The organism is Flavobacterium sp., assembly GCF_034111225.1.
Taxonomy (GTDB): Bacteria; Bacteroidota; Bacteroidia; order Flavobacteriales; family Flavobacteriaceae; genus Flavobacterium.
Map to the genome: position 1 here is coordinate 112,665 of NZ_JAWUXR010000012.1, position 57,671 is coordinate 170,335.

At 30.8% G+C, this 57,671-nt stretch carries 57 protein-coding genes, 1 tRNA gene and 1 pseudogene (2 of these 59 cut by a window edge); 18 read left to right on the top strand and 41 right to left on the bottom strand.

The features are described from left to right. The 8 genes from UXY25_RS08780 to UXY25_RS08815 all read right to left on the bottom strand — a co-directional run. Positions 1-137: the 5' end (the start) of a site-specific integrase gene (locus UXY25_RS08780; protein ID WP_320815631.1), read on the bottom strand. The gene continues 1,006 nt to the left of window position 1, outside the view; only the first 137 of its 1,143 coding nucleotides appear in the window; its start codon is at positions 135-137; its stop codon lies beyond the left edge, outside the window. After that, entirely contained in the window at positions 130-696 is a 567-nt protein-coding gene (locus UXY25_RS08785; RefSeq protein WP_320815632.1) for a helix-turn-helix domain-containing protein, read from the bottom strand. The genes UXY25_RS08780 and UXY25_RS08785 overlap by 8 nt, the downstream gene beginning before the upstream one ends. A 248-nt stretch (positions 697-944) precedes the next feature. Continuing rightward, positions 945-2,336 (bottom strand): tRNA uridine-5-carboxymethylaminomethyl(34) synthesis GTPase MnmE, encoded by a 1,392-nt coding sequence (gene mnmE, locus UXY25_RS08790; protein WP_320815633.1) that lies wholly within the window; start codon positions 2,334-2,336, stop codon positions 945-947. A gap of 320 nt (positions 2,337-2,656) precedes the next feature. Beyond that, the gene (gene dnaN, locus UXY25_RS08795) at positions 2,657-3,775 is read right to left on the bottom strand and encodes a DNA polymerase III subunit beta (protein ID WP_320815782.1); all 1,119 of its coding nucleotides are present in this window, start codon (positions 3,773-3,775) and stop codon (positions 2,657-2,659) included. Positions 3,776-3,862: 87 nt separating this feature from the next. Beyond that, on the bottom strand, positions 3,863-5,545 hold the full coding sequence (gene gldG / locus UXY25_RS08800; protein WP_320815634.1) for a gliding motility-associated ABC transporter substrate-binding protein GldG: 1,683 nt from the start codon (positions 5,543-5,545) through the stop codon (positions 3,863-3,865). Then, positions 5,545-6,270 (bottom strand): gliding motility-associated ABC transporter permease subunit GldF, encoded by a 726-nt coding sequence (gene gldF / locus UXY25_RS08805; RefSeq protein ID WP_320815635.1) that lies wholly within the window; start codon positions 6,268-6,270, stop codon positions 5,545-5,547. Before gldF ends, gldG begins: the two co-directional genes overlap by 1 nt. A 90-nt stretch (positions 6,271-6,360) precedes the next feature. Beyond that, positions 6,361-6,657, bottom strand: a complete 297-nt coding sequence (locus UXY25_RS08810; protein WP_320815636.1) for an antibiotic biosynthesis monooxygenase family protein — start codon at positions 6,655-6,657, stop codon at positions 6,361-6,363. Between the two features lies 1 nt (position 6,658). Beyond that, a complete protein-coding gene (locus UXY25_RS08815; protein ID WP_320815637.1) occupies positions 6,659-7,486 on the bottom strand; it encodes an SAM-dependent chlorinase/fluorinase in 828 nt (275 codons plus the stop codon). A gap of 187 nt (positions 7,487-7,673) precedes the next feature. On the opposite strand from UXY25_RS08815, the gene UXY25_RS08820 reads away from it, so the two are divergent. The 5 genes from UXY25_RS08820 to UXY25_RS08840 all read left to right on the top strand — a co-directional run bounded on the left by UXY25_RS08820 (position 7,674) and on the right by UXY25_RS08840 (position 12,965). After that, positions 7,674-8,624 carry a PhoH family protein gene (locus UXY25_RS08820; protein ID WP_320815638.1) on the top strand — a complete coding sequence of 317 codons (951 nt, stop codon included), beginning with the start codon at positions 7,674-7,676 and terminating at the stop codon, positions 8,622-8,624. 99 nt (positions 8,625-8,723) lie between these two features. Continuing rightward, on the top strand, positions 8,724-9,542 hold the full coding sequence (locus UXY25_RS08825) for an SDR family oxidoreductase (protein ID WP_320815639.1): 819 nt from the start codon (positions 8,724-8,726) through the stop codon (positions 9,540-9,542). A gap of 244 nt (positions 9,543-9,786) precedes the next feature. Beyond that, positions 9,787-11,202 (top strand): hypothetical protein, encoded by a 1,416-nt coding sequence (locus UXY25_RS08830; RefSeq protein WP_320815640.1) that lies wholly within the window; start codon positions 9,787-9,789, stop codon positions 11,200-11,202. A 180-nt stretch (positions 11,203-11,382) separates the two neighbouring features. Continuing rightward, entirely contained in the window at positions 11,383-11,895 is a 513-nt protein-coding gene (locus UXY25_RS08835) for a hypothetical protein (RefSeq protein ID WP_320815641.1), read from the top strand. A gap of 122 nt (positions 11,896-12,017) precedes the next feature. Further along, positions 12,018-12,965 (top strand): phosphoribosylaminoimidazolesuccinocarboxamide synthase, encoded by a 948-nt coding sequence (locus UXY25_RS08840; protein WP_320815642.1) that lies wholly within the window; start codon positions 12,018-12,020, stop codon positions 12,963-12,965. A 66-nt stretch (positions 12,966-13,031) separates the two neighbouring features. Here the strand turns inward: UXY25_RS08840 and UXY25_RS08845 are convergent, their stop codons facing one another. The 8 genes from UXY25_RS08845 to UXY25_RS08880 all read right to left on the bottom strand — a co-directional run bounded on the left by UXY25_RS08845 (position 13,032) and on the right by UXY25_RS08880 (position 26,996). Then, positions 13,032-14,822 (bottom strand): acyl-CoA dehydrogenase family protein, encoded by a 1,791-nt coding sequence (locus tag UXY25_RS08845; RefSeq protein WP_320815643.1) that lies wholly within the window; start codon positions 14,820-14,822, stop codon positions 13,032-13,034. A gap of 18 nt (positions 14,823-14,840) precedes the next feature. Beyond that, positions 14,841-16,028, bottom strand: coding sequence for an acetyl-CoA C-acyltransferase (locus UXY25_RS08850; RefSeq protein WP_320815644.1), 1,188 nt, complete (start codon positions 16,026-16,028; stop codon positions 14,841-14,843). Between the two features lie 6 nt (positions 16,029-16,034). Then, positions 16,035-18,425, bottom strand: a complete 2,391-nt coding sequence (locus tag UXY25_RS08855) for a 3-hydroxyacyl-CoA dehydrogenase/enoyl-CoA hydratase family protein (protein WP_320815645.1) — start codon at positions 18,423-18,425, stop codon at positions 16,035-16,037. A 38-nt stretch (positions 18,426-18,463) separates the two neighbouring features. Next, on the bottom strand, positions 18,464-18,925 hold the full coding sequence (locus UXY25_RS08860) for a MarR family winged helix-turn-helix transcriptional regulator (RefSeq protein WP_320815646.1): 462 nt from the start codon (positions 18,923-18,925) through the stop codon (positions 18,464-18,466). A 130-nt stretch (positions 18,926-19,055) separates the two neighbouring features. Continuing rightward, the gene (locus tag UXY25_RS08865) at positions 19,056-20,828 is read right to left on the bottom strand and encodes an AMP-dependent synthetase/ligase (RefSeq protein WP_320815647.1); all 1,773 of its coding nucleotides are present in this window, start codon (positions 20,826-20,828) and stop codon (positions 19,056-19,058) included. A gap of 179 nt (positions 20,829-21,007) precedes the next feature. After that, complete coding sequence (gene purL / locus UXY25_RS08870) at positions 21,008-24,664, bottom strand: phosphoribosylformylglycinamidine synthase (protein ID WP_320815648.1); 3,657 nt, start codon at positions 24,662-24,664, stop codon at positions 21,008-21,010. A gap of 135 nt (positions 24,665-24,799) precedes the next feature. Then, positions 24,800-25,441 carry a DUF1579 domain-containing protein gene (locus UXY25_RS08875; RefSeq protein WP_320815649.1) on the bottom strand — a complete coding sequence of 214 codons (642 nt, stop codon included), beginning with the start codon at positions 25,439-25,441 and terminating at the stop codon, positions 24,800-24,802. A 22-nt stretch (positions 25,442-25,463) separates the two neighbouring features. Next, positions 25,464-26,996 (bottom strand): hypothetical protein, encoded by a 1,533-nt coding sequence (locus UXY25_RS08880; protein ID WP_320815650.1) that lies wholly within the window; start codon positions 26,994-26,996, stop codon positions 25,464-25,466. A gap of 114 nt (positions 26,997-27,110) precedes the next feature. Between UXY25_RS08880 and UXY25_RS08885 the strand changes: the two genes are divergently transcribed. The 4 genes from UXY25_RS08885 to UXY25_RS08900 all read left to right on the top strand — a co-directional run bounded on the left by UXY25_RS08885 (position 27,111) and on the right by UXY25_RS08900 (position 29,454). Next, positions 27,111-27,539 carry a PaaI family thioesterase gene (locus UXY25_RS08885; protein WP_320815651.1) on the top strand — a complete coding sequence of 143 codons (429 nt, stop codon included), beginning with the start codon at positions 27,111-27,113 and terminating at the stop codon, positions 27,537-27,539. Then, complete coding sequence (locus tag UXY25_RS08890) at positions 27,532-28,596, top strand: chorismate-binding protein (RefSeq protein ID WP_320815652.1); 1,065 nt, start codon at positions 27,532-27,534, stop codon at positions 28,594-28,596. The genes UXY25_RS08885 and UXY25_RS08890 overlap by 8 nt, the downstream gene beginning before the upstream one ends. 3 nt (positions 28,597-28,599) lie before the next feature. Next, positions 28,600-29,316 (top strand): bacillithiol biosynthesis deacetylase BshB1, encoded by a 717-nt coding sequence (gene bshB1, locus UXY25_RS08895; protein WP_320815653.1) that lies wholly within the window; start codon positions 28,600-28,602, stop codon positions 29,314-29,316. 62 nt (positions 29,317-29,378) lie between these two features. Then, positions 29,379-29,454 (top strand) — tRNA-His (locus UXY25_RS08900). A gap of 39 nt (positions 29,455-29,493) precedes the next feature. On the opposite strand, the gene UXY25_RS08905 is transcribed toward UXY25_RS08900, so the two are convergent. The 3 genes from UXY25_RS08905 to pyrE form a co-directional block, all read right to left on the bottom strand. Next, positions 29,494-30,189: a sulfite exporter TauE/SafE family protein gene (locus UXY25_RS08905; protein ID WP_320815654.1), complete on the bottom strand. Its 696-nt coding sequence runs from the start codon at positions 30,187-30,189 to the stop codon at positions 29,494-29,496. Between the two features lie 123 nt (positions 30,190-30,312). Next, positions 30,313-30,705, bottom strand: a complete 393-nt coding sequence (locus tag UXY25_RS08910; RefSeq protein ID WP_320815655.1) for an SRPBCC family protein — start codon at positions 30,703-30,705, stop codon at positions 30,313-30,315. Positions 30,706-30,721: 16 nt separating this feature from the next. Continuing rightward, a complete protein-coding gene (gene pyrE / locus UXY25_RS08915; protein WP_320815656.1) occupies positions 30,722-31,369 on the bottom strand; it encodes an orotate phosphoribosyltransferase in 648 nt (215 codons plus the stop codon). A gap of 7 nt (positions 31,370-31,376) precedes the next feature. Between pyrE and UXY25_RS08920 the strand changes: the two genes are divergently transcribed. Further along, positions 31,377-31,979 (top strand): NUDIX hydrolase, encoded by a 603-nt coding sequence (locus UXY25_RS08920; RefSeq protein ID WP_320815657.1) that lies wholly within the window; start codon positions 31,377-31,379, stop codon positions 31,977-31,979. 20 nt (positions 31,980-31,999) lie between these two features. Here the strand turns inward: UXY25_RS08920 and UXY25_RS08925 are convergent, their stop codons facing one another. The 3 genes from UXY25_RS08925 to UXY25_RS08935 are packed head-to-tail and all read right to left on the bottom strand — an operon-like array spanning position 32,000 to position 34,277. Continuing rightward, positions 32,000-32,263 (bottom strand): hypothetical protein, encoded by a 264-nt coding sequence (locus UXY25_RS08925; RefSeq protein WP_320815658.1) that lies wholly within the window; start codon positions 32,261-32,263, stop codon positions 32,000-32,002. Positions 32,264-32,317: 54 nt separating this feature from the next. Continuing rightward, positions 32,318-32,563: a hypothetical protein gene (locus UXY25_RS08930; RefSeq protein WP_320815659.1), complete on the bottom strand. Its 246-nt coding sequence runs from the start codon at positions 32,561-32,563 to the stop codon at positions 32,318-32,320. A gap of 4 nt (positions 32,564-32,567) precedes the next feature. Further along, a complete protein-coding gene (locus UXY25_RS08935) occupies positions 32,568-34,277 on the bottom strand; it encodes a M14 family metallopeptidase (protein ID WP_320815660.1) in 1,710 nt (569 codons plus the stop codon). Positions 34,278-34,371: 94 nt separating this feature from the next. Here UXY25_RS08935 and UXY25_RS08940 point away from each other — a divergent pair, with 94 nt between their 5' ends. Continuing rightward, positions 34,372-35,772, top strand: coding sequence for a DEAD/DEAH box helicase (locus UXY25_RS08940; RefSeq protein WP_320815661.1), 1,401 nt, complete (start codon positions 34,372-34,374; stop codon positions 35,770-35,772). 81 nt (positions 35,773-35,853) lie between these two features. On the opposite strand, the gene UXY25_RS08945 is transcribed toward UXY25_RS08940, so the two are convergent. Further along, the gene (locus UXY25_RS08945; protein ID WP_320815662.1) at positions 35,854-36,735 is read right to left on the bottom strand and encodes a choice-of-anchor V domain-containing protein; all 882 of its coding nucleotides are present in this window, start codon (positions 36,733-36,735) and stop codon (positions 35,854-35,856) included. Between the two features lie 288 nt (positions 36,736-37,023). Here UXY25_RS08945 and UXY25_RS08950 point away from each other — a divergent pair. After that, positions 37,024-37,212, top strand: a pseudogene (locus UXY25_RS08950) (ATP-dependent helicase); the annotation flags it as partial. A gap of 66 nt (positions 37,213-37,278) precedes the next feature. Here UXY25_RS08950 and UXY25_RS08955 read toward each other — a convergent pair. The 8 genes from UXY25_RS08955 to UXY25_RS08990 all read right to left on the bottom strand — a co-directional run bounded on the left by UXY25_RS08955 (position 37,279) and on the right by UXY25_RS08990 (position 42,962). After that, entirely contained in the window at positions 37,279-37,566 is a 288-nt protein-coding gene (locus tag UXY25_RS08955) for a LapA family protein (RefSeq protein ID WP_320815664.1), read from the bottom strand. A gap of 3 nt (positions 37,567-37,569) precedes the next feature. Further along, positions 37,570-38,256 carry a hypothetical protein gene (locus UXY25_RS08960; RefSeq protein ID WP_320815665.1) on the bottom strand — a complete coding sequence of 229 codons (687 nt, stop codon included), beginning with the start codon at positions 38,254-38,256 and terminating at the stop codon, positions 37,570-37,572. A gap of 228 nt (positions 38,257-38,484) precedes the next feature. Further along, on the bottom strand, positions 38,485-38,874 hold the full coding sequence (gene yiaA / locus UXY25_RS08965) for an inner membrane protein YiaA (RefSeq protein ID WP_320815666.1): 390 nt from the start codon (positions 38,872-38,874) through the stop codon (positions 38,485-38,487). Positions 38,875-39,073: 199 nt separating this feature from the next. Continuing rightward, positions 39,074-39,433 (bottom strand): hypothetical protein, encoded by a 360-nt coding sequence (locus UXY25_RS08970; protein WP_320815667.1) that lies wholly within the window; start codon positions 39,431-39,433, stop codon positions 39,074-39,076. A 21-nt stretch (positions 39,434-39,454) separates the two neighbouring features. Further along, complete coding sequence (locus UXY25_RS08975) at positions 39,455-40,993, bottom strand: SulP family inorganic anion transporter (protein ID WP_320815668.1); 1,539 nt, start codon at positions 40,991-40,993, stop codon at positions 39,455-39,457. Between the two features lie 65 nt (positions 40,994-41,058). Beyond that, the gene (gene coaD, locus UXY25_RS08980) at positions 41,059-41,514 is read right to left on the bottom strand and encodes a pantetheine-phosphate adenylyltransferase (protein WP_320815669.1); all 456 of its coding nucleotides are present in this window, start codon (positions 41,512-41,514) and stop codon (positions 41,059-41,061) included. Positions 41,515-41,521: 7 nt separating this feature from the next. Then, entirely contained in the window at positions 41,522-41,989 is a 468-nt protein-coding gene (locus tag UXY25_RS08985; RefSeq protein ID WP_320815670.1) for a hypothetical protein, read from the bottom strand. A 4-nt stretch (positions 41,990-41,993) separates the two neighbouring features. Further along, positions 41,994-42,962, bottom strand: coding sequence for a D-alanine--D-alanine ligase (locus UXY25_RS08990; protein WP_320815671.1), 969 nt, complete (start codon positions 42,960-42,962; stop codon positions 41,994-41,996). 94 nt (positions 42,963-43,056) lie between these two features. Here UXY25_RS08990 and UXY25_RS08995 point away from each other — a divergent pair, with 94 nt between their 5' ends. The 3 genes from UXY25_RS08995 to UXY25_RS09005 all read left to right on the top strand — a co-directional run bounded on the left by UXY25_RS08995 (position 43,057) and on the right by UXY25_RS09005 (position 46,183). Then, on the top strand, positions 43,057-43,680 hold the full coding sequence (locus tag UXY25_RS08995) for a PASTA domain-containing protein (RefSeq protein ID WP_320815672.1): 624 nt from the start codon (positions 43,057-43,059) through the stop codon (positions 43,678-43,680). Then, a complete protein-coding gene (locus tag UXY25_RS09000; protein WP_320815673.1) occupies positions 43,670-44,707 on the top strand; it encodes an RluA family pseudouridine synthase in 1,038 nt (345 codons plus the stop codon). The genes UXY25_RS08995 and UXY25_RS09000 overlap by 11 nt, the downstream gene beginning before the upstream one ends. 195 nt (positions 44,708-44,902) lie before the next feature. Then, on the top strand, positions 44,903-46,183 hold the full coding sequence (locus UXY25_RS09005) for a DEAD/DEAH box helicase (protein ID WP_320815674.1): 1,281 nt from the start codon (positions 44,903-44,905) through the stop codon (positions 46,181-46,183). Positions 46,184-46,306: 123 nt separating this feature from the next. Here UXY25_RS09005 and UXY25_RS09010 read toward each other — a convergent pair whose 3' ends face one another. The 8 genes from UXY25_RS09010 to panB form a co-directional block, all read right to left on the bottom strand. After that, positions 46,307-46,729, bottom strand: coding sequence for a DUF2452 domain-containing protein (locus UXY25_RS09010; RefSeq protein WP_320815675.1), 423 nt, complete (start codon positions 46,727-46,729; stop codon positions 46,307-46,309). A gap of 195 nt (positions 46,730-46,924) precedes the next feature. Beyond that, positions 46,925-47,347 carry an SET domain-containing protein gene (locus UXY25_RS09015; RefSeq protein WP_320815676.1) on the bottom strand — a complete coding sequence of 141 codons (423 nt, stop codon included), beginning with the start codon at positions 47,345-47,347 and terminating at the stop codon, positions 46,925-46,927. A gap of 88 nt (positions 47,348-47,435) precedes the next feature. After that, a complete protein-coding gene (locus tag UXY25_RS09020) occupies positions 47,436-48,293 on the bottom strand; it encodes a neutral zinc metallopeptidase (RefSeq protein WP_320815677.1) in 858 nt (285 codons plus the stop codon). Positions 48,294-48,310: 17 nt separating this feature from the next. After that, entirely contained in the window at positions 48,311-49,669 is a 1,359-nt protein-coding gene (locus UXY25_RS09025; RefSeq protein ID WP_320815678.1) for a DUF5723 family protein, read from the bottom strand. A gap of 3 nt (positions 49,670-49,672) precedes the next feature. Then, the gene (locus UXY25_RS09030; RefSeq protein WP_320815679.1) at positions 49,673-50,461 is read right to left on the bottom strand and encodes a hypothetical protein; all 789 of its coding nucleotides are present in this window, start codon (positions 50,459-50,461) and stop codon (positions 49,673-49,675) included. Positions 50,462-50,466: 5 nt separating this feature from the next. After that, positions 50,467-51,159 (bottom strand): RNA pseudouridine synthase, encoded by a 693-nt coding sequence (locus UXY25_RS09035; protein WP_320815680.1) that lies wholly within the window; start codon positions 51,157-51,159, stop codon positions 50,467-50,469. After that, positions 51,152-51,514: a four helix bundle protein gene (locus UXY25_RS09040; RefSeq protein ID WP_320815681.1), complete on the bottom strand. Its 363-nt coding sequence runs from the start codon at positions 51,512-51,514 to the stop codon at positions 51,152-51,154. Before UXY25_RS09040 ends, UXY25_RS09035 begins: the two co-directional genes overlap by 8 nt. Before the next feature lie 42 nt (positions 51,515-51,556). Further along, on the bottom strand, positions 51,557-52,375 hold the full coding sequence (gene panB / locus UXY25_RS09045; RefSeq protein ID WP_320815682.1) for a 3-methyl-2-oxobutanoate hydroxymethyltransferase: 819 nt from the start codon (positions 52,373-52,375) through the stop codon (positions 51,557-51,559). Between the two features lie 102 nt (positions 52,376-52,477). On the opposite strand from panB, the gene nhaD reads away from it, so the two are divergent. Together nhaD and UXY25_RS09055 are read left to right on the top strand one after the other, a co-directional pair. After that, positions 52,478-53,764: a sodium:proton antiporter NhaD gene (gene nhaD, locus UXY25_RS09050; RefSeq protein ID WP_320815683.1), complete on the top strand. Its 1,287-nt coding sequence runs from the start codon at positions 52,478-52,480 to the stop codon at positions 53,762-53,764. A 10-nt stretch (positions 53,765-53,774) separates the two neighbouring features. After that, the gene (locus UXY25_RS09055) at positions 53,775-54,209 is read left to right on the top strand and encodes a nuclear transport factor 2 family protein (RefSeq protein ID WP_320815684.1); all 435 of its coding nucleotides are present in this window, start codon (positions 53,775-53,777) and stop codon (positions 54,207-54,209) included. Positions 54,210-54,286: 77 nt separating this feature from the next. Here UXY25_RS09055 and UXY25_RS09060 read toward each other — a convergent pair whose 3' ends face one another. Together UXY25_RS09060 and UXY25_RS09065 are read right to left on the bottom strand one after the other, a co-directional pair. After that, positions 54,287-54,634 (bottom strand): hypothetical protein, encoded by a 348-nt coding sequence (locus UXY25_RS09060; protein WP_320815685.1) that lies wholly within the window; start codon positions 54,632-54,634, stop codon positions 54,287-54,289. 55 nt (positions 54,635-54,689) lie between these two features. Then, complete coding sequence (locus UXY25_RS09065; RefSeq protein ID WP_320815686.1) at positions 54,690-56,111, bottom strand: L-serine ammonia-lyase; 1,422 nt, start codon at positions 56,109-56,111, stop codon at positions 54,690-54,692. Positions 56,112-56,366: 255 nt separating this feature from the next. Between UXY25_RS09065 and dnaK the strand changes: the two genes are divergently transcribed. Next, positions 56,367-57,671: the 5' portion of a molecular chaperone DnaK gene (gene dnaK / locus UXY25_RS09070; protein ID WP_320815687.1), read on the top strand. It continues 582 nt past the right edge of the window; 1,305 of the gene's 1,887 nt are visible here — the first part of the coding sequence; the start codon lies at positions 56,367-56,369; its stop codon lies beyond the right edge, outside the window.

A 57,671-nucleotide genomic window follows, 5' to 3' on the forward strand; every position in this document is an offset into this window, starting at 1 on the left:
TTAAAAATGTGTATGTTTAAAAACTCTCTTCGTGTTTCTATACCTGTTGTTGGGTTTATAATAGGAGGGTAGTAGTCAAGATATAAACTTAATTTATCAGACTTTAATTTTTTTTCTCTAAGTGAAACTTTAATCATTGTCGGTGAATATTTTATCGATGTCTATTTTTTTTACTAATACATACTTTCCATGTTGCTTACTTGGTATTTCAAGGCGTTTAATTAAATTGTATAGTGCACTTAAAGAAATATCATATTTTTTAGAAGCTTCTTCCATACTATAAGAGTTTTCTAAAGTAATCATTTTAGTGATTTTTTCCTTATCCACTTTCGTATTAATTAAGTTAAGGTCAAAGTAGCTTTCTAAGTCTTTTCTCCTTATCGTTAGTAATCTCTCCGCGAAATTATACGAATTTATTTCTCCCCTCTCTAAGAGCCTATAAACAGTACGAATAGACATATTTAAAATTTTAGCTGTTTCTTTTACTGTAAGAAAATCTTTCTGATTTATGTCAATTACACTAGTTTTTTTGATTATTTCTGGATTAGAAACTGCTCCAATTTTTTTTTCACGAGCCTTCTTTTTATAGTCTTTTTTATTGCAAATAGGGGTGCAATACCTTGTCCTTGTGGTCTTTGCAACAAAAACACTTTCGCAATATTCACATTTTTTTTTAACTCTAATATTTGAACTCATACATTTAATAAATTATATATATCATTAAATCCACTTTAAGTTTATATAAGAAGAAATAAGTGCCATAATTTCCCTTAATTGTCAAATGTAATATTTTTTTTTTAAGCGAGGTACAAGCGAGGTACAAATTTATTAAAATTAGCGCAAATGAGCGCATAAATGGGAGGTGCTGTAGAACATAGAAAAGCCACGTAATACGTGGCTTTTCTATGTGTGAGTGATTGAGAATGTATATTAAATTTCTTACATTATTTACCAATACAGAAGTTGGCAAAAATATTACCTAAAAGTTCGTCGTTTGTTACTTCTCCGGTAATTTCTCCAAAGTAATATAAAGCTTGTCGAATATCAATGGCAATAAAGTCAGATGAAGTATTACTTTCAATGCCATATTTTACTTTTTGTACTTCTTCTAAGGCTTTTAATAACGAATCATAATGACGTGTATTCGTCACAATAGTTTCATTATTACGCAAAGCACCTGTATTTACAAACGACATTAATTCGTTTTTCAACTCCTCAATTCCTTCTTTTTGTTTGGCAGAAATAAAAATTGAATTTTCAATCTGAGATTGTAAGGTAGAAAGTAAGCTTTCTTCTAGTTTATCTTTCTTATTGAAAAGTGTAAGTAAGGCTTTTTGCGGATATTTATTCTTTATTTTTTCTACTTCTACTTTCAAACGTTCCAAACTATCCATTGTCAGTTCAGTACTATCAACTAAAAACAAAACAACTTGTGCTTGTTCTATTTTTTCAAACGTTTTCTGAATGCCAATGCTTTCTACATGGTCTTCGGTTTCTCTAATTCCAGCGGTATCAATAAATCGAAAACCAATTCCATCAATCACCAATTCGTCTTCAATAGTATCACGAGTAGTTCCTGCAATGTCTGAAACTATGGCGCGTTCTTCGTTTAATAATGCATTCAATAAAGTAGATTTACCCACATTAGGTTCACCTACAATAGCAACCGGAATACCGTTTTTAATAACATTACCCACTGCAAAAGAATCGATTAATCGTTTCAGTACAAATTCTATTCGCTCTAAAAGTTCTTTAAAAGCAGTTCGGTCTGCAAATTCAACATCTTCTTCCGCAAAGTCAAGTTCTAGTTCAATTAAAGAAGCAAAATTCAACAATTCCTGACGCAATTTTGCAATTTCATTACTAAATCCACCACGCATTTGTTGCATAGCAATTTGGTGAGTTGCTTCGTTGTCTGATGCTATTAAATCAGCCACTGCTTCTGCCTGTGATAAATCTAATTTCCCGTTTAAAAAAGCACGTAAGGTAAATTCACCTGCTTGTGCCATTTTAGCGCCTTTACGAAGTAGCAATTGAATAATTTGTTGCTGAATGAACGTAGAACCATGGCACGATATTTCCACTACGTTTTCGCCTGTATATGAATTAGGCCCTTTAAATAGTGAAAGTAAAACTTGGTCATAGGTCTTATTTCCATCTACTACATGGCCTAAATGAATGGTATGCGTTTTTTGTTTGGTAATATCTTTTCCAGAAACCGATTGAAATACTTCTGCCGCTATAGTTACAGCTTCTAATCCCGAAAGGCGAATAACAGCAATAGCTCCAGCTCCAGATGGAGTAGCTAAAGCAACAATGGTTTCTTGGTTAATCATAATTTAAATTTAGTTCTGCAAAGATAAAATTTAGTAATTAGTAATTAGTGATAGTAATTAGTTTTTTTAGAATGTAGGTTTAGGAATTAAAACAGATAAGCCATATAAGCTATTGAACTCTATGTTAAGTGTAAAGTCTGAAACATAAGTAAGGGAAAACTATGTGCCTATGTGTTTAAAAAAAAACAAGTTCAAGTGCGAAAATCAAATTCAGTAAAATAAAAAAAACCGCGATCAACTTTTCAGTCTTGCGGTTTTTTGTAGTTAAGGTTGGTTATAATCGTGTGAGAATAAGTATTAACTTATAATCTCAATATTTTCTAGTTGTTTAACATTACTGGCATTACAAGCATAGTAACTGTTTCCCCTTCATCTAATCCATCAACTGGAGTTAAAATTCCGGCTCTATTTGGCATAGACATTTCAAGTTGAATTTCATCGCTCGTTAAGTTGTTTAACATTTCTATTAAAAAACGAGAGTTGAAACCAATTTGTAAATCGTCACCTTGATAATCACAAGTTAAACGCTCATCAGCTTTGTTAGAATAATCAATATCTTCAGCAGAAATATTCAATTCTGTTCCAGCAATTTTTAAACGTATTTGGTGTGTTGTTTTGTTAGCAAAAATTGCCACACGACGTACCGAACTTAAAAATTGTGTTCTATTGATTAATAATTTATTTGGATTTTCCTTTGGGATAACCGCTTCATAGTTTGGATATTTTCCATCAATTAAACGACAAGTTAATACATAGTTTTCAAAAGAAAAAGTAGCATTAGCATCGTTATAATCAATTTTAACTTCAGCGTCAGACGCACCTAATATTCCTTTTAAAATATTCAAAGGCTTTTTAGGCATAATAAAATCTGCTACTTGCGAAGCTTTTACATCTGTACGTGCATATTTTACCAATTTATGAGCATCAGTTGCAACAAATATTAAACCCTCTGGTGAAAACTGAAAGAAAACACCGCTCATTACAGGTCTTAAATCATCATTACCAGCGGCAAATATTGTTTTTCCTATTGCAGTTGCTAAAACTTCAGCGTGAACTAAAGTAGAAGAAGGATCTTCTAAACTTACTGCTTTTGGAAATTCATCACCTGGAGCATAAGCAATTGCATATTTACCAGAATTTGAACTTATTTCAACAGTACTGTTTTCTTCAACTGTAAAAGTTAGAGGTTGTTCAGGAAATGTTTTTAAAATATCTAATAAAAGTTTTGCAGGAATTGCAACACTACCTATACTTGTAGAATCAATCTCTAATGTAGCAGACATAGTAGTCTCTAGATCAGATGCAGATACTGTAAGTGCATTATTGTCTAATTCAAATAGGAAATTATCTAAGATAGGTAACGTGTTACTACTGTTAATAACGCTCCCTAATACTTGTAGCTGTTTTAATAAATACGAACTCGATACTATAAACTTCATCATCTTTATATTAAAAATCTTTTTATGATTTTATTTTCACAAATATATTCTAAATCTCTCCAAATAGCAAAAACTATTTATCAACAACTATTTAGTATACATTTTTTTTCTTAAATAAGTAAATAAGAAACCAAATACTATTAAAATAAGCATTGGTAACCCGATAGTTAGCACTTGTGCCATGGTGTAATTTTGATAAACTCTTTCTTTATCTAGAAGAGGTAATTTTACATCTTTACTTCTAATGTTAATAAGTCCGGTATCATCAAGTAAATAGTTGACACAGTTCATTAAGAATTCTTTATTGCCGTATAGATTATTAGTCCATTTGTCAAATCCAAGTTCTAATGGTCCGTTTTGATCCAATTGATTTTTAATAAGATCACCATCACTCACTACAATCATTTTTGAAGCATTACCTTCTGCCAAATAGCTATTGTCTTTAAAAGGCAAGATTCTATTAGTATACATTGAGTTGAATTTACCTTCAAATAATACGGCAACCGGAAGCAATCCTTTACCTTGATACTCTTCAGGTGTTGTTTCTTCAGTAACTGACTCTAAACTAACTTCTGAAGGGGTTCCAACCGATTTAGAATATTCAGAACTGCTCAATAAAACCGTTTTGTTTATTTTATTGTTTAATAACTCTATTGGAGAAGTAAATTCAAATTTAATTCCTTCAAGATTTTTAACAATTGGATTTGGAGTTGCAGGATATATAAAAGGAGCAAATTTCCAGAAATATTGTTGGTATTCAGTGTCACTTCCTTGTTCTCCGGTAGCTAATTTTATAGGCGTTGCTTGTTCGTCTTTAATCAATAAAGGATTAATTCTAAAACCGTACTTAAAAAACATGTCGTTTAAACCTAAATCTCTTTGATGTGCTAAAATGGTTCCTGTTTCATTAAACATTTCTTCCATGTCTGCTTTTACAGCGTCAACTAACCAAAGTGTTTTTCCACCTGAAATAATGTATTGATCAAGTACTTGCTTTTCTTCTTCTGTAAAAACTTCAGTAGGTTTAGCAATAACAACTAAATCGTATTTTTTTAAAGCTTCAAGTGTTTGTGTAGGTTGTTTTGCAACTGAATCCAAGGTGAACGGACCTATGTAATAACTCTCTTTAACCGTTTTTAAGAAGTCGGCTATGTATTTATCTTCTAGCTCTCCATTTCCTTTTAAAACTGCAATTTTCTTTTGTTTGTCTTTTGAAATTTTATTGATGGCTTCGGCGAAAGCAAATTCTAAATGCTGCACAGAACTAATTACTTTTTGTTCAGTTGATGCACCCATTAGGTTCTTTAGTAAACTAATTTTAGTGCTTTTGTCACCATAAGAGGCAATTGCCCATGGAAAAACAACTTCTTGAGATTGTTTCCCTTTGTTTTCAACAGTAATGTTAAGCGGTTGTAATCCTCTTTCATAAAACTGTTTCATTACAGCAACTCGTTCTTCTTCCTTTTCAATAGGATTTGCAAATTCAAAAATGATGTTTGAATTATAAGCACTAAATTCTTCTAGTAATTGTCTTGTTTCGTCTTGTAAACGTTTGAATTCTGGCGGAAAGTTTCCTTCCAAAAAAACATCGATTATCAAAGGACTATCTATACTTTTGATGATGTTTAATGAAGTTTCTGATAAAGTATAACGTTTGTCTTCAGTTAAGTCAAATCGTTTAAAAAAATAATTTCCTATTATGTTTATAACAATTAAAGCGATTGCTATAATAACAAGTTGTTTAAGGTTTTGTTTTTTAGCTGCTCTCATTATGCTTTTAAAGATTTTAATTTATAAACCGTTACTGATAAAAATAAAACAGTAACACTTAAAAAATAAAGAATATCTCTTGTGTCTATTACACCACGACTCATACTTTTAAAATGATAATCCATACCAAAAGAAGCGATTAATTTGCTGTTACTTTCAAATAAAGAGGCAATGCCATCAAAACCAAAGTAGAAAACAAAGCATAAAAATACGGCCAAAATAAAAGCGACAATTTGGTTTTCAGATAATGTAGAAGTAAATATACCTATTGCAGTGTAAGAAGCAATTAAAAATAACAATCCAAAATATGAACCTAGCGTACTTCCCATATCAATATTCCCTTGTGGTGAACCAAAATATGAAATGACAAAAACATACACTATCGATGGTAAAACTGCTAATACTATTAGAATGAAAGCTCCTAAAAATTTACCATTTACAATTTCCCAAATAGATAATGGTTTGGTAAAAAGTAATTCAAGAGTTCCTTGTTTCTTTTCATCAGAAAACGAACGCATCGTTACTGCAGGAATTAAAAATGTGAATATCCATGGAGAAAGTTTGAAAAAAGGACTCATATCTGCAAATCCAGAATTTAAGATATTAAAATCCCCTTCAAATACCCATAGAAATAATCCATTAAGTAATAAGAATATAGCAATTACGAGATAACCAATGGTTGAACCAAAAAAGGATTTAATTTCTCTTAATAATAATGCTTTCATTTATTTTTAACTATTTATTTGTTCAATCGTTTACGTAAAAGAGTTGCGAATTTATAAAAATTATAGCAACCGTTATTTTAAATGAAGGACTTATTGTAATGTTGCAACTTTATCTACGCTCCAAGCTTCGGGTTTATCACTAAATAAAGTTTTAGTGTAACTCCAAACTCCTTTAAATAATTCTGAATTTCTGTAAGCTTCTAAATCTGATTCGGTTTCCCAATAACTGTAGGTAAAAAAAGTTCTATTGTCGTTTTTATCTTGGTATAACTCTAAAAGTAAATTTCCTTCAAAACCTCTAATTTGCTCTTTCACTTCATGGAAGTTCTCTAAAAAAGGAGCGATATTTTCTTCGTGAAAACGCAGTTTAACAATTCGTACAAACATTTTATTTAAATTCTATTGTTATTACATCTCTAAAATTAAGGCCTAAAAGGGTAGATGCAGAGCCAACAGTTTTTGGATTGCTTTTATAAATAGCAATTTCTAATAAGTTGTTTTCATTAAATAAAGCTAGGCGTTCTCCTTCAAAATCTTTTAGAGAAAATTTTTCGGTAGTATTAAAGTCAGAAAAACTGTTTTTTATAGTACTTATTTTTTTGTTATTAAACTTAATATCAAAACCTCTGTTTCTATTGATATCTTGAAATAATTTTTTAGAAATATTGGTAACGCAATTCCCAAAATGATCTATATAAACGATATTTCCTTTAATTATTGTTAAATCATCTGAAACCACAGCCACTAATTCGTTTACTTTTTTCAGTTCAGTAATTTCTTTACCTATTACGTTTAGTAAGCCTCCACGAGCAATATGACAAGCTACTGCAACAAATACATCTATATCCGTAGCGTCTTTATTAAGTCGGTCGTGAATATTTATAGCAACCATTTTTTGGGCTACTTTCTTTTGAGTAAGTGTACTTAAAATTCCATTATCTGCACAAATGAAAAAATGATCGTCCCATTGAAGAGCAATATGTTGGGTTTCATTCGTACGTTCACTATCAACACCAATAATATGTATTGTTCCTTTTGGGAAACTATTATAAGCAGCGGCAATGCAATAACCAGCTTCTAAGGTGTTGAATAAATCAATATCATGAGAAATATCAATAATAGTAGCTTCATTATAACCTGAAATTAGTTTTCCTTTTAAAGAACCTACAAAGTGGTCTTTCAATCCAAAATCAGTTGTTAAAGTAATTATTGACATTCTTTTGTTTATAACTTATTCTAAAATCAAAAATAGTTTTTCTTAAATTTGATATCATCACTTCATTAAAGTTTATAAACCAGATGAAGAAAAATGACTCTATATTCTCCGATAAAATAATATCTTAAATATAGATACAAAGCTAATGTATTTTCAGCACAACAAAAATAATTAAAACAAAAAGCCTTTGAACGAAAGAATTATTGAATTAACGGACATTACTCCAAAAGAGTTTTGGGGCGCTCAAGACATTCATCTTGAAGCAATTAAAAAATATTATCCAAAGTTGAAAATTGTCGCAAGAGGAACGCTTCTTAAGGCTTATGGCGAAGAAGAAATCCTCAACGAATTTGAAACTCGTTTTAGAAGATTAATGCAACATTTTTCGCGATACAATAGAATTGATGATAATGTTATTTTAAGAGTATTGGAAAGCGATGCTCAAGAAATGCAACACATGAACAAAAGCGATAAGATTCTTGTTCATGGAATAGGAGGAAAACTAATTAAAGCAATGACACCAAATCAGCAAAAATTAGTTGATTTAGTGATGACAAATGATATGGTTTTTGCTATTGGTCCGGCTGGAACAGGAAAAACCTATACGGGTGTTGCTATGGCGGTTAAAGCTTTAAAGGAAAAACAAGTAAAACGTATTATATTAACTCGTCCTGCTGTTGAAGCTGGCGAAAATTTAGGTTTTCTTCCTGGAGACATGAAGGAAAAACTTGATCCTTATATGCAACCTTTATATGATGCTTTGCGCGATATGTTGCCGCCCAATACATTAGACGATTATATTATGAAAGGAATTATTCAAATAGCTCCTTTAGCGTTTATGCGTGGACGAACATTAGACCATGCTTTTGTTATTTTAGATGAAGCTCAAAATACGACACATAATCAAATGAAAATGTTTTTAACGAGAATGGGTAAAAACGCAAAGTTTATGATTACTGGAGACCCTGGTCAAGTAGATTTACCGCGTAGAACTATATCTGGTTTAAAAGAAGCTATTTTGGTTTTAAAAGATGTAGAGGGAATTGGGATTATTTATCTAGATGATAAAGATATTGTACGTCATAAATTAGTCAAGAAAGTTATTGATGCTTATAAGAGTATTGAAAATTTAGATTAATAATAAAAAAGAGGATATGATAAAAATATCCTCTTTTTTTATTGCTTTCTTTTAAAACTTATTTAATTAAACTTTATTTGCAATCTAAAATATACACAATTGAAAAACGTACTCATAACTGGAGCTTCTGGAGGACTTGGAAAATTAACTGCAAAACATTTTGCTGATAACGGTTGGAATGTCATTGCAACTATGATTAGTTTAGATTTAGCGGAGGACTTAGAAGGATATCCAAATGTTAAATGTTATCAACTTGATGTAACTTCTACAGAAAACATTAATATAGCAAAAACACAAATTTTAAATGATTTTGAAGCTATTGATGTTGTTGTTAATAATGCAGGATTAGGTTACAGAAGTTTTGTAGAGCTTTCCGAAGATTCTAAAATAGATACAATTGTAGATGTAAATTGGTTAGGCGTTGTGAAAGTTTGTAGGGCTTTCATTCCGGTTTTTAGAAAACAAAAATATGGTCAGTTTATTAACATTACATCAATTGCTGGTTTGGTTAATTTGCCATTGGGTAATTTTTATCACTCTACAAAACAAGCCGTAGAGAGTTTTTCAGAATGCATGTCTTATGAATTACTCGATTTTAATGTAAGTGTTTGTACTGTGCAATTTGGAAATGCTCCAACAGATTTTCAGAATAATGTTGTTAAGTGTGAAGAATCAAAAATACCATCTTATGATAAAATGATGGATTCTATAAATACTATCCTTAATAAAAAAACCAGTAAAAACCAAAACCTTACAAAAACAATTGTAGCTAAGTTATTTTCTATAGCAAATAAACCTTCTAAAAGTTTTAGAAAATACACTATTGGTTTTGATGCAAATTTCATGAAATACCTCCGAAGAATATTAGGATACCGATTATTTAATTTTGTAATAAGGAAAAAGGTATTAAAGAGTTAAATGTAATTTATTAATGAATTTTGAATACGTTTATTTTATAAACGTATTTTTTTTACATTTTATCTAGTTAAATACGTATTTTAATAAGAATATATTGCTTAATTAATTTTATTAACAATTAAATATTTATAAAATTAACATTAATAATAAATAAAATGTAAAATATATGCGCGCATAATAAAAAATTATATATCTTTATAATATTAAAATTAAAACAGACTTATGAACTCAAAAAACTACCATTATGAAAAAAAATTACATAACCTTAATCGCATTAGCTTGCTTTTGTATGACTAATGCACAAGTTGGAATTGGAACCACTTTACCGGAAGGAGAGTTAGATGTTGTTTCTACTAACCATGGAGTAATATTTCCAAGAATAGCATTGATTTCAAGAAATGTATCTCCTCCAGTTTTTAACCCACAAGGTGGATTGTTGTCAATTGGAACATTAGTATACAATACTGCAATAAGTGGACCAAGTCCTTATCAAGTTAGTCCAGGTTATTACTTTTGGGATGGATCAGAGTGGGTTGCTCTTGACGGAAATGGAGGTAGAGACTGGTCTCTTCTTGGAAATTCAGGAACGAATCCTGGAGTAAATTTTTTAGGAACTACTGATAATACTAATTTAATTTTTAGAACAAATAATTTACAAAGAGCAGTTGTTCGTTCTGATGGGAATGTTGCAATAAATTCTCCAGGAGATGCTTGGACAAAATTATATGTTAATACTTCAGGAGCATTTAATGATGCATTAAGAGGAAGAAATGATGATACAGTTGGTAATGCAGTTTGGGGAACAAATATTAATGATAGAGGAACAGCAATTATGGGAGGTGCTGGAGCAGGATTTAGTATTTTTCCTAGCACAGGTGCTGGAGTAGCTGGTTCAGGACCTTATGTTGGAGTATATGGTTCCAATGCTTATGGAAGACCAAGTAATCCAGCTCATTATTCAAATTGTGCAGGCGGTTTTTCTTTAGATTCTGATAATAATACTGCATCGTTAAATAATAGTGCATTTGCTAAAATAGCGGGTCTGGATGATATTTCTCCAGATGGTGTTTTAGGGTCTAGAAGAAGTTTATATGGAGGCTATTTTAATGGAGGAGTTGGTGCCGGACAATCATATGCATATGTTGGCTTAAAATATAATGCAAATGCAGGTGGTGCAGCAGGAACTAATTTTAAAGTTATTGGAAATGGATCTAACTCTACATTAATTATGGACGAAGATAATAAACCAAGAATTTTATTTTCGACAGAAGCTCCAGAAATTTTATTTGAAGATTATGGAACTGCCCAATTAGAAAATGGTGAAACATATGTTGAAATAGACCCAGTGTTGAAAAAAGCACTATTTGTAGATGAGAAACATCCTTTAAAAGTTTTTATTCAATTAGAAGGCGATTGTAATGGTGTATTTGTAACAAGTAAATCTATTGATGGTTTTAAAGTAAAAGAATTAGCAAAAGGAACTTCAAATACTAAATTCTCATGGCATATTGTTGCAAATAGAGCAGACGACATGGATAGTTTAGGAAACGTTACCTCTAAGCATGTTGGTTTAAGATTACCATATGGACCAATTGCAATTAAAGAAACACAAATGATAAAAAAAGAAATTAAAACAAGTAATCCTATATCAATGAATTAATATGAAAAATTTAAATACCTAACCCGTTAGTTGCTATTTGTAATTAACGGGTTTTTTATGTGTAATTATTTTTTGAAGTCAAGTATAAACAATTAATTATGTAACTTTTTTCATAAATAGTGTAATTTATTTAGCAGATGTAGTGTCTAAATTTGCACTATAACCTTAAAAGGAAAAAACATGAAAAAATTATTTTTATTTATCGGAATACTAGGATTAAGCCCAGTTTTTGCTCAACAAAGTGAAATTGAAATAACACCAGAAAATTCTTGGTTAAAAGCAGGTATAACTGCAGGAATTCCAGTTGGAGATGCTAGCGATGTATCATCTTTTAATTTAGGATTAGATTTTAGAGCTCAATATTTATTTAACCCTAATTTCGCAATTGGTTTAGCTTCAGGTTATAGTCATTATTTTGCTAAAGATAATTTTGAAGATTTTGGAATTATTCCAGTAGCAGGATATTTACGTTATTATTTTACACCTAATGGATTGTTTTTTGGTTCAGATTTAGGATACGGTTTTTTAACGAATGTAGAAAATAATGATGGTGGATTATATGTTAACCCACAAATAGGTTATCATAACGAAGATTGGAATATTTATGCTTTTTACCAAAATACATTTGCTGAAAACGATGTTGACTTACAAACTGTTGGTGTGGGTGTTACTTATAATATTCGTTTTAAATAATTAAATTATTTATTTAGAATTTAAAAGGAGGAAAGATAATTTCCTCCTTTTTTTATTTTATTTTGTTTAGCATTATTAAACAAATTACATTTGCATAACAAACAACACAACAACACTATTTAATGAACACAATTACTACTACAAATTTCAATTTTCCGGATCAAAAATCAGTTTATCACGGAAAAGTAAGAGAAGTTTATAATATCAATGATGACTTATTAGTTATGGTTGCTACTGACAGGCTTTCTGCTTTTGATGTAGTTATGCCAAAAGGTATACCTTACAAAGGACAAATTTTAAATCAAATTGCAACAAAATTCATGGAATTAACTCAGGATATTGTTCCTAATTGGTTAATAGCTACTCCAGATCCAAGTGTTGCTGTAGGACATTTATGTGAGCCTTTTAAAGTAGAAATGGTAATTCGTGGATATTTATCAGGTCATGCAGCACGTGAATATGCTTTAGAAAAAAGAATACTTTGCGGTGTTTCAATGCCTGATGGTTTAAAAGAAAATGATAAGTTTCCAGATCCAATAATTACTCCTTCTACAAAAGCAGATAATGGAGAGCACGATGAAGATATTTCTCGTGAAGCTATTTTAGCAAATGGAATTGTAAGTGAAGAAGACTATTTAGTTTTAGAAAAATACACAAGAGATTTATACCAAAGAGGGACTGAAATTGCTGCTTCTCGTGGATTAATTTTGGTTGATACCAAATATGAATTTGGTAAAACGAAAGAAGGTAAAATTGTTTTAATAGATGAAATTCATACGCCAGATTCTTCTCGTTATTTTTATGCAGAAGGTTACCAAGACAGACAAGATAGAGGAGAAGCACAAAAGCAACTTTCTAAAGAATTTGTACGCCAATGGTTAATTGCGAATGGTTTTCAAGGTAAAGAAGGACAGCAAATTCCTGAAATGAACGAAGAATATATTGCTTCAGTTTCAGAACGATATATTGAATTATATGAAAATATTCTTGGAGAAAAATTTATAAAAGCTGACATCTCTAACATCAACGAACGAATTGAAAAAAACGTTTTGGCGTATTTAAATAATTAAAAAAAAGGCTCAATTTTCATTGAGCCTTTTTTAATCAAACAAACTAAACCAATAGATTACTGTAAATTAAAAAGCGTATTTATTCTCGCTAATTAATTTTGCAGCAATTTTTTCACGTAAACCAATTACATTTGGCATATTCGCATATTTTGTAAAACGTTTAAGTCCCATTAACATCATACGTTGCTCATCACCTTCAGCAAAAGAAACGATTCCTTCTTTACCTTTTTGGTTAATAATGTCAACTGCATGGTATAAGTATAATTGCGCCATTGCAATTTGTTCTTGTACTTTATCTGCACCTTCTTTTTTGGCTAATTTTTCAGTTCTAAGAATAGTACTTTCTGCCATGTAAATTTCAATTAAGATATCAGAAGCAGCCATTAATAATTGTTGGTGATCTTCTAATTCAGCGCCATATTTTTGAACTGCAGAACCTGCAACCATTAAGAAAACTTTCTTCAATTTAGTAAGCATTTCTTTTTCTTCAGCAAATAACTCAGTATAATCTGGAACATCAAACGATGGAATTCCCATTAATTCTTCAGCAACAGCCATAGCTGGGCCTAATAAATCTACTTGTCCTTTCATTGCTTTTTTTACTAACATACCTACAGATAACATTCTGTTGATTTCGTTAGTTCCTTCATATATTCTTGCAATACGAGCATCTCTCCATGCGCTTTCCATTGGTGCATCTTCAGAGAATCCCATTCCACCAAAAATTTGAATTCCTTCATCTGTACAAGATTGTACATCTTCAGACACGGCAACTTTTAAGATAGAACACTCAATTGCAAATTCTTCAACACCTTTTAGTTCAGCTTCTTGATGAGAATTTCCTTCACTTACTCTAATATTTATTCTTGTTTCAATGTCATGAGCTGCTCTATAAGTTGCACTTTCTCCTGCATAAGAATTAGTAGCCATTTCAGCTAATTTAGCTTGAATAGCTCCAAAACTAGAAATAGGAACGTTAAACTGCACTCTTTCATTAGCGTAATTGACAGCTGTAGAAATAGTTCTACGTTGCGCTTCTAAACAAGCTGCAGCTAGTTTAATACGACCAACGTTTAAAGCATTCATTGCAATTTTGAATCCTTCACCTTGTCCAGCTAGCATATTTTCAACTGGAACTTTCGTTTCGTTAAAGAAAACTTGACGCGTAGATGAAGAGCGAATACCTAATTTGTGTTCTTCGTCTCCTAATGAAATTCCATTTGATGGGTCATTTTCAACGATGAACCCTGTAATGTTTTTGTCATCTCCAATTCTAGCGAAAACGATAAATACTTGACAGAAACCTGCGTTAGAAATCCACATTTTTCCACCTGTAATGCTGTAAGATTTACCATCTGCAGAAAGAACTGCTTTAGTTTTCCCTGAATTAGCATCAGATCCTGCACCTGGCTCCGTTAAACAGTAAGCTCCAAACCATTCACCTGTAGCTAATTTAGGTACATATTTTTGTTTTTGTTCTTCTGTTCCATATAATGTAATTGGCATAGTTCCAATTCCTGTATGTGCACCAAAAGCAGTAGAAAAAGAACCAGTTGCTCCAGAAATATAATCACAAACTAAGACTGTGTTTGTAAAACCCATTCCCATTCCGCCATAAGCTTCAGGAACTGCAATGCTCAAGTAACCTAAGTCACCTGCTTTTTTCATTACTTCTTCAGTAAGCGCGTAATCTTTCTTTTCAAAGCGTTCTTTATGAGGCCATAATTCTTTGTCTACGAATTCTATAACCGAATCACGCATCATAATTTGCTCTTCTGAAAAATCTTCTGGTGTGAAAATATCTTCACATTTTGTTTCTTTTACAAGGAATTGTCCTCCTCTTATAATATCTGCCATGACTTATATTTTATAATGTTATTTTAAAAATTCGTAAATACCTGCTGTACCTTGTCCGGTTCCAACACACATTGTTACCATTCCGTATTTTGCATTTCCACGCTTACGCATTTCATCAAATAATTGAACAGATAGTTTTGCACCTGTACACCCAAGAGGGTGACCTAGTGCAATAGCTCCACCGTTAACGTTTACGATATCAGGATTTAACCCTAACTCACGAATAACTGCTAATGATTGAGAAGCAAATGCTTCATTAAGTTCGATTAAATCAATATCTGATTGTTTTAAACCTGCTTGCTTTAATACTTTTGGAATAGCTTTTACCGGTCCAATTCCCATGATTCTTGGTTCAACTCCTGCGGATGCAAAGTTTACTAAACGTGCAATTGGTTCAAGATTTAATTCTTTAACCATTTCTTCGCTCATTACTAATACAAATGCAGCACCATCACTCATTTGAGAGGAGTTACCGGCAGTTACACTTCCATCAGCAGCAAAAACTGCACGTAAATTAGCTAATGCTTCTTTAGTAGTTCCTGCTCTTGGTCCTTCATCTTTATTTACAACGTATGAACGAGTTTCTTTTTTACCATTTTCGTTTACGAAAGTTTCTTCCACAGTAATTGGAACAATTTGAGCGTCAAATTTACCTTTTGCTTGTGCTTTTAAAGCTTTCATATGCGATTTGAATGCAAATTCATCTTGATCTTCACGAGAAACTTTAAATTGCTTCGCAACTGCTTCAGCTGTTAATCCCATTCCCCAATAATAATCTTCATGACCTGCATGAACTACTTTATAATCAGGAGTTGGTTTGTAACCACCCATTGGAATATAACTCATGCTTTCTGCTCCACCTGCAATGATACAGTCTGCCATTCCAGATTGAATTTTTGCAGTTGCCATACCAATAGTTTCAATTCCTGAAGCACAATATCTGTTTACAGTAACTCCAGGTACATCTTCCACTTTTAATCCCATTAATGAAATTAAACGTGCAACGTTTAAACCTTGTTCTGCTTCAGGCATTGCATTACCAACCATAACATCATCAATACGAGTTTTGTCAAAGTTTGGTAATTCATTCATCATGTATTCAATTGTTTCAGCAGCCAATTCATCAGGTCTTTTGAAACGAAAAACTCCTTTTGGTGCTTTACCAACTGCAGTTCTATATGCTTTTACTATATATGCTGTTTTCATAATTTCTTAGTTTCTTAACGGTTTCCCTTTAGTTAACATGTGTTGGATTCTTTCTAAAGATTTTCTTTCACCAGTTAGTGATAAAAATGCTTCTCTTTCTAAATCTAATAAATATTGTTCTGTTACTAAAGTAGCTTCAGATAAATTACCACCAGCCATTACATAAGCTAATTTGTTAGCAATTTTTTTATCGTGTTCAGAAATATATTTACCAGCTTCCATTTGATCTGTTCCTACTAAGAACATACCTAATGCTTGTTTCCCTAAAACTTTAATATCATTTCTTCTTGGAGCTTGCGTATAACCTTGTTCTGCCATTTGTAAAGCAACTTGTTTAGCTGTTGCAATTTGGCGGTCTTTGTTTACCACTACAATATCTCTTCCTTTTTGTAAAACCCCTGTGTCAAAACCTTCGTAAGCAGAAGTTGCTACTTTTGCCATACCTATAGTTAAGAAATATTCTTGAAGAACGTTTAATTCTACATCGTTTTTACGGAAAAGGTCAGAAGCTCTTAAGGCCATTTCTTTAGAACCACCACCACCAGGAATTACACCAACTCCAAATTCTACTAAACCAATATATGTTTCAGCAGCGGCAACAGCTCTATCAGCGTGCATTGTTAATTCACAACCACCACCAAGAGTCATTCCATGAGGAGCAGCAATAACTGGAATTGCAGAATAACGACAACGCATCATAGTGTCCTGGAACATTTTGATAGCCATGTTTAATTCGTCATATTCTTGCTCTACAGCCATCATGAAAATCATTCCTAAATTTGCTCCTACAGAGAAATTAGTACCTTGATTTCCTATTACTAAACCGTTATAATCTTTTTCAGCCATATCAATGGCTTTATTAATTCCTTGTAAAACACCAGCACCAATAGAATTCATTTTTGAAGTAAATTCTAAATTGATAATTCCATCACCTAAATCAGTAATAATAGAATCGCTGTTATTCCATACTTTTTTGTTTTCGCGGATGTTATTTAAGATTATAAATGCATCTTGACCAGGAATTTTTTCTACTTTCTTATTTGAGATAGAGTAGAAGTGCGTTGCACCATCTTTTACTGAATAGAAACTTGTATTTCCTGAAGCAATCATATCGTTAACCCAAGCAGCTGGTGCATAACCTTGCGCTTTCATTAATTCGATTCCTTTTTCAACACCAATTGCATCCCAAATTTCGAAAGGACCATTTTCCCATCCGAAACCAGCTTTCATAGCATCGTCAATTTTGTAGAAATCTTCAGTGATTTCTGGAATACGGTTTGAACAATATTGGAACATTGAAGCAAAATTCTTTCTATAGAAATCTCCTGCTTTATCTTTTCCTTTTACTAATACTTTGAATCTATCAATTGGTTTGTCAATTGTTTTTGTTAATTCTAAAGTAGCGAATGAAGCTTTTTTACTTGCTCTATAGTCTAAAGTATCTAAATCTAAAACTAATATTTCTTTTCCTTCTTTTTTGTAAAAACCTTGTCCAGATTTACTTCCTAGCCATTGGTTTTCCATCATTTTGTTTACAAATTCAGGAAGTTTGAATAATTCATGCGATTCGTCGTTTGGACAATTTTCATAAATTCCGTTTGCAACGTGAACTAGAGTATCTAAACCTACAACATCAACTGTTCTAAAAGTAGCTGATTTTGGACGACCAATAACTGGACCAGTTAATTTATCAACTTCTTCAACAGTTAATCCCATTTCTTTTACTTGATGGAATAAACTTTGGATTCCGAAGATTCCAATTCTATTTCCAATAAAAGCTGGAGTATCTTTAGCAATAACAGATGTTTTTCCTAAAAATTTCTCACCATATCCGTTTAAAAAATCCAATACTTCAGTTGAAGTTTGTGGACCAGGAATGATTTCGAATAATTTTAAATAACGTGCTGGATTGAAAAAGTGTGTTCCGCAAAAGTGTTTTTGGAAATCTTCACTTCTTCCTTCACTCATAAAACTAATTGGAATACCAGAAGTATTTGAAGTAATTAGCGTTCCAGGTTTTCTGAATTTTTCAACTTGTTCAAAAACAAGTTTTTTAATATCTAATCTTTCAACAACTACTTCAATAATCCAATCTACATTGGCAATTTTTGCCATATCATCAGTAGTATTGCCAGTAGTAATTCTATTAGCAAAACTTTGATGATAAATAGGAGAAGGTTTTGATTTTAATGCATTTGTTAAATGATCATTTACCAAACGGTTTCTAACAGCTTTACTTTCTAAAGTAAGCCCTTTCTTTTGCTCAACGTCTGTTAATTCTCTAGGAACAATATCAAGTAAAAGTACTTCTACACCAATATTTGCAAAATGGCAAGCGATTCCGCTTCCCATAATTCCTGAACCTATAACAGCTACTTTTTTAATATTACGTTTCATCTGTTAATTTAATTTTGATTATCTCGATTAGATCGAGGCTATTTTGTTTTATTTTTTAGTTCTTGGTCAATAAATATTTTTTTATCGACAATTAATTCATTTATTATTTCCGAAACTTCTATAAAATTTTGAAGTTGTTCCTCGGTTACATGTTTTTTAATTGACTCATTAAAGTTCAAGACAGTATTTTTTGAAAGTTCTCTTTTGTCTAAGCCTTCTTCTGTCAAGTGAATTAAAACACCCCGACCGTCGGAAGGATTTTTTTTTCTTATAATAAGGCCTCTTTCTTCCATTGACCTTAATGTTCTAGTTAAGCTTGTAGCTTCCATGCCCATTTTAGGTCCTAAAGAAGTTGAAGGTGTTCCTTTTTCTCTATCAATACTTAATAATGCAAAACCTGTTGCCATTGTTGCACCGTACTTTGAAGCTTCTTCATTGTACATTCTTGCAACAGCTTGCCAAGTTGCTCTTAATATATAATCTATTGTTTTATCTTTCATGATAATTTAAACTGATTATCAAAGATAAAAAAAAATACTATGCGCGCATAGTATTTTTTAAGTTTTTTTTATAAAAAAATGAAATAAATAAAAATACCTTACATGATAAACAAATAAGGTATTAATTTTTTTAGTTGTAAATTTTAGTATACAAATCTGTATACATTTCTTTGATTACTTTTCTTTTTAATTTCATGGTAGGAGTAAGGTGTCCTGCATCAATTGACCAAAGTTCAGGTGTAAGTTCAAAACGCTTAATTTTTTCCCAATTTCCGAATTTCTCATTCAATTCATCTATTTCTTCTTGAACCCTAGCAATCACTTCTTTGTTTGAAATAATTTCTTGATTAGTAGTCCCTATTGATATTTTCTTTCTTGTAGCCCAATCTTTTATGAATTCAAAACTTGGTTGTATAAATGCAGCAGGCATTTTTTCACCGTCTCCAATTACCATTATTTGTTCAATAAAACGTGATTGTTTAAATGTGTTTTCTAATACTTGAGGTGCAATATATTTCCCTCCAGAAGTTTTGAACATTTCTTTTTTACGATCGGTAATTTTAAGGAATCCATCACTGTCAATTTCTCCAATGTCACCAGTGTGGAAAAAGCCGTTTACTAAAACTTCATTAGTTTTCTCTTCGTCTTTATAATACCCAATCATTACGTTTGGTCCTTTACAAAGAATTTCACCGTCTGCAGCAATCTTAACTTCAACACCTTCAATAACCCTTCCAACAGTTCCAACTCTAAAACCGCCATTTCTCATATCGTTTACCGAGATTACAGGCGAAGTTTCCGTTAAACCATAACCTTCCATTACTGGAATGTTTGCAGCACAAAACACCTTAGATAATCTTGTTTGTAAAGCGGCACTTCCACAAACTAATAATTCTAATTCTCCTCCTAAACCTTCTTGCCATTTAGAGAATATAATTTTACGAGCTATTTTAAGTTTAAATTCATACCAAGCACCATTTTCGCCATAAGGCTTATAATTCATTCCTAAATCTAATGCCCAGAAGAATAAACTTTTCTTAATTCCAGTTAAGTCAGCTCCTTTTGCATAAATTTTATCATATACTTTTTCAAGTAAACGAGGAACTACAGACATTACGTGTGGATGAACTTCTTTTAAGTTATCGCTAATTTTTTCAATACTTTCAGCAAAATAAATTGAGATACCATAATATTGGTATAAATAGATTAACATTCTTTCAAAAATGTGACAAATTGGCAAGAAACTTAATGCTCTTGTGTCACCAGGTCTTAAAGGAACTCTCTTAGCACTCATTAAAACATCTGAAACTATATTTTGATGTGTTAACATCACACCTTTTGGTCTTCCTGTTGTACCAGAAGTATATATAATTGTAGCTAAATCTGTTTCAAGAACATTATTTTTGCGTTCTTCAACCTTATTTTGATTTGCATTGTCTTTACCAAGTTCTAAAATATCTTTCCAACTTTTACAACCTTCAATATCATCAAAAGAATAAATTTCTTTTAAAGTAGGAACATTCGCTTTTATCGCCTTAATTTTATTATAGACTTCAATATCTGAAATAAAACAATAAATTGATTCAGAATGATTTAATATGTATTCATAATCTTCACTTGAAATTGTTGGATATATAGGCACGTTTTGAGCTCCAGTTTGTAAGATACCTATATCACATATATGCCATTCAGTTCTATTGTTTGAAGAAATAACAGCTATTTTGTCATTTTTATTTATACCTAAATTTAACAATCCTCTCGAAATTGTATTGGCTCTTTCTAAATATTCTTTAGTTGAAGTTTTTATCCAATCGTCACCATATTTAGTAACTAAAGCATCAGATAAATTATATTTTTCCATTTGATGGTATGGAAAGTCAAATAAGCGAGTAATATTATTCATAATTCACAATTTATTAGTTATGCAAATTAGGAAAATTTAATTAATTAACCAATTATTTATAATATTGATAATTGTCTTTTTTATCTTATTGAAATTAAGAATGTTATGCATGCATATAAAAGTAAAAACCTTAATCTAAAAGAATTAAATTAAGGTTTTTTATGATGTAAAATTTATGATTATTGCTTGTCAATCCACTTTTTAGCATTTACAAAAGCTTCGTGCCATGGTGAAACTTCGTCTTTTTGCCCTCTGTCTGGATAATGTGCCCAGTTCCAAGGGAAAGTAGAGCGCTCAATATGCGGCATCATTACTAAATGTCTTCCAGTTCTATCACACATCATAGCAGTGTTGAAGTCAGAACCATTCGGGTTCGCTGGATAAGCATTGTAGCCATATTTACCAACAATATTATATTTTTCTTCACTGTAAGGTAAATTAAATTTACCTTCACCATGAGAAACCCAAACTCCTAGAGTAGTTCCTTCTAAAGAAGAAAGCATTACCGAATTGTTTTTTTGTACAGTTACCGAAGTAAAGATACTTTCGTGCTTATGAGAATTATTATGTAACATTTTACCGTGAACTTCATGCTCTGGATTAATTAGTTCTAATTCCATCCAAAGTTGGCAACCATTACAAATACCTACTGAAAGCGTGTCTTCTCTTTTAAAGAACTTCTTTAAAGCTGTATTTGCTTTTTCATTATATAAAAATGCACCAGCCCAACCTTTAGCCGAACCTAATACATCTGAATTTGAGAATCCACCAACTGCTCCAATAAACTGAATGTCTTCTAACGTTTCGCGTCCTGAAATCAAGTCAGTCATGTGTACGTCTTTAACATCAAAACCTGCTAAATACATAGCATTTGCCATTTCTCTTTCAGAATTACTTCCTTTTTCACGAATAATGGCTGCTTTTGGTCTTGGTTGAGAAGCATCAATAACAGGAGCTTTTCCTGTAAAATGAGTTGGGAAAGTATAATTTAAAGCTTGATTTTTATAATTGTCAAAACGTTCTTTTGCAGTTCCGTTTTTAGATTGTTTAGAATCTAATAAATAAGAAGTTCTAAACCAAATATCTCTGTATTTAGGAATGTCTAATCCGCAAGAACCAAATTCTAGTCTTTCATCTGTAGTAACCGTTCCTAATTTGTAAAAAGAAACGTTATTTTCTTTTAATTTATTTTCTAAAACAGTATCTTCTTTTGCTTGAAAAACAATTCCAATATTTTCTGCGAATAGATATTTAATGATGTCTTTTTCTTCAAATACAGAAAAATCAATTTTAGCTCCTAAATTAACATCTGCAAAACACATTTCTAATAAAGTAGTTATTAATCCACCACTTCCTATATCGTGACCTGCAACAATTTGACGGTCTTTTATTAATTCTTGAATAGTATTGAACGCATTTTTAAAGAATGCAGCGTCTTTTATGGTTGGTACATCATTACCAATTTTATTCAATGTTTGTGCAAATGAAGAACCGCCTAATTTAAATTCATCTTGCGATAAATTGATATAGTAAATTGAGCCACCGTCTTTTTGTAGAACAGGTTCCACAACCTTAGTAATGTTTGTACAGTTTCCAGCAGCGGAAATAATAACTGTTCCAGGAGCAATTACTTCATCATTTGGATATTTTTGCTTCATAGAAAGCGAATCTTTTCCGGTTGGAATATTGATTCCTAATTCTAAAGCAAAATCTGAACAACCTTTAACAGCTTGGTATAAACGAGCATCTTCTCCTTCATTTTTACAAGCCCACATCCAGTTTGCTGAAAGTGAAATGCCATTTAAATCATCTTTAATTGGTGCCCAAATAATATTAGATAAAGCTTCTGCAATAGCAGTTCTACTTCCCGCAACAGGATCAACCAAAGCAGCAATAGGAGAGTGGCCAATTGAAGTTGCAACTCCTTCTTTACCATTAAAATCTAGTGCCATAACACCAACATTATTTAATGGCAATTGTAATGGACCAGCACATTGTTGTTTGGCAACTTTACCACCAACACATCTATCTACTTTATTCGTCAACCAATCTTTACAAGCTACTGCTTCTAACTGTAGAACTTGTTCTAAATAAGTTGAAATATTTTTTATATTGTATTCAATGTCAGTATATTTTCTATCAACAGTAATATCATTCATTATCGTTTTTGGAGAACTTCCGAAAAAATCTTCTAAAGCATAATCCATTGGTTTAGCTCCAGTAGTTTTTGATTCAAAAGCAAAACGATGATCATTAGTCACATCACCAACTTGATACATCGGAGAACGTTCTCTATCTGCAATTCGTTGTAATGTGTCAATGTCTTTTTTACCAATTACTAATCCCATTCTTTCTTGCGATTCATTACCTATTATTTCTTTAGCAGAAAGAGTAGGGTCACCAACAGGTAATTTATCTAAATCGATTAAACCTCCAGTTTCTTCAACTAGTTCCGTTAAACAATTTAAATGTCCGCCAGCACCATGATCGTGAATAGAAACAATAGGATTTACATCGCTTTCTACTAAACCACGAATAGCATTAGCAGCACGTTTTTGCATTTCTGGATTAGAACGTTGAATAGCATTTAATTCAATTCCTGAACTAAAAGCACCCGTATCTGCAGAAGAAACTGCAGCACCACCCATTCCAATTCTATAATTTTCTCCACCAAGAATTACAATTTTATCTCCTTCTTGTGGTTTTTTCTTTATCGCTTGATCTAATTTTCCGTAACCAATTCCACCTGCTTGCATGATTACTTTATCGTAACCTAACTTTCTTCCTTCTTCTTCGTGTTCAAACGTAAGAATAGAACCCGTTATTAAAGGTTGCCCAAATTTATTTCCAAAATCTGAAGCTCCGTTTGAAGCTTTGATTAAAATATCCATTGGAGTTTGGTACAACCATTTACGCTCTTCCATACCGTTTTCCCAAGGCTTGTTTTTTTCTAAACGAGAATACGAAGTCATGTAAACAGCAGTTCCTGCTAAAGGTAAAGAACCTTGTCCACCTGCTAAACGGTCACGAATTTCTCCTCCAGCACCCGTTGCAGCACCATTAAAAGGTTCAACAGTTGTAGGGAAGTTATGTGTTTCGGCTTTTATTGAAATTACTGAATCAAAGCCTTTCTTTTCGTAAAAATCAGGCTTATCAGCACTTTTAGGAGCAAATTGTTCCACTCTTGGCCCTTTTACAAAAGCAACGTTATCTTTATAAGCAGAAACAATATCGTTAGGATTTGTTTCGGATGTTTTTCTAATTAATTTAAATAAAGAAGTTGGCATTTCTTCTCCATCAATTATAAATGTTCCGTTGAAGATCTTATGACGGCAATGTTCTGAATTAGCCTGTGAAAAAGCAAATATTTCAGAATCGGTTAATTTTCTACCTAACTTAGTAGCCAAATTATTTAAATAATCTTCTTCTTCATCGTTTAAAGCTAAACCTTCTGATTTATTATAAGCAGCAATATCATCAATTTCCAAAATTGCTTCTGGTTGTATGTTAATGGTAAACATGGTTTGATTTAATGCGGTAAATTTTTCAGAAATCATTGGATCGAAATCTTTAAAATCTACATTACAAGTTTCAAATTCTTCAATTCTAATGATACCAGAAATTCCCATGTTTTGAGTAATTTCAACAGCATTAGTACTCCAAGGAGTAACCATTGCAGCACGTGGTCCAACAAAAAAATCCGTAAGTACGGATTTTTCTATTTTATGAGCGCTACCAAATAGCCAATTTAATTTGTTGATGTCTTCTGTTGAAAATTCGTTTTGCGACTGAACTGCAAAAACCTTGTTGGTTTTGTTCCCGAAGAAATGAATCATTGTATGTAGTTGTTTTTGTGTTGTTGTTTATAAAGTGCAAATTTATTCTAAAAAAACTGAAGTTCAAAAAAAACTAACTAAACTTAATAACAAAAAAAACTGCCATTTGTTAATGACAGTTTTAATTTGTTTTTTTTATTTTCTTCTCTTTGAAAGAATTTCCATGGTTTTAAATTCTTTCCCTTCAGCATTAATATCGAACATTTCCATTTTTTGATTATCAACATCAATATATGTAATTATTTCTTTTATTTTTTTTTCTTTACCTGTTGCTGGATCAATCATTGCTCCAGTAAAAGTAATTGAGTTAGTTGCTTCGTCATATTGACCACGAGAAACTAATAAACCTGTTCCCATATTGTCAGCCCAAGTTGCAATATATTCTTTAGAAGCATTGTCATAAGCTGTCATACCACGACCTTCAAAAGCCATTCCAAACATATTTCCTTTAAAAATACCTTCTTGATACTTACCATCTAAAATCATTTTGTAAGTTGCTACTGAAGTTGCTATTTGTGGTTCAGGGTTGTCTGGCATCCAAAAAGTCATGTCTGCATCCCAAATTCCATTGTCTTTTGCAAGCATTTCATGAGCTTTAGTTGGAGTTGCATAATCTGCCCAAGCTTTAGCCATTGCTGCTGAATCAAGAACAACTTCTGCTGTTTCAGTAGTTTCAGTTGTAACTTCTGAAATTGAAGTTTCTGCTTTTTCTTCGTTCTTTTTACAAGAAGTAATACTTAATGATGCAATAAGTATTGGTAAGATGATTTTTTTCATAATGTATAGTTTTTAGATTATGTTAATTTGGAAAGACGATAAAGTTATAAGCTCCCATATCGTATCCGGTTGTTAAATTTCTTGGTTTGTCTAAAATGTCATTAAAAGTTGAATAGGTTGAATTTGCCATTCCTTTAGCAGCAGAATCTTCGCCAATAATTAATTTGTTTTTACTAGTATCAAAAAAATCAGGTTTATTTACTGTTGAGTTAGTTGCAATAATACAATTTGTATAGTTTGCTCCTGTAAATTGATATTCTGGATGTGTTGTAAACTGGTTACTAAAATCAGCAAATTTAATTAAACAGTTATCAAATTTATAATTAAATACAGTTCCTTCTTTCTTTAAATTAATTGCAAAATTTGGTGAACCATAAATAATGCAGTTTCTAAAATCAGCTTTCGTTAAAGCATAAATTGCGCTTCCATCATAATCATCGATTAAAACAGATGTTTGATTGGGTTTTGGCCAATAATTTGCAAATGTACAATGTGTAAATTCATATGAACCTCCAAATGAACAGGCCAAACTAGTTTCGCCACAATTGTTAATAACTACATTTTTACCAACTATATTTCCTGTTCGTGCTAATAGCCCAACATTACTGCAATTGTAAATTTGTACGTTGGTTAAATCTAACGTTGGAGAAGCAGTTCCATCATTTCCTGAAACGAGCATCCCAACGGTTGCATTTTTTAAAGTTAAATTTGTGATGGAATTGTTTGTGCTTCCTTGAGTAAACCAAACTGTTCCCCATTGTCCGGGAACATCAGTATAAAGTGGCTCTAATCGATCGCTTTCAAAAATAACTTCATTTTCTAAGTCTTCAGTTAAAGAAGTACTTCCGTTTACTTGTAAAGAAGCAGTATTTGCAACGATTATTCCAGATTCTGCATGAAAATGCGCTCTAACTCCAGCGTCAACAATAAGCGTGCTCGCAGGCGGAACAGCAGCATAACCATAAATTACATAAGGTTTTATATTTGTCCAATGTAATTCGTCACCATTCATTGGGTCTGCAGGGTCTAAATAAAAGCCATAAATCTCATCAGAACCAATTGGTAGTGTTTCAGTAGTTCCATCACTAAATTTTTTAGGATATAAAAAAATAGCATCTTGAACTAAAGTTACTAATTCAACTTTTTGAAAATCACCATTAGTACCAAACTCAATATGATCTGTATATAAAAATGATGTTTCAGAATTAGAATAATCATTATAATCGATTGTTGTTTCAATAAAAATGAACATACTATCTTTGGCTAGTAATTCAACATTATTAAATACCCTACCAGGCATTCCATCTACCATTAATCGGTATTTAGAATTATTTCCTTCACCCAATTGAATATTTGGAATTGAAATGTTTTTATTACTTCTATTATACACTTTTAAGGTGTAAGTTGAAGATCCAATATTTGTAAATACGGTGTCTAAATAAACAGTGTCTTTAGAAAAACTTAAATTACCTGTACTTGGTTCAAAATCAAAATCTGAACGGCAAGAACATATTGTTAATACAACGAATGAGCATAATAAAAGGTATTTTTTCATCTAAAAAATGTTTTCGTAAATCTACTATTATTTGAAATATAAACGCTAAGATAAGTGTTTTTAGTATAGGTTAAAAACGTTTTGAAATTTGTATTTTTGCTTAAAATTGTACAAATGGATAAAACTAAAACTTTAAAATTTTTTAACGATTGGTGTAAAAATACGCTAATGGAGACTTTATCGATTGAATTTATTGATGTAGGAGAAGATTTTTTAACAGCTAAAATGCCTGTTAATTCAAGTGTTCATCAGCCTATGGGATTATTGCATGGAGGCGCTACAGTTGCTTTAGCAGAAAGCGTAGGTAGTTCAGCAACGATGCTTTTTTTAGATCCAGAAAAATTTGAAGTAAGAGGAATTGAAATTAGTGCAAATCATTTAAAAAGTAAAAGAGCTGGAACTGTTTTTGCAACTGCTAAAATTATTCACAAAGGCAGAAGTTTACACTTATGGGAAATTAGAGTTGTTGATGAGCAAGACCAATTAATATCTTTATGTAAGTTAACGAATATGGTTTTACCAAAAAGGAAAGTAAATGACTAATTTATTTGAAAAAGTAAAACATTATAAAGAACAAAATTTACCTTTTGTAATTTATTCAAAACCAAATTCAGACCAAACAATTGGGTTGTTTCAAAAGGATAATCAGTTGTATGGTTTAGATAATTTTGAAGCAAAAGGTTTTGTATTTGCTCCATTTGACCAAGGTTCTACTTGTTTTATTCCAAAAGAGTTTTCAGAAATAATTGTTGCAAAAAATAATTATGAAGTTGATGATTTACCATTTATAAATAACACTCTCATTGATGATGCTAATCAAAACCAGCAGTTTGAAGAATTAGTTGAAAAAGCGATTCAAAATATCAACTTAAATTTAACCGAAAAAATTGTGGTTTCTCGAAAAGAAACGGTGTCAATTGATTCATTTGATATAGAAATAGGATTTAAAAGAATGCTTTCTTTATATAAGTCTGCTTTTAAATATTGCTTTTTTCATCCAAAAGTAGGAATGTGGATGGGAGCAACTCCAGAACAATTTCTTAAAATTAAAAATAATAAGTTAAAAACAGTATCCCTTGCCGGAACCCGATTGATTAATGATAATGATGTGTGGGGAGAAAAAGAAATAAAAGAGCAACAATACGTAACTGATTTTATTGTTTCAAATATTATACAATATGTTAGTTCTGTCGATGCTTCAAAACCTTATACAATTACAGCAGGGAATATCCAACATATTAAAACCGATATTGAAGGAACTATTGCTTCAGTAAATGATTTAGAAGCAATAATAAAAACAATGCATCCTACACCTGCGGTATGTGGATTTCCAAAAGAACCAGCTAAAGATTTTATTCTAAAGAATGAGCAATATAATCGAAAGTACTATGCAGGTTTTTTAGGTGAATTGAATTTTTGTTTTGAATCAAATCAATCATTACTATCTGATTTATTTGTAAATTTGAGATGTATGGAATTAAAAGATACTACCGCTGAAATTTATATTGGATGCGGAATTACTAAAGATAGTAATCCTGAGAAAGAATATATAGAGACAAAAAACAAATCGGTAACGATGAAAAATATTTTAAATAAGTAATTCATGAAATTAGATATTTTAGCTTTTGGTGCACATCCAGACGATGTTGAATTAGGTGCAGCCGGAACAATCGCAAAAGAAATTTCTTTAGGAAAAAAGGTTGGTATCATTGATTTAACCAGAGGGGAACTTGGTACTAGAGGAACTCCTGAAATTAGAGATGCTGAAGCTAAAAAAGCAGCTAAAATATTAGGTGTCTCTATTCGTGAAAATTTACAATTTAGAGATGGTTTTTTTATTAATGATGAAAAACACCAACTTGAAATTATTAAAATGATTAGAAAATATAAGCCAGAAATAGTTTTATGTAATGCTATTGACGACCGCCATATTGATCATGGAAAAGGGAGTAAATTGGTTAGTGATGCTTGTTTTTTATCTGGTTTAACTAAAGTTGAAACAGAAGTTGACGGTATAAAACAAGAAGCTTGGCGACCAAAACAAGTATATCATTATATTCAATGGAAAAATATTGAGCCTAATTTTGTAGTTGATGTTACCGGTTTTATGGATAAAAAAATCAATTCAGTTTTAGCATATAGTTCTCAGTTTTACGATTCTAATTCGAATGAACCTATAACGCCAATTACCTCAAAAAACTTTTTAGATTCGATTACTTATCGTGCTCAAGACCTTGGTAGGATTGTAGGAGTTGACTTCGCTGAAGGTTTTACAACAGAGAGATATTTGGCTGTCAGTAGTTTAGAAAATTTGAAATAATTTATCAATTTTTTATTTGCAAAATAAAACTTTTGCCATATATTTGCACCCGTTAAACAAATGGTGATTGTAGCTCAGTTGGTTAGAGCATCGGTTTGTGGTACCGAGGGTCGCGGGTTCGAGCCCCGTCTTTCACCCTAATTAACGTAAAAGCACTGAATTTATTCAGTGCTTTTTTTATTTTAAAATGTTTTGTATCAACATTACAACACCTATAAAAAGAATTAAGATTAAAGACGTTTGCTTAAATCTTTCTTGAGGAATAAATTTTAAAATATATTTACCAATATAAGTTCCTACTAAACCAATGACAAACAAGAAAGGAACATAAATTAAATCGTGTTGATGTATGTATCCGTTTTTAAAATAAACAATTGTTCTTGTAAAGTCTATTGAAAAGTCAATTGCAGCTGAAGTAGCTATAAAAACACTTTTTTCTAGATTAAAAGCTGCCATAGTAATTCCTCTAATAGCACCTCCAGTCCCTAATAAACCTGCTGTAAACCCAGAAAGAGAACCGCCAATAATAGATTCTTTAAGTTCGGGTTTAACAATTAAATTTTTCTTAATTAAAAATAGTAAGCTAAATAAAGTTAGAAAAATACCCAATAAAATTTCTAAAATGTAGGTTTTTAAGTAATTTGATAATAACCCACCAATAATTACAAACAGAACCGATGGTACTCCAATGTTTAAAAGTAATTTTTTATCTAAACCTTTTCTAAATAATGCTATTTTACTAATATTACTCGATAAATGAAATATGGCAGTTAATCCTAAAACGGATTGGAAATCAAAGAAAAAACTTGCAATAGGAACAAAAAAGACAGAAGAACCAAAACCACCTATAGTTCCAGCAATTTCTGCTATCATAGCTAATAACAAAAAAAATAAACTAACCTTTTGAAACATTTTTTACTTTTTTCAAATATAGGAATAAAAAAAACTCCTATTTACGAATAGGAGTTAGTTGATAAAAAATCAATAATTCTGATTTTATAATTTATTCATATTGTTTGCTAAAGTTTCAATGAATTTACCAATTGGTCCTTTAATCATCATTGCCATCATTGGGTTAAACTCTCCATCAAAATCTAATTGAACTTCAGTTTTTTCAGTATCTAAAGAAGTTAAATTTGCCGTTAATGTAAATGGTAATTTACTTGAAGCAGCTCCTAAAACAATTTTTGAATGAGGTATTGCTTCTTTCTTTACCAATTTAATTTCAGGCATACCTTTTAAGCCAAATTCGAAACAATTTTCATCAATTACTTCAAACTTAGCAATATTCTCAGGCATTAATTTTTCAAAGCTTTTCACATCAGTTAAAGCATTAAATAAATATTCTGCTGATTTTTCTACAGTTACTTTTGGACTCTCTAAATTCATAATCTTATTTTTTCTATTATACTTCTACATTCCAAGTTGACGGACTCAAACGCCATTCTTTTAAAGCGTCAAACTCAGCATCATTGATGTATTTTTTATATACTGCTTGTTTTAGTAAGTTGTCATAGTTACTTAAAGTGTATACATCTATGTTTGCTTCTTTTATTTTTTCTACTGATACATCAAAACCATAAGTAAAAATAGCTGCCATTCCTTTTACAATTGCACCTTCATTTCTTAAAGCTTCAACTGCCTGAAGACTACTTCCGCCAGTACTAATTAAATCTTCAACTACTACAACCGATTGCCCTTTTTGTAAAAAACCTTCCACTTGATTTTGTCTTCCGTGTTTTTTTGCCTCCGGACGAACGTATACAAATGGTAGTCCCATTGCTTCAGCAACTAATATACCAATGCCAATTGCACCGGTTGCAACACCCGCAATAACATCTGGTGTACCAAATTTTTCTTCAATATGTTTAGAAAATTCTTCTCTAATGTAATTTCTAACCTCTGGAAATGAGAGAATTATACGATTGTCACAATAAATTGGTGATTTCCAGCCCGAAGCCCAAGTAAAAGGATTTCTTGGATTTAATTTAATTGCGTTTATTTGTAAAAGCAATTCGGCTGTTTGTTCTGCTGTGTTGTTGTTAAAAACCATATTGCAAATGTATAAAGTTTTTGTAAACGATAGGGCACTTTTTTTGACAAATGAAGTTCAAAAGGAGACTAATTTTCAAATTTTCTTGTTAGAAAGCATCGATATTAAGAAGTTGATTGTAAAAATGTATCAGAATAAAATTCAGAATGTTTTTTTATATCACCCTGATGAAAAACTAATTATGAAGACTTTGAAGGCTAAAATTCCAGTAGTAAAAGCTGGTGGAGGATTAGTGTATAACACTAAAGGAGAGATTCTTTTCATTTTTAGAAATGGGAAATGGGACTTACCTAAAGGTGGAACAGAAAAAAAAGAAACCATGGAAGAAACTGCCATGCGTGAGGTTGAAGAAGAAACTGGAGTTTCAGGATTGTCTATTTCTAATAAATTGCAAAAAACTTATCATGTTTTTAAACGCAATGGACGTTATAAATTAAAACAAACGTATTGGTATGAAATGCAATCTACATTTGATGGGATTCCTGAAGGACAAGTAGAAGAAGGAATAGAAAAAGTGGAATGGATACATCCAAATGATGTTCATAAAGTTTTAGAAAATTCTTATGAAAATATTAAATTGTTGTTTGAAGATTTTAAAGTTTTGAAATAAAAAAAAGCTTGAAATTTATTTCAAGCTTTTTTGTTTTTGAGAGATAGCTTCAAATTAATTTCATTTACTACTTTTCCCTTTTCAATAATATTAAGTCCATGAAAAAAGCTAATAGTTTGATAACCATATTTAAATAAAATATCTCCGCTTCCAAATCCAATAATATTAATATAAAGTGAAATCAATTCACTTAAATTTAAACCTATATTAGAAAAATTTTTATAAGCTTCATGTTTGTAATTTATATTTTTAATCTTAACTAATTCATATTTTTTATTAAACATTAAAAAACTTCCTTTCTTTTTGATATGAAGATAATTTTTATCAATTTCAATAATTTAAAAACCTTTTAATTCCCATAAAAACCTTCTAAAGCAGCAAACACCAACGACTAACATAATAAAACACGCAATATTGTTTTTTCCTTCAATTAATAAGTAGATTGAATCTATAGTTGATAGACTAAACACTCCAAACATTATGACGGATATTAAGCTGTTATTTGAAGCTTTCTTTATTGTTAATTTGTTTTCAAAACTAGTGAAAGTTAGTTCTTCACTTCTAAAATTAAATTTTTCTACCATTTTTTTACTTCATTCTATAAACAGGATATTGTAAATGTGCTTTTTCATAATAAGGCGAATGTTTATAAACCCAGTCTAATTGCCAAGCACCATTTTCTGCAAAAGCTTTGTCTTCTTGTTTTTTTGATTCAAATTCAGCTTTTAGTTTTGGGTCTTTATCCAAAATTTCTTTAGCCAAATCTTCAAAAACATAGGCAGAAAAATATTCTTTTTGTTGCAAAATAGGATCAAAGAAATTCCAATTGAAGTAACTATCTACAGCTTCTGGCTCTAATGTTTCCATTAAATATTTCACACCTAATTGTTGTGTGTTAATCATTAAATCGCCTTTTCTGAATTTTACTTTTTCTATAGTTTTTATCACAACAGTGTTATAATGTCCGTAATGTCCTTCGTATGGCGATTTTGAAGTTTCATAAGAAGCTATTTTATAACTTTCCACCTCAATTTCAGTATCGTTAGCTAAAGGTTGCATTTCAATTGCATTCAATTTTAATAAATCAATAATTGGCCATTGTGATTTTGGAACTACATAAAAACTAGGAATTGTAACTTCTTTTGTTGCTTTGTAATCGTTGTAAAACGGGATTTTTTTAGTAAAAGGCTGTTTTCTGTCGTAATACAAACGATCTTTTCCTGAAACAGCACTTGGTTTGTAATCTCCTTTGAATCCTTTAAAATCAATGTATGATACTTTAGAAGAGTCAATTTCCCATTGTAAAGGATAATTCATTCCGACTTTGTAATTTTCTAAATTTTTTAGTTTTAAAGCTTTAATTTTTAAATAATTAGCGTCTACATAGTTTATAGTACTTACCATATATTCATAGGTTACATGAACTCTATCTTTATAAGGTTTTAGCATGTGCGTTTCAGGAACCGAACCCAAAGAATTGAATAAAGTAGTGTAACCCGTAGCATAACGAGGCGAATCCATAAATTGAGCAAAACCATCATCTGGTTTATCGCCATGGATATTTACATAAGGAACGCTTTCAATTTTTTTCTTTTTCAAATCTTGCATTATTGCAGGATGCATTTCTTCTTTATAAAATGTTCCTAAATTCCCACCTAATCGTTGGTGTTGTGTTGCAATACACGTAAAAGTATACTGATAATCGGCTCCGTTAGAAACATGATTATCTACAAACATGTCTGGATTTACTAAATGATATATTTCTTGAAAACTTCTCGAATTTTTAGAATCGGACTTTATGAAATCTCTGTTTAAATCAAAATTTCGTGCATTTCCTCTAAATCCGTACGCTTCAGGTCCGTTTTGATTGGCTCTTGAATGTGAATTTCTATTCAAACTTCCGCCTATATTATAAATGGGAATTACGACTATAATGGTGTTTTTTGGCACTTTAATTTTAGAAGTTGCTAAATCACGCAAAAGCATCATACTTGCATCAATTCCGTCTGGTTCACCTGGATGAATCCCGTTATTGACTAAAATTACTGCTTTGTTCTGTTTGTAGTCAAAATTTTTGTTTTCTGAAAAAGTAACAATATGTAAAGGTTCGCCACTATCCGTTAACCCCATTTCTTTAATAGAAACCGATTCAAATTGGGTGTTTAAATTTTTATAATACGCAATACATTCCTCATAAGTTGTAGATTGATTGCCGTTTCCTTTTTCAAATGGTGTTTTTATGTCTTGAGAAAAAGCAACATAAGAAATTAATAAAACAAAGTATTTGATGATTTTCATAAGGTATTTATTATAAAACCAAAAATAAGCATTTTATTTATTTCATATTCGTATAAAATTATTTTATAATTAAATCAAAGACTATCTTTGCAAAATGAATAAGAATCCACATTCCACTAATTTACTTTTGAATCTAGGTATCGAAAGGTTAAATGAAATGCAAGAAGTAGCTGAAATGGCTATTTTAAATGAAAATAATGTATTACTACTTTCACCAACAGGTTCTGGGAAAACATTGGCTTTTTTATTGCCTATTTTTCAAACTTTTGAAGAAGAGATCAAAGGTGTTCAATGTTTAATTTTAGTTCCATCGCGTGAATTAGGTTTGCAAATTGAACAAGTATGGAAGAAAATGGGAACCAATTATAAGGTTAATATGTGCTATGGAGGTCACTCTATTGATACAGAAATTAACAATTTAAGTAATCCTCCGGCATTACTAATTGGAACTCCAGGAAGAATTGCAGACCATTTAGACCGTAAAAGTTTTGAAACAGATAATGTAAAAACATTAATTTTGGATGAATTTGATAAGTCTTTACAGTTAGGTTACCATGAAGAGATGTCTTACATCATTGGTAAGCTTGGAAAACTGAATAAAAGAGTTTTAGTTTCGGCAACTTCGGGTGTTGAAATTCCAAAATATACACGTGTTGTAAACCCAGTAGTTTTAGATTTTATTGAAGAAAAAGTAAGCAATACCAACTTAGACGTTAAAATTGTTGTTTCAAAATCTAAAGATAAAATAGATACTTTGTTTCAAATTATTTGCTCTTTAAATTCAGAAGCTGCAATTATATTTTGTAACCATAGAACAGCGGTAGAGCGCATTAGCGATATGTTATTATCGAAAGGTATCATCTCAACATTTTATCACGGTGGAATGGACCAAGATGAGCGTGAACGTGCTTTAATTCAGTTTCGTAACGGAAGTGTAAACTATTTAATTACGACAGATTTAGCTGCTCGTGGATTAGATATTCCAGAAATGAAACACGTTATCCATTACCATTTACCTTCTAAAGAAGACGAATTTACACATAGAAACGGTAGAACTGCTCGTATGCAATCTTCTGGAACAGCTTATGTTTTAACACATGAGACAGAAAAGAAAATGGACTATTTTGATTATGGATTACGTCGTTTAGATGTTTCTAATGCGAAATCATTACCAAAAGCACCAGAATTTCAAACACTCTATATAAGTGGTGGAAAAAAGAATAAAATCAATAAAATTGATATTGTTGGTTTCTTTTCTCAAAAAGGGAAATTAGAAAAAGGCGATATTGGTTTAATTGAAGTGAAAGATTTTATTTCGTTTGCAGCGGTAAAATACAGTAAAGTAAAAGACTTACTGAAAAATATACGCGACGAGAAAATGAAAGGGAAAAAATATAAAATTGAAGTTGCTCGAAAAGTAATGAAAAAAGAGGAAGAAGAAGACGAGGAAACACATCCAAAGTTTACTTCTCGTAAAGAAACGAATAGAAGATAATAAAGTGATTTTTCAAACATAAAAAAACCTCCGAATATTGGAGGTTTTTTTATGTTAAACTATTTTTTTTGAAATTTAAAATTATTCTTTAATTAGTTTTAGTGAAGCGTTTAAGTTGTTTTCGTTTTTAAGTTTTATAAAATAAATACCTGATTGGATATTTAAATCTTCCTCAATATTAGAAACATTTGAGTAAGTTTTATTAAAAATAGATTTTCCAGAAATATCAAAAATTTCTAATGCTATAGTTTCATAGTTTTCCGTAAAATTAATTTTCAAAGCCTCTTTTATTGGGTTTTGCTCTAATTTAATATTTTTTTGAAAAACAAAATCGCTTGTGCTTAGAGTTTCATTTAGCGTAAGTGTAGTTGCAGGAGTAGGTTGATCTCCACTTGTTCCACCATTTCCATTTACTGCATTTCCTACAAAATAAAAAGTAACAGCACCTGTACCAACTGAAGGAGCAGTCCATTTTGATGTAAAATTTGGAGTTACGCTTCTTGCATTGTGTTCAAAATAACTTCTACTACTTACAGGAATAATTTGTGCGTTTAATGAAGGTGTTGTAAAAGTACCTGCAGCTGCGTTGTTTGTAAGTAAAGCAGTTGCTTGCATGCCATATCCAGCTGGAGTTCCATTAGCACTTGTAATTTGAAAAGATAAATTATATTCTTGTCCTGGTGTATAATCTGTTACTGCATTTCCTCCGTTATCTGTAATATTTAAGGAGATTGAAGGAGAATAAGAACCTCCACTATGACAAGCTGTGCAGGTCGAACTCGAAACAGGGCTGCCAGTTCGATCTCCAAGACCATTTGCTGCAGGACCACCTGACCTATATTTTATGTTAGAATGATAATCTTTTGGTGCATAATAATCTGATGCTTTTTCAGCATTTTTAAAACTCTGAATTAGTAAAAATAAAATTGAAAGCAATGCGACAGAAAGTAGTTTTTTTTTCATAAAATTTATTTTTAATTATCCGATTCAAGTAAATATAATCATAATTAATTAAATTATAAAATAGCATTAGGAATTTGTTTTTCTGTTATGCTTTTCAAATGCTATTCTACAAGTTTCCATTCTTTATTCTGTTGTCAAATTTAAAAGGACAATTTTCTTCTTTAATTATTTTGTTTAGCAAAGCATTCGTCAATTCGGGGTCAAAAACTCGCTAAACTAATTCACAGTTTTATCCCAAGTAACTCTACCTAAAAATAATGCATTTTGCTTTTAAAAACATCTTCGTTTGATTTTATCTCGTTTGCAGCGGTAAAATACAGTAAAGTAAAAGACTTACTGAAAAATATACGCGACGAGAAAATAAAAGGGAAAAAATATAAAATTGAAGTTGCTCGAAAAGTAATGAAAAAAGAGGAAGAAGAAGACGAGGAAACACATCCAAAGTTTGCTTCTCGTAAAGAAACGAATAGAAGATAGTTTAACAAAAAAGGCTCTGCATAGCAGAGCCTTTTTACTACATAAGGTTTTGCAGCTAGTTATTTATCATTTTTCTAATTGTTTGTTAGAATATGTCTCATTAGTTTCTTGTAATTCAGAAATGATTTTTTCGTCTTTTTTTAATTTAGATTTAAGAGCAATAATTATTGGTGTGAAAATAAAAATTGCAATTATAACACCTAAAGAGAATATAGAAAAAATCAATAATGCTAATGATGTTTTAATCTCCCAAAATAATAAGGTAATGTTAACTTCATTAGTATTTTGAAGTGTGAATACAACAATCAATATAAGAGTTATAATTGTTAATATTAAATTAGTTGTTTGTCTCATTTTTTATAATTTTCTTAATTGAGTTCTTATTCTTTCTAATTTTTCTTTTCTTTTTTTTAATTTTATTTCTGTTATTTCTAATTCTTTCTTTTTAGATTTTAACTCTTCTTCATTGTTTTTAATTTCTTTCTTTAACTTTTCTATATCAGAAGATTTTTCATCAATATTGTTTTTTAAATCATCCTTTTCTTCAGTTAGTTTATTGATGCGTTCTTCAGTATCATTTATTTTTTCACCATAATATTTGGGTAAATAATACTTTATAAAACTATTTAATATTTCACTAACAGCGGCGTATTCATTAGGAAGTTTTTCTTTAGTTATATAAATACCATTACCGTTTCGAACAAATACTTTCATTTCAGAACCATTTTCATCTTCTACAATATGAGTGTAAAAATTTATTTCGTTTGAAGAAATTTGATTTACAGTAATTTCTTCTGCTGAAAGAAGGTCTTTGTTACTAAAAAAACCAATCCCCTTTAATTTAAAGTCATAATTATCTTTAAGATAATCTTTCCAAGCGTTCTTAAGTGTTTTTGGTTCTGGGTCAAGGTTTACTTGTATGCATGGTCGTTGAACTTTGTCGTAATCAATTGTTGTGTCAAATGGTTGTATTGATGATTGGGCATTAACCTGTACTGTTAACATATATATTGCCAAAAAAATAGCTGTTTGAATTGTTTTCATTCCTTACGTTTTTTACGATTTGTGTTTTAACTGCAAATTTATTTGTTTTAGCGAATTACATAAAGTTAAGCTATTATACATGAAAAACCTATTTAGTGCTTTAAATTGAAAACCTTTTGAAGAATTATTATCGCAAAGACAATTTTACACACGTACTTATTTTAGATACAAAAAAACCTTCTAATTTAAGAAGGTTTTTGTTTATAATAAATTAATTGTTTTTTAATTTTAATTCTGAATTTGACTGTCTCTTGTATTCTTTTGTACCGTAATGGCACCAAAAATGGCCAATAGAAAAGAAAAAGCATAAAACCCTTTCTCACTTGGAAGCATTGATGCATTCCACAAACCAATAATTAATAACGAAATAGCTAGAATCGTTGCAAACCAACAAATTCCATAATACAAATCGGTAACAGGAATGTTTTCTAATCTGTCTCTAACACTTTTTTGCAATGATACCACTGCAAATAGTCCAAACATAAGGATAGTAAAATAATATCCTTTTTCGTTAAGTAACATTTCGGCTCTAAATAGTCCCACTAAAAAGCCAACCATTCCAGCTCCAAGAGCAATCCAAGACGCTGCAATAAATGCATTTGATGGTTTCTGATTCATAGATTTAAGTATTTATTAATCATAAATATATTAATTTAAATATAAGAGCCAAATTGTTAGTAAAAATCTTATGATTTTATTAAGAATTTATTTTGTGAGAACTTAGAATTGTTTATCGTTTTTATAATTGAATTTTATAAGAAAATTTGAAATAAAAGCCACTACTAAAATTACTACAAAGGAATGTTATATGTTTGATTTAATGTTTCCAGTGTTCCAATTTATAATTAACTAAAGTAGAATCTTTACTTAACTCAATATATAAATTCTTTCCTTCCATTGGATCAATATTCCAACCATAATCAACCATGATTTCATAAAGAATTGTGTTAGGTTCCAAATCTTCATATTTTGCTGGTTCTCCTAATAAATCTGTTATTTCTTGATAAGTCATTTTTTTTTGTAAATGATTTTCTATAACATCATTTATCATACTTTCTCTGTTTAAATAAAATCCGTCTTCTCTATCATTCCACTTCAATTTATTGAACTTTTTTTCTTCAATTCCACATGAAATCATTAGTAAGCAAAAGAATGATAATAATATTTTTTGTTTCATAATTCTTTAACATAAAAAAAACTATTTACTGTCCACTGCAACTTTATAGGTTGGGTCTTCCATAATGTTTACATCAATTATGGCTTCTGCGTTTTTAAGTAAATCAATACAATCGCTACTCAAGTGTTTTAAATGTACTTTTTTACCAATTGCAGCATAGCGTTCTGTAATTTTATTTACAGCGTCAATAGCACTCATGTCGGTAATTTTACTTTCTCGAAAATCAATTATAATTTCACTTGGGTCGTTTTCTACATCAAATTTTTCAGAAAAAGCAGTAGTAGACCCAAAAAATAATGGTCCGAATAATTCGTAATGCTTTACGCCATTTTCATCTACATATTTTCTTGCTCTAATTCTTTTTGCACTTTCCCAAGCAAAAACTAAGGCCGAAATAATAACACCAATTAATACTGCTAATGCTAAATTATGTAATAAAACTGTAATTAATGTAACCACAAGCATTACAAAAATATCGTGTTTTGGCATTTTAGTAAATGCTCTAAAACTTGCCCATTCAAAAGTTCCTATTGCAACCATAATCATTACGCCTGTTAACGCAGCCATAGGTAATAATTCAATTACAGGTGCTCCAAATAAAATAATGGCTAAAATGGTTAATGCGGCAACAATACCCGATAATCTTGCTCTAGAACCAGACGATAAGTTAACTAATGTTTGTGCAATCATAGGACAACCACCCATTCCAAAAAAGAATCCGTTGGCAATATTTGCTGTTCCTTGTGCTAAACATTCACGGTTACTGTTTCCTTTTGTTCCGGTAATTTCATCCACTAAATTAAGGGTTAATAAACCTTCCGTTAAACCAACTGCAGCCATAATTAATCCGTAAGGAAGAATGACTTGCAAGGTTTCTAAGGTAAAAGGAATTTCAGGAATATGAAAAGGAGGTAAGCTTCCACTAACAGAAGCGATATCTACTACTTGTTTGGTATCTATGTTGAAAATCAACACCACAGCAAAAACTACTATAATTGCGACTAAAGAAGCAGGTATTGCTTTGGTAATTTTTGGTAAAATTAAAATAATTGCAATGGTTAAAGCTACTAATCCTGCCATAATGAATAGAGGAGAACCAGTAAGCCATTCTACTTCGCCGTTTACAACTGCTTTAAATTGCTCTAATTGCGACATGAAAATGATGATGGCCAAACCGTTAACAAAACCAAACATTACAGGTTGTGGAACTAATCGTATAAATTTCCCTAATTTTAGTAAACCCACTATAATTTGAATAACTCCTGCAAGTGCAACGGCGCCAAATACATAATCTAAACCGTGTGAGTTCATTAAAGCGATTAAAACAATAACAGTTGCGCCAGCACCACCAGAAACTAAACCTGGTCTACCACCAAGTATAGCAGTAACTAAACCCATTATAAATGCTCCATATAAACCTACAAGAGGAGGGAAGCCTGCTAATATTGCAAAGGATAAAGATTCGGGAATCATTGTCATAGCAACGGTTAAACCGGCTAGGATTTCGATTTTGTAGTCTACTTTTTGAGAGAAATCAAATAAGTTAAGTGCTTTACGCATTATAATTTTGGCTTTTAAAATTTAAAAGTGCAAAAGTAAGCATTTCAAATTTAGGACTAAAATCTTTACTTATTGATTACTGCTTTAGGAACCAATTTAGTAATGTCTCCACCATTTCTTAAAACATCTCTAACAATGCTTGAAGAAATATAAGAAGTACTTGCGGCAGTAAGTAAAAAGACAGTTTCTATTTTAGATAATTCTCTGTTAGTATGTGCAATTGCTTTTTCAAATTCAAAATCTGCGGGGTTACGTAAACCACGAAGAATAAAATCTGCTTTTTCTTTAGCGCATAAATCTATAGTTAAACCTGTATATGTAATTACACGAACTTTTGGTTCGTCTTTAAAAGATTCTTCAATAAACTTTTTACGTTCGTCAAGCGAAAACATGTATTTTTTTTCAGCATTTACGCCAATAGCAACAATAACTTCATCAAATAAAGAAATACCTCTTTTGATAATATCAAAATGTCCGTTTGTAATAGGGTCAAATGATCCTGGAAAAACTGCTTTTCTCATAATTTAATTATTTTAATGAGTCTATTAAATTTTGAATATCTACATGAGAATATTCTCCAATAATATAATTGTATTTACCTTTTTTATTAATGACTAAAACACCATAACAACTGCCTTTTTTGTCAAAAAAAGTTTTCAGGAAATAATGGCCTATATCGTCGTAATGGGTTTTAAAATCTAATATTTTTTTAGCCGCGAACTTGTCTGAGTAAACAAAAATGTTTCTGTAGTTTTTTACGTTTACTTTTGCATAAATTTCTTTTTGAAACCAAGAATATGATTTATCTAAATTAGAATAACTATCATAAGGACAATATGAGGTTGGCATTTTGTAATTAATGATAATATAGTCTTCTTTTTGCCAATTGTATTCGTCTTTAATCGACAGGATTTGATTATTAGGCAATATGTTTTCTTGTGAAAAAATATTTTCAGAAAAAAACACCAGAATAAAAAGTACAACTATCTTGCTCATAAGTTTATTTTAAAGCTTCTTCAATGGCATTTCCAAAAAGTTCAGGTAATGTAATTCCTCCTTCTCTTGCTTGTTGTGGTAAAATACTTTCGTTGGTTAAACCAGGAACAGTATTCATTTCCAACATATATGGTTCGTTATTAACAATGATAAATTCGCTACGAGAGAAACCTTTCATTTTTAATGTTTCATATGCTTTTTTTGAAACCAATTCAATTTTAAGTCTCAATTCTTCTGAAATTCGTGCAGGGGTTATTTCACTAGACTTTCCTAAGTATTTTGCTTCGTAATCAAAGAATTCATTTTCAGAAACAATTTCTGTCATTGGTAAAACGAGTGTTTTGCCTTTATAACTGATAACTCCAACAGATACTTCAACACCATCTAAAAAGCTTTCAATAATAATTTCGTTATCTTCTTTATAAGCTGTTTCAATTGCTGGTAAAAATTCTTCTTTGGTTTTTACTTTTGAAATTCCAAAACTTGACCCTGATTTATTGGGCTTTACAAAACAAGGTAAACCTACTTTGTTTAAAATTTCATCAACATTAATTTCATCTCCTAAATTCAAATAACAAGAAGTAGCAGTTTGAATTCCATATGGTTTTAAAACTGAAAGTAAATCTCTCTTATTAAAAGTCAATGCCGATTGATAATAGTCGCATGATGTGTGAGGAATTTCAAGTAATTCAAAATAAGCTTGCATTAACCCATCTTCTCCTGGTGTTCCATGTATGGCATTAAAAACAACATCAAAATTTATTTTAGAATTATCTATAGTAATAGAAAAGTCATTTTTATCAATTGGATATTCTTTCTCATCTAATACACAAGCCCATTTTTCTTTCAAAATATGAACCGGATAAATATTGTATTTCTCTGAATTTAAATTTGCACAAACAACACCACCACTGGTTAACGAGATTTTATATTCACTTGAATAGCCTCCCATTATTACTGCAACGTTTCTCATATAATTATATTTAATCGTATAACTACAAAATTACATTATTTATTCAAACTAAAAATCTTTTCGATTTCTTATATTTGCTGAAATATCTACAATTATGAGTATTAAAAACTTTTTAACGAGTAAAACATTTTTTATTCAATTGGCTATTGCTTTTGCTGTTATTGTTATTTCAGCCTTTTTATTCATGCATTTTTTAAGTTTTAAAACAAATCATGGTGAAGAAATGACAGTTCCTGATTTATCTAAAATGCAATTTTCTATCGCTGAAGAAAAATTAGCTGAAATGGGACTTGATATTGTTTTATTAGATACTGTAGATTTTAAAGATGACTTACCTCCATATTCTATTGTTGAACAAGACCCAAAAACGGGTAGTATGGTTAAAGATGGTAGGAAAATTTATGTAAAGTTAAACGCAGGAGAATACAATGAAGTTACGCTTCCAGAATTTAAAGACAAGACATACCGTCAAATTATTGCTAATTTAAATTCTTTAGGTTTAAAAGAAGGAACTAAAACATATAAGCCACATATTGCCAAAGATGTTGTTTTACAAATAACTAGTAAAGGGAAGAATTTAAAAAAAGGCGATAAAATAAAAAAGAATACTGTAATTGATTTTGTCTTAGGTGATGGAAAAGAATTATATGATGGAAATAATTTAAATAGCTCTTCAGATGTAGATTCTGAAGAAATAAATATTGAAGATGGAGAATAATAATGTAGAAAATGATTATGATGATGATTTGTATGAACATCATCGTTTTGAAGCGGGAAAAGGACAGTCTCCTTTACGTGTGGATAAATATTTAATGAATTTGATTGAAAACGCAACTAGAAATAAAATTCAGCAATCTGCTGCATCAGGAAATATATTTGTGAATGATGTTGCTGTAAAGTCAAATTATAAAGTAAAAGCAAATGATGTTGTAAGAGTTCTTTTATCACATCCTCCTTATGAAAACCTTATAATTCCAGAAGATATTCCGTTAGATATTGTTTATGAAGATGATCAATTATTGGTTGTGAATAAAGCTGCAGGAATAGTTGTACATCCCGGACACGGAAATTATACAGGAACACTTGTAAATGCTTTGGCATTTCATTTTGATAATTTACCAATGAACAGTTCAGAAAGACCTGGATTAGTTCATAGAATTGATAAAGATACTTCTGGTTTATTGGTAGTTGCCAAAACAGAAACTGCAATGACATACTTAGCTAAACAATTTGCCGATAAAACTTCTGAAAGAGAATACATAGGTATTGTTTGGGGAAATATTGAAGAAGAAGAAGGTACTATTGAAGGTAACATTGACCGTCATGTGAGCAATAGAATGCAAATGGCTGTTTATCCTGAAGGAGACAAAGGAAAACATGCTGTAACTCATTTTAAAGTTTTAGAACGTCTAGGTTATGTTACTTTGGTTTCATGTAGATTAGAAACAGGTCGTACACATCAAATTCGTGTGCACATGAAATACATTGGTCACACCTTATTTAATGATGAGCGTTACGGTGGAAACTTAATTCTTAAAGGGACTACGTTTACTAAATATAAGCAATTTGTAGACAATTGTTTTAAGGTTTTACCAAGACAAGCTTTGCATGCAAGAACATTAGGTTTTGAGCACCCTGTTACCAAAGAATTTATGCGTTTTGAAACTGAAATTCCTGCCGATATTCAAGAATGTATTGATAAGTGGCGTATTTATTCAAAAGCACAAACTATAGAAGAAGATTAAAAAATAGAGTTAAAGCAAATGGATTGTAACCTTATAATTCATTTGCTTTTAAGAATAAAAACACACTAAAAAAATTATTGTACATTTGCACAATAATTAGAGATGGAATTAAATATGAACCCCATCTCATTAATAATGAAAAAACAATCTACTTCATTATTAGTTGCCCACAATGGGAATTCATAAATAATTTATATGTCATTTAAATCATTAGGCTTATCTGAAGCCTTATTAAAAGCTATTAGCAAAAAAGGATATGAAACTCCTTCTCCAATTCAAGAAAAAGCAATTCCACCAATATTAGAAGGACACGATGTTTTAGCTTCGGCACAAACAGGAACCGGAAAAACAGCCGGATTTACACTTCCAATATTACAAATATTATCTCAAGAACCATCATTAAGAAACAGACCGGTTCGTTCATTGATTTTAACACCAACAAGAGAGTTAGCCGCTCAAATTTATGAGAATGTTCGTGAATATGGAGAATTCTTAGACTTACGTAGTACAGTTATTTTTGGAGGAGTAAATCAAAATCCACAAATCGCAACATTACGAAATGGAGTAGATGTTTTAATTGCAACTCCAGGTCGTTTATTAGATTTACAAGCTCAAGGTCATTTATCATTAAACAAAGTTGAAATTTTTGTTTTAGATGAAGCGGATAGAATGTTAGATATGGGTTTCCTTCGTGATATCCAAAAAGTAATGAAATTGATTCCTGCAAAGCGTCAGAACTTGATGTTTTCTGCAACTTTTTCAAAAGACATTAAAAAACTTGCGCATGGAATTTTAAACAATCCAGTTCAAGTTGATGCAACTCCCGAAAATTCAACTGTTGATGCGATTAGCCAGAAAGTATATCGTGTTGCAAGAGAAAAGAAAACAGGTTTAGCTATTAAATTAATTTCAGAAGGAAACTGGAAACAAGTTTTAGTTTTCACTGGAACTAAACATGGAGCAAACAGACTTTGTGAAAGTTTTGAAAAAGCGGGAATTACTGCTGCTGCAATTCACGGAAATAAAAGTCAAGGTGCACGTACAAAAGCATTAGAAGGTTTCAAAAAAGGAACTGTAAGTGTTATGGTTGCAACTGATATTGCTGCTCGTGGATTAGACATTCCATTATTACCGCATGTTATTAATTTTGATTTACCGAATATTTCAGAAGATTATGTACATAGAATTGGTAGAACAGGTAGAGCAGGAGCTAGTGGAGAAGCTATTTCATTAGTAAGTGCAGATGAAACTTCTTTTTTACTTGCAATTGAAAAGTTAGTTGGGTTAAAATTACCAGTTGAAATTGTTGAAGGTTTTGAACCAGATCCAAATGCATCTACAAAACCAATTAATAGACAACAAGAAGCTCGTGAGTTTAGAAAACAAAAACAAAGAGAATCTTCAAGTGCTAAATCAAATGCTCCAAGAGATAATTCATCTGAGAAAAAGAGAGTTTTTAGTAATAAAAGAAGATAAAGTAAAAATATTTACTCAAATAAGTAATATAAAAAAGCCCTTACTATTCAATTAGTTAGGGCTTTTTCAGTGTTTTTATATCCTGAATTTTCAAAAACTTCAATATTTGGCAAAGCAATTCAATTATTCAAAATAAATATCTTGTTTTGAGTCAAGATGAATCCATTTTTTATTACTGTTTAATTTAAATGATCCAATATGTTCTTTATTCCAATTCTCTGGATGAATTAAAGAAAGAAAATTTGTACCATCTTCTCTTAAATACAAATGATATATTTCACCAATTGCAGGTTCAAATGAAAATTTAGAATTGTAAACAATTTCATTCCATTCATATTCCTGCATTAATTTTTCATATTGAACTTTAAGCTCATTAAATTTGCTTTCAAATTCTTTATTTACGTTTCTAACACCTTTATTTTTCCAATCAACAATATCATCAATTTTTATTGCTGGGGCCCCAACATTTGTAGGATAAGCTAATGTATTTGCATTATATCCATTTTCTTCAGAAAAAACTATATTATCAGGAATTTTACTTTTCATTAGTATTTTTTAGAAATTAAAATTTTTTTAACCATTTTCATTTATGCTAAATTGAAATTTTATAATTTCAAAAAAACTTTATAAATTCCCAATTCATTTTAATAATTTTGGAATAAATCAATCTTTGTTTAATTTTTAAATAAAAAAGTTAAACAAAAATACAAAAAATATTTAAATAGAAAATAGAGTTTGAAATTAAATATGTTTTTTCCAGTATTTTTTTCCGTAGCTGCAAAAAATCTCTTCTTCTATATTTATATTTTTTATAGCAATTATACATACATTATCGTTATCGTCTAATGCTATCTTTGAATTATTTTTAAAGTCAGAAGAAGTAAATACTTCAGCATCATTAGCATATTTGGCAAAACATTCTACATTCATAGAATCCATAATAGTACCATTTAGCATATTAATGAAATACTGGTCTTTGTTAATTGCTACACGATTTTCTGCTATTTCATCAGATATGATTTCACCTTTAAATACTGAAATAACTTCATCTTTGTATATTTTTATTGCAGTATATAAACCCTTGCCAGCATTAGGTAACTGAGAGGTTTCTACATATAAATAATCTGCTTCAAGTGCAGAAATATGATTGTCTGAATGTATCAATAATGTTCTTCTTAGTTTTATGTTTCCAAATATAAAAAATCCTCAGCCTAATTAAAGATTGAGGATTGTTTATTTAGTAATTATATTTTTATAATTCTTCAGAAAAAGTATCGTGTTGATTAATATCTCCACTGTTATAGCCTTTCATGAACCATTTCATTCTTTGTTTAGAAGTTCCGTGCGTAAATGAATCAGGTACAACATGTCCTTGCATTTTACTTTGAATTGCATCGTCACCTACAGCATGTGCAGCACTTAATGCTTCTTCAATATCTCCAGCATCTAAATATTTTTTATTATGATATGCCCAAAGACCCGCATAAAAATCAGCTTGAAGTTCTAAACAAACTGAAAGTCTGTTTCCTTCTATTTTACTTTTTTGTTGTTGCAGTTGTCTTACTTTTCCAGAAGTTCCCATTAAAGTTTGAACATGGTGACCCACTTCGTGCGCAATAACATATGCAATAGCGAAATCTCCGCCTTTTGCTCCAAAACGAGTTCTTAATTCTTCAAAGAAAGTTAAGTCCATATAGACTTTCTTATCTGCGGGACAATAAAACGGTCCTGAAGCAGATGAAGCACCACCACAAGCTGTTTGAACTGATCCAGAAAACAACACCATTCCTGGTTCTTCGTAATCTCCTAAATTATTTTCAGTATATATTTTATTCCAAATGTCTTCAGTATCAGCAAATACAGTTTTTGCAAAATCACCAAGCTCCATCTCTTCAGCAGTAAGTTGCCTATCTTGAACTTGTTCTGTTTGCTGTCCTTGATTTAATTGTTCAAGAACAGGAGTAAGCATTTTAGCATTTTCGCCACCAAAAGCATTTAGTAATAAAATTACAATTCCTAATAATCCACCACCAGCAATTGCTTTGCCTTTTGTAGACATTCCTCTTCTATCTTCTACGTTGTCACTTTGTCTTCTACCTTTCCATTTCATAGTAAATGATTTTGTTTTTAAAGAGCAAATCTAACCCCTAAGTATACATCTGCTTGTGTTGAATCGTTAATTAATGCTGTTACAATAGAACCAGAACCCATAAAAAAGCCTCCTAATCTAAATCCGAATCCAGTTGTAAAATCTGAAACTTCATTTTGTGATAAGGGTAAAAAGATTTCATAATGTTTTCCAGCAAATCTTGGTGTAAGTGTATAAATGTTTTGAATGGTAGTGAAATCATTTTCAGAATCATCTGAAATTTTTTGTTGAATATAGCCTGAAACATACCATTTGTTATGAATGTGATAGTCTGCATATGCATTAATAACTGTTGGTAATTTTATTTTAAAGTCTTTATTAGAACTGGTTTTAGTTAAAAATCCACTACTAATTAGAACATCTTCAATTTCTGTGATACTTTCTGAACCATCAAACTGATTTAAGTTTAAACTATCAAAACCTTGAATTTCAAGAATATAATTGTTAGAAACATTATTATCAGACTTAAATTTCATTGCTCCAATATTTCGAACAGAAAGGCCTGTGTTTAATCTATAGCCTGATTTGCTTTTTGTTTCCTCATCCGCTTCATCCGCAATTTTTTCTTTCAATTGATAATTGAAACCAAAATCAACTCCAAAACCATTTAATCCGCCAGCAAATAATTGACTGTAATTAGAACTATCCGTGTAATTGTTTGCTAAACCTCCTGAATAAGAGAAATTTACGTTTGCATTTGCATTGCTTAATTCAACATTTCCAGCAACGTTAGTTACGTCACCTGATAATTTATCAACTCCTAAATTCATATATGAACCTGGGAACAATAATTTAAAAGTAGCTCCTGCATTAAACTTATGAATATCATTTTCAAAAATAGTTCTAGAGGCTCCTAATCCTATTTCTCCCCAAGTGGCAGCATTCAATCTTTGGTTGTAATTAGAATTAATTTGTGCAGTTCCAATAAATGAATTTGTAACAGCATCACCAAAATTAACATCTACATCAATTGCATTAACTTTAATATTTGCAGCAGAATTTATTAAAAACCCCCATTTTTTGTATTTCATTGCAAATGCAGGACCTTGTATAATTGCATCTAATCTAAAGTTTGCCGGTTCTGAACCTGTAAAGAATTTATTTTCGATATCTTCACCATTCAATAATTCTTGAAAGCTAATTTTGTTGTTAGAAACATTAGTACTAAAGTTAAATACATTAACTTCATAATTACCTGATAAGTTATTTAATTCTGCAGGGTTAATAGTTGCATTTAAAATTCCAACTCTTTTAGAAATATTAATTCCTGAAAAATGCTCTTGTGAATTAGCATAAAAACCTATTAAGGCAATTCCAATAAATGTTATTTTTTTCATATTTTAGTTTGTTGTTTCAGTTGTTTCATTTTCAAATCCTACAATGCTTTCATATACAGTATACTGTATACAAGAAATAAAAGGTATTGTGAATAATATTCCAATACATAGTCCTAATAAACCAGCTAATAAAAACAATATTCCGATTATTAATGCGCCTAAAATTGTAAAAGGAGATTTCATTACTAATTGAATACTTTTTTTAATTGCATTTCCAATACTTTGATTTGCATAAATTACAAGGGGTACAAATAAAATTGTAAACAAGGTAAATGAAATTTGAATTATAAAACTCACTATTTTTAAATTTACCATGTCTAATACTGTAGTTAAACTTGTAGTTACTACTGCAATTAATAATGAACCTATCACTAAATTTTTTAAATACCTTGAAGTATAAAAATCAAATATATTTAAAGTGGTAAATTCTTGATTTGTGTTTGCAAGATGACATAGATTAAAAAAACCAGCATTTAATGGAATAAATATCATATTTATTATCAGTCCACCTATTAACAAATAAGCGAGTAGTGTTGGGTTTTTATATAAAAAATTAGGGTCTTGTGAAATTTCCTTAAATTGTTCTAAAAGCGTTTCGTCTTGAATGGTCATAGCTAGTATTAGTCCTATTATCATTACAATTCCAAATACTAATATATATCCAAGACCAGCTTTCCATACCACTTTTTTATAAATAGCTAAACTTTTGTCTATTATAATTCCTAAATCAAGATCATAACCATTTTTAATTTGATCTTCAATCTTATTGTTAATTTCGTTATTTAATTTCATATTTATTATAAATTATTCCAAATTGGATCTGTTGGAGTTGAGGCTGTTAATTTAATAATTTCTTTTGTAACTGGGTGAATAAATTCTAAAGTTCTTGCATGTAAATGTATTCCGCCATCTTTATTACTTCGATCAAATCCATATTTTAAATCGCCTTTTATTGGGCAACCAATAGCAGTAAGTTGGGCTCTAATTTGATGGTGTCTTCCAGTATGTAGGTTTATTTCTAAAGCGAAATAATTATCTAGCTTTTTAAAAACAGTATAATCTAAACTGGCTTTTTTACTTTCAGGAACTTCTTTTGTATGTGCTTTTGAAGTGTTATTCTTTGGGTTTCGTTTTAAAAAATGAACTAAAATATCTTTCTCTTTTGGAGGTTGATTTTTAACAATTGCCCAATACATTTTTTTCGTTTCCCGATTCTTGAATGATTCGTTTAAACGAGTAAGTGCTTTACTTGTTTTCGCAAATATGATTATACCAGTTGTAGGTCTATCCAAACGATGAACTACACCTAAAAAAACTTCACCGGGTTTATTGTATTTATCCTTGATGTATTCTTTTACCACTTCAGATAAAGGTTTATCACCTGTTTTATCGCCTTGTACAATATCACCTACACGTTTATTAACCACAATGATGTGGTTGTCTTCGTGTAAAACTTGAAGGTTGTTTTTATTAGAGACTACCTTAGACATTTTGGATTTTTAGACTTGAACGAAACTTTGAAATCATTTTTACTATTTCAATTAATTGAAGACATAGTTTATCAGATTCTTCAATTGTAATAAAATTTAAATCAGTAGCAATTAAAATTTGAGTTTCTATTTCATAAGCTGAACCAATTGCAATTTCAAGAAATCTAGAAAAATCTTTATTTGAATTTCTAGAAGAACCTTCTGCAATATTTGATGGAATTGAGATAGATGCTCTTCGTAACTGATTTGTTAATCCAAATTTTTCTTCAGAAGGAAATTTAGAAGTTAGCAAATATATTTCAGAACAAAATAGTCTACTTTTCTGCCAAATAATTAATTCTTTAAATTGATGCATAATATTTTTTTCTAAAAATCTAAGAAGTCTAAAATGTCCAAATTAATATTGTTCGTTTTCATTTGGAAAATCAACTGACTTAACATCAGCTACATATTGACCAATTGCAGTTGTCATATCTTCATATAAGTTCATGTATCTGCGTAAGAACCTCGGACTAAATTCATGTGTCATACCTATCATATCATGTAATACAAGAACTTGTCCGTCAACACCATTTCCAGCACCAATTCCAATTACTGGAATAGAAATACTTTCGGCTACTTTTTTAGCTAAATGAGCAGGTATTTTTTCTAACACTAAAGCAAAACAACCTACTCTTTCAAGCATTTTAGCATCTTCAATTAATTTGTTTGCTTCTTCCTCTTCTTTAGCTCTTACCGTATACGTTCCAAATTTATATATAGACTGTGGAGTAAGTCCTAAATGGCCCATTACTGGAATTCCAGCATTTAAAATTCTTTTAATAGATTCTTTTACTTCACTTCCACCTTCTAACTTTACAGCATGTCCGCCACTTTCTTTCATTATACGAATAGAAGAACGTAATGCTTCTTTTGGATCTGATTGATAACTACCAAAAGGTAAATCAACAACAACTAAAGCTCTTTCACAAGCTCTAACTACTGATGAAGCGTGATATATCATTTGATCCAATGTTATAGGTAAAGTTGTTTCATGTCCTGCCATTACATTACTTGCAGAATCTCCCACTAAGATTACATCAATTCCTGCTGAATCTACAATTTTAGCCATTGTATAATCATAAGCTGTTAACATTGAGATTTTCTCTCCGTTTTCCTTCATTTCTACTAATGTTTTAGTAGTAATTCTTTTGTAATCTTTTTTGGCTACAGACATGTTTTCATAGTATTTAATATACAAAGGTATAAAATGATATTTTCTTTCCTATTTTTTATTTTGAAATGATTTATTCTATACATTTGATTAAACTTTAACCTAATGATTACCATACTACTTACTATTGCCGTTTTAGGCTATTTAATTGTTGTTTTAGAATCGCCAATTCGAATAAACAAAACGATTTCAGCAATTTTAACCGGTTCTTTATGCTGGATTGTAATTGCACTTTTTAGTAGGCAAGGGTCTCATGAAATTTCTGAAAAACTTACAAATTACTTTGGTGAAATTGCTGGACTTCTAATTTTTCTATTAGGAGCCATGACAATTGTTGAGTTAATTGATTTGCATAAGGGGTTTTCGGTCATAACGCATAGAATTAGAACAAAGTCAGTTTTAAAATTATTATGGATTATTGGTGTCATTACGTTTGTTTTATCAGCATTCTTAGATAATTTGGCAACAGCCATAATCATGGTTACGTTATTACGTAAAATTTTACCAAAAGGAAATATTCGAATGATTTTAGCTGGAGTAGTTGTTATTGCTTCAAATGCTGGTGGTGCTTTTAGCCCAATTGGAGATATTACTACAACGTTACTTTGGATAGGAGGGCAGGTAAGTGCTGTGGGAATTGCTTCTAAGCTATTTTTACCTTCTGTAATGTGTATTTTAGTTCCTTTAATTTTAGCGAGTTTTAAAATGAAAGGTTTTGCCGTTTTACGTGCACAAGTTTCTATGGCCGAAGCTAAAAAAGAAGAAAAAATGCGAGGCAGTGTAAGTGTATTCATTGCTGGAGTTATTGGTTTAATAATGGTTCCAATTATAAAATCGATTACAGGATTACCACCATTTATAGGGATTTTAGTTTCTCTAAGCATGGTTTCATTAGTATCTATAATTTACCATAGAAATAAAAACCAAGAAGAAAAAGACAGTTTTTCTATTGCTACTGCATTATCTAAAGTAGATATAAGTTCGATTTTATATTTCATGGGAATTTTATTAATGGTTTTTGCTTTACAAGAAGTGCATATTTTAACTCAATTGGCTGCATTTTTAGAAGAAACCTTGCCAAATAGAAATACTATGATTATTGCAATAGGTTTCTTGTCTGCTTTAGTAGATAATGGAAGTTTAGTTGCAGCAACGCAAGGAATGTTTAGTTTGCAAAATTTCCCAATGGATAACCAATTGTGGGAAATGATTGCTTTATGTGCAGGGACAGGAGGAAGTATGTTAATTATTGGTTCTGCATCTGGAATTGCAGTTATGGAGAAAGAAAAAATGACTTTTATGTGGTATTTAAAAACAATAACACCTTTAGCTTTAGCTGGTTATATTGCTGGAATTGTAACGTATTTAGTTTTAGAACTACTTATATTTTAATATATATATTATGAAAAAGTTTGTAGTTTTTGTTTTGTTGGTAAGTTTTACCTCTGTTTTTTCTCAAGAAGTAGAAGTAAAGCAAGCCGTTGATGACTTCTTCGTTGGTTTACATAAACGCGATACTATAATGTTTCAAAAAGTTTGTCATAAAACGATTAACATGCAAACGATAGGGAAAGACAAAGAGCAAAACGATATACTGATTTCTGATGATTTTAATAAATTCATGAAGTCCATATCTTCTATTCCTGAAAATGTAGTTTTGTTTGAAAAATTATTGGATTATAAAATTCAAATAGACGGCCCTTTAGCACATGTTTGGACACCATATGAATTTTATGTAAATGGTACATTAAGCCATAGTGGTGTAAATTCTTTTACGTTGTTTAAAGAAAAAGATGCTTGGCAAATTATTCATATTATTGATACGAGGAAGAAGTAGGTTTAGAGAAAATTAAACTATGAGTTTTGTACTTGTTGTAAAAGGCTTTTAACTTCTGTCATTATTAACATTAGAACTCAATTCTTATTTACAACATATAGTTTACAGTATGAATTTTTGACAAATTCATTTTCATCATTTCCAATAACGTCAATCTTTAGTTCAGCATTATTTCTGTCAAATTTGAATTTATCTGAAATTTTCAATTTGTTTGTTGAAATTTTAAAGAATTTGTCTTTACCAATTGTCCATTTACTTGAAAAATAGTGAAAAGCATTGTCACTACCTTGATAAAAATATCCATTGAATGTTGGTGATGAATTAATTATAAATGAACTTTTTAATTCTTCATTTTCTAGTTCCGTATAGTTATTACAACCTAAAACTATAATAATTGTTAAAAGTAATCCAAATACTTTCTTCATTTTGCTTTAGTGTTATTTAAACTCGGTCATTTTTTTAAAAGTATATGTATATTATCTAACAATCCGACATATTAACACTAATTGCTAAACCACCTTCAGAAGTTTCTTTATACTTAGTATTCATGTCTTTTGCAGTTTCCCACATGGTTTGAACCACTTTATCTAAAGGCACTTTTACATTTTTAGCATCGGTTTCTAAAGCAAGTTCAGCGGCGTTAATGGCTTTAATTGCGCCCATAGTATTACGTTCAATACATGGCACTTGCACTAAGCCTCCAATAGGGTCACAAGTAAGCCCTAAATGATGTTCCATAGCAATTTCTGCTGCAACAGTTACTTGTTCAGGTGTTCCGCCCATAGCTTCACACAACGCTGCTGCTGCCATAGCACTAGAAACTCCAATTTCAGCCTGACATCCGCCCATAGCTGCGCTAATTGTTGCTCCTTTTTTAAAGATGCTTCCTATTTCTCCGGCTGTCATTAAAAATCGTTTGATTTCTTCTTCTCCAGCTTCGTGGTTTTCAATTACTAAATAATACATTAAAACAGATGGTATAACACCTGCACTTCCATTAGTAGGTGCAGTAACCACTCTTCCTAAAGCAGCATTTACTTCGTTTACAGATAAAGCAAAACAACTTACCCATTTTAATATTTGCCTGAACTTAACTTCGGTTTGACGAATCATTTGCATCCAAGAATACGGATTGTCATATGGTAAAACACCAATTAAGTTTTTATGCATGTCATAAGCTCTACGGCGCACGTTTAATCCGCCAGGTAAAGTTCCTTCAGTATGACAACCTATATACATGCACTCAAGCATCGTATCCCATATGCGCATCAATTCATTGTGAATTACTTCTTCACTACGCATTGATTTTTCATTTTCATAAACGATTTCCCAAACTTTTTTGTTTTCTGCTTTACAATACTTTAATAAGTCTGCACCAGTTTCAGTAGGAAATGGGAATGTATGTTTTATTTCTTCGTTTTTTGCAGAATTTATAAGCTCTTCCTTTACCACAAAACCACCACCAATAGAGTAGTAAACAACTTCATGTTCCTGTGTATCGGTATATGCGGTGAATCTTATTCCATTAGAATGAAAGGGTAGAAATTCTCTATTGAAAACAATGTCATTTTCAAAATCAAAAGGAATAATGATTTCTTTACCTAAAAAAATTTCTTTCTTATTTTTTATTGCAGTAATAATAACATCAATACTTTCAACCGGAATATATTCTGGATCAGCACCACTTAAACCTAACATTACTGCTAAATCTGTTGCATGTCCTTTTCCAGTTAATGATAATGAACCGTATAAATCAACTTTCACTCTATTAATAGAGTCAATCAAGTTTTTTTCACGCAATTCACCTAAAAATCGTTCGGCACCACGCCATGGTCCTAAAGTGTGAGAACTTGAAGGGCCAACACCAATTTTAAGCATATCAAAAACCGAAATACATTCCATAACTATTGTTTATACTTACAAAGATAGGAGAAAGTTTTATAGTTTAGAAGTTTATTAGTTTAAGAGTTTATAAGGTTTGGAGAGACAGTATACCTAAAACCTAATTTCTAAACCAAAAAAATGTCATCTTGTCATATCTTTTTACTTAAAACTGACAATTTTTAACACTTAATACGCTTGGCATAATACTTGACTTATGAATGTTAAGTTTTAAAAAACGAAATTAAAATACACAAATAAATTAAGATTAAAGTTATGAGTAAAATTATTGGAATCGATTTAGGTACAACCAATTCTTGTGTTTCAGTTATGGAAGGTGGAGAGCCTGTTGTAATTGCAAATGCAGAAGGTAAAAGAACTACACCGTCAGTAATTGCATTTGTTGAAGGAGGAGAAATCAAAGTTGGTGACCCTGCTAAAAGACAAGCGGTTACCAATCCTACAAAAACGATTGCTTCTATTAAGCGTTTTATGGGAAACAAATTTACAGAAAGTGCTAAAGAAGCATCAACTGTTGCTTACAAAGTAGTTAAAGGAGATAACGACACACCACGTGTTGATATCGACGGAAGATTATACACTCCACAAGAATTGTCAGCTATGACTCTTCAAAAAATGAAGAAAACTGCTGAAGATTATTTAGGAACTACAGTAACTCAAGCGGTTATTACTGTTCCTGCATATTTTAACGATGCACAACGTCAAGCTACTAAAGAAGCTGGTCAAATTGCAGGTTTAGAAGTTATGCGTATTATCAACGAGCCAACTGCTGCGGCATTAGCTTATGGATTAGACAAACAAGGAACTGATCAAAAAATTGCAGTTTATGATTTAGGTGGTGGTACATTTGATATTTCTATCCTTGAATTAGGTGACGGAGTTTTTGAAGTATTATCTACTAATGGAGATACTCACTTAGGTGGTGATGATTTTGACCAAGTAATTATTGACTGGTTAGCTGGTGATTTTAACACTGCTGAAGGAATTGATTTACGTAAAGACCCAATGGCTTTACAACGTTTAAAAGAAGCTGCTGAAAAAGCGAAGATTGAATTGTCTTCTTCTGCTCAAACAGAAATTAACTTACCATATGTAACTGCTACAGCTACAGGACCAAAACACTTAGTACAAACATTAACTAGAGCTAAATTTGAACAATTAGCAGCTACTTTAGTAAAACGTTCTATGGAACCAGTTGCTAAAGCATTAAAAGATGCAGGTTTATCTACATCTGATATTGATGAAGTTATTTTAGTTGGTGGTTCTACTCGTATCCCAGTTATCCAAGAACAAGTTGAAAAATTCTTTGGTAAAAAAGCATCAAAAGGAGTTAATCCTGATGAGGTTGTTGCAATTGGTGCAGCTATCCAAGGTGGAGTTTTATCTGGAGATGTAAAAGATGTATTGTTATTAGACGTTACGCCTTTATCTTTAGGAATTGAAACAATGGGTGGAGTTATGACTACATTAATTGAGTCTAACACAACTATTCCAACAAAAAAATCACAAATATTCTCTACTGCCGCGGATAATCAACCAACTGTTGAATTACACGTTTTA

What these genes read in the sequence shown, in the direction of transcription:
- UXY25_RS08845 (WP_320815643.1), bottom strand. Translation starts at nt 14,822, where the DNA reads ATGGCAGATATTATAAGAGGAGGACAATTCCTTGTAAAAGAAACAAAA.
- UXY25_RS08840 (WP_320815642.1), top strand. Translation starts at nt 12,018, where the DNA reads ATGAACACAATTACTACTACAAATTTCAATTTTCCGGATCAAAAATCA.
- coaD (WP_320815669.1), bottom strand. Translation starts at nt 41,514, where the DNA reads ATGAGAAAAGCAGTTTTTCCAGGATCATTTGACCCTATTACAAACGGA.
- UXY25_RS08940 (WP_320815661.1), top strand. Translation starts at nt 34,372, where the DNA reads ATGAATAAGAATCCACATTCCACTAATTTACTTTTGAATCTAGGTATC.
- UXY25_RS09010 (WP_320815675.1), bottom strand. Translation starts at nt 46,729, where the DNA reads ATGAAAAGTAAAATTCCTGATAATATAGTTTTTTCTGAAGAAAATGGA.
- pyrE (WP_320815656.1), bottom strand. Translation starts at nt 31,369, where the DNA reads ATGGTTTTTAACAACAACACAGCAGAACAAACAGCCGAATTGCTTTTA.
- UXY25_RS08910 (WP_320815655.1), bottom strand. Translation starts at nt 30,705, where the DNA reads ATGAATTTAGAGAGTCCAAAAGTAACTGTAGAAAAATCAGCAGAATAT.
- UXY25_RS08985 (WP_320815670.1), bottom strand. Translation starts at nt 41,989, where the DNA reads ATGAGCAAGATAGTTGTACTTTTTATTCTGGTGTTTTTTTCTGAAAAT.
- UXY25_RS09055 (WP_320815684.1), top strand. Translation starts at nt 53,775, where the DNA reads ATGAAAAAGTTTGTAGTTTTTGTTTTGTTGGTAAGTTTTACCTCTGTT.
- UXY25_RS08890 (WP_320815652.1), top strand. Translation starts at nt 27,532, where the DNA reads ATGACTAATTTATTTGAAAAAGTAAAACATTATAAAGAACAAAATTTA.
- UXY25_RS08990 (WP_320815671.1), bottom strand. Translation starts at nt 42,962, where the DNA reads ATGAGAAACGTTGCAGTAATAATGGGAGGCTATTCAAGTGAATATAAA.
- UXY25_RS08885 (WP_320815651.1), top strand. Translation starts at nt 27,111, where the DNA reads ATGGATAAAACTAAAACTTTAAAATTTTTTAACGATTGGTGTAAAAAT.
- gldF (WP_320815635.1), bottom strand. Translation starts at nt 6,270, where the DNA reads ATGAAAGCATTATTATTAAGAGAAATTAAATCCTTTTTTGGTTCAACC.
- UXY25_RS09035 (WP_320815680.1), bottom strand. Translation starts at nt 51,159, where the DNA reads ATGTCTAAGGTAGTCTCTAATAAAAACAACCTTCAAGTTTTACACGAA.
- UXY25_RS09040 (WP_320815681.1), bottom strand. Translation starts at nt 51,514, where the DNA reads ATGCATCAATTTAAAGAATTAATTATTTGGCAGAAAAGTAGACTATTT.
- UXY25_RS09000 (WP_320815673.1), top strand. Translation starts at nt 43,670, where the DNA reads ATGGAGAATAATAATGTAGAAAATGATTATGATGATGATTTGTATGAA.
- UXY25_RS08855 (WP_320815645.1), bottom strand. Translation starts at nt 18,425, where the DNA reads ATGAAACGTAATATTAAAAAAGTAGCTGTTATAGGTTCAGGAATTATG.
- yiaA (WP_320815666.1), bottom strand. Translation starts at nt 38,874, where the DNA reads ATGAATCAGAAACCATCAAATGCATTTATTGCAGCGTCTTGGATTGCT.
- mnmE (WP_320815633.1), bottom strand. Translation starts at nt 2,336, where the DNA reads ATGATTAACCAAGAAACCATTGTTGCTTTAGCTACTCCATCTGGAGCT.
- bshB1 (WP_320815653.1), top strand. Translation starts at nt 28,600, where the DNA reads ATGAAATTAGATATTTTAGCTTTTGGTGCACATCCAGACGATGTTGAA.
- UXY25_RS09020 (WP_320815677.1), bottom strand. Translation starts at nt 48,293, where the DNA reads ATGAAATGGAAAGGTAGAAGACAAAGTGACAACGTAGAAGATAGAAGA.
- UXY25_RS09030 (WP_320815679.1), bottom strand. Translation starts at nt 50,461, where the DNA reads ATGAAATTAAATAACGAAATTAACAATAAGATTGAAGATCAAATTAAA.
- UXY25_RS08865 (WP_320815647.1), bottom strand. Translation starts at nt 20,828, where the DNA reads ATGAATAATATTACTCGCTTATTTGACTTTCCATACCATCAAATGGAA.
- UXY25_RS08810 (WP_320815636.1), bottom strand. Translation starts at nt 6,657, where the DNA reads ATGTTTGTACGAATTGTTAAACTGCGTTTTCACGAAGAAAATATCGCT.
- UXY25_RS09060 (WP_320815685.1), bottom strand. Translation starts at nt 54,634, where the DNA reads ATGAAGAAAGTATTTGGATTACTTTTAACAATTATTATAGTTTTAGGT.
- UXY25_RS09065 (WP_320815686.1), bottom strand. Translation starts at nt 56,111, where the DNA reads ATGGAATGTATTTCGGTTTTTGATATGCTTAAAATTGGTGTTGGCCCT.
- UXY25_RS08830 (WP_320815640.1), top strand. Translation starts at nt 9,787, where the DNA reads ATGAAAAAAAATTACATAACCTTAATCGCATTAGCTTGCTTTTGTATG.
- UXY25_RS08925 (WP_320815658.1), bottom strand. Translation starts at nt 32,263, where the DNA reads ATGTTTAATAAAAAATATGAATTAGTTAAGATTAAAAATATAAATTAC.
- UXY25_RS08975 (WP_320815668.1), bottom strand. Translation starts at nt 40,993, where the DNA reads ATGCGTAAAGCACTTAACTTATTTGATTTCTCTCAAAAAGTAGACTAC.
- UXY25_RS08905 (WP_320815654.1), bottom strand. Translation starts at nt 30,189, where the DNA reads ATGATAGCAGAAATTGCTGGAACTATAGGTGGTTTTGGTTCTTCTGTC.
- UXY25_RS08930 (WP_320815659.1), bottom strand. Translation starts at nt 32,563, where the DNA reads ATGGTAGAAAAATTTAATTTTAGAAGTGAAGAACTAACTTTCACTAGT.
- UXY25_RS08815 (WP_320815637.1), bottom strand. Translation starts at nt 7,486, where the DNA reads ATGTCAATAATTACTTTAACAACTGATTTTGGATTGAAAGACCACTTT.
- UXY25_RS08945 (WP_320815662.1), bottom strand. Translation starts at nt 36,735, where the DNA reads ATGAAAAAAAAACTACTTTCTGTCGCATTGCTTTCAATTTTATTTTTA.
- UXY25_RS08955 (WP_320815664.1), bottom strand. Translation starts at nt 37,566, where the DNA reads ATGAGACAAACAACTAATTTAATATTAACAATTATAACTCTTATATTG.
- gldG (WP_320815634.1), bottom strand. Translation starts at nt 5,545, where the DNA reads ATGAGAGCAGCTAAAAAACAAAACCTTAAACAACTTGTTATTATAGCA.
- UXY25_RS09005 (WP_320815674.1), top strand. Translation starts at nt 44,903, where the DNA reads ATGTCATTTAAATCATTAGGCTTATCTGAAGCCTTATTAAAAGCTATT.
- UXY25_RS08970 (WP_320815667.1), bottom strand. Translation starts at nt 39,433, where the DNA reads ATGAAACAAAAAATATTATTATCATTCTTTTGCTTACTAATGATTTCA.
- dnaN (WP_320815782.1), bottom strand. Translation starts at nt 3,775, where the DNA reads ATGAAGTTTATAGTATCGAGTTCGTATTTATTAAAACAGCTACAAGTA.
- UXY25_RS09025 (WP_320815678.1), bottom strand. Translation starts at nt 49,669, where the DNA reads ATGAAAAAAATAACATTTATTGGAATTGCCTTAATAGGTTTTTATGCT.
- UXY25_RS08880 (WP_320815650.1), bottom strand. Translation starts at nt 26,996, where the DNA reads ATGAAAAAATACCTTTTATTATGCTCATTCGTTGTATTAACAATATGT.
- UXY25_RS08935 (WP_320815660.1), bottom strand. Translation starts at nt 34,277, where the DNA reads ATGAAAATCATCAAATACTTTGTTTTATTAATTTCTTATGTTGCTTTT.
- UXY25_RS08995 (WP_320815672.1), top strand. Translation starts at nt 43,057, where the DNA reads ATGAGTATTAAAAACTTTTTAACGAGTAAAACATTTTTTATTCAATTG.
- UXY25_RS08875 (WP_320815649.1), bottom strand. Translation starts at nt 25,441, where the DNA reads ATGAAAAAAATCATCTTACCAATACTTATTGCATCATTAAGTATTACT.
- UXY25_RS08835 (WP_320815641.1), top strand. Translation starts at nt 11,383, where the DNA reads ATGAAAAAATTATTTTTATTTATCGGAATACTAGGATTAAGCCCAGTT.
- UXY25_RS08785 (WP_320815632.1), bottom strand. Translation starts at nt 696, where the DNA reads ATGAGTTCAAATATTAGAGTTAAAAAAAAATGTGAATATTGCGAAAGT.
- UXY25_RS08850 (WP_320815644.1), bottom strand. Translation starts at nt 16,028, where the DNA reads ATGAAAACAGCATATATAGTAAAAGCATATAGAACTGCAGTTGGTAAA.
- UXY25_RS08860 (WP_320815646.1), bottom strand. Translation starts at nt 18,925, where the DNA reads ATGAAAGATAAAACAATAGATTATATATTAAGAGCAACTTGGCAAGCT.
- UXY25_RS08920 (WP_320815657.1), top strand. Translation starts at nt 31,377, where the DNA reads ATGTATAAAGTTTTTGTAAACGATAGGGCACTTTTTTTGACAAATGAA.
- panB (WP_320815682.1), bottom strand. Translation starts at nt 52,375, where the DNA reads ATGTCTGTAGCCAAAAAAGATTACAAAAGAATTACTACTAAAACATTA.
- purL (WP_320815648.1), bottom strand. Translation starts at nt 24,664, where the DNA reads ATGATTCATTTCTTCGGGAACAAAACCAACAAGGTTTTTGCAGTTCAG.
- UXY25_RS08960 (WP_320815665.1), bottom strand. Translation starts at nt 38,256, where the DNA reads ATGAAAACAATTCAAACAGCTATTTTTTTGGCAATATATATGTTAACA.
- nhaD (WP_320815683.1), top strand. Translation starts at nt 52,478, where the DNA reads ATGATTACCATACTACTTACTATTGCCGTTTTAGGCTATTTAATTGTT.